This is a genomic window from Streptomyces sp. NPDC087844 (assembly GCF_044742785.1).
GTDB lineage: Bacteria > Actinomycetota > Actinomycetes > Streptomycetales > Streptomycetaceae > Streptomyces.
In genome coordinates this window covers 56,827-114,497 of the sequence record NZ_JBIUVD010000016.1, presented here as the reverse complement: position 1 = coordinate 114,497, position 57,671 = coordinate 56,827, and the positions used below count along the sequence as shown (strand labels likewise).

Here is a 57,671-nt window from a genome sequence, read left to right as displayed (position 1 = left end):
CTGTTCCTGTTCGAGTCGGAGTCCTCGTCCGAGACCTCCACCCGGGGCGCCTACCAGGAGCCGGAGCACCTCAACACGGGCGAGAACCACACTCCCGGCCGACGTGACGCCTCCTCGTACGACAACAACCTCGCCTCCTGGACGATGAGCGGCGAGTACGGGCTCAAGAAGGACCGGGACCGGAAGTGGTTCACGGGGGAGTTCCTGTGGTCGGGCATCGACTACATCGGCGAACCCACGCCGTACGACGTGTTCCCGGTGAAGGCGTCCTTCTTCGGTGCGGTGGACACGGCCGGCTTCCCGAAGGACATGTACCACCTCTTCAAGAGCCAGTGGACCGACGAACCCATGGTCCATCTGCTCCCCATGAACTGGACGGACCACGAAGCGGGCGACACCGTGGAGGTCTGGGCCTACTCCAACGTGGACACGGTCGAGCTCTTCCTCGATGGAAAGTCGTTGGGCACAAGGAAGTTCGACGAGAAGAAGACCACCGACGGACGGACGTACCTGGAGACCACCGAGGCGACGGGCGACGACAAGACCGTCATCGGCGGGCCCTGGCCCGGGAGTTACACCAGTCCGACCGGCAGCGCGGGCAAACTGCACCTCACCTGGAAGGTGCCGTTCGCTCCCGGTGAGCTGAAGGCGGTGGCCAGGCGCGACGGCAGGACCGTGGCCACCGATGTGCTGCGCACCGCGGGTGAGCCGCACGCGCTGCGGCTCACACCGGACCGCAAGTCCGTTGCGGCGGACGGCCGTTCGCTGTGCTTCGTGACCGCGGAGGTGATCGACGCCCGTGGTGTGGTGGTGCCCGGCGCCGACCACTCCATCGCCTTCGACGTCGACGGCGGATCGCTGGCCGGCGTCGACAACGGGCGCGAGGAGAGCGCCGAGCGCTACCAGGCGAGCACCCGCACAGCCTTCCACGGCAAGGCTCTGGCGATCGTCCGCGCCGGGACCGGGGAGGGAAGGCTCAGGCTGCGGGCGCGCTCGGCGGGGCTGCGGACGGCGACCGTGACCGTGCGCGCCACCGCCGCACGGCCCCAGATCCGCACCCCCGCACCCGACGTCGCGCCGGACCCGGGGCCGGGCGCACCCGACCACCCGCGGGCGGACGCCAGTTACTCGGGCCGTCCGGACACCCTGCCCGCCGCCATGCTCGACGGAGACCCGGCCACCGGCTGGTCCAACGCGTTCTTCAAGGCGGCCACGGCCCTGCTGCCCGCCTTCGACGGCGCCCGCGAGGAGGACTGGGTGTCCGTCGGGTGGGGCCGGGCCCGGACCGCCGACCGGATCGAGCTCTCCTTCACGGTCGACGCCACGCACTCCCTGCCCGCCCGGCTGGACGTCACCTTCTGGGACGGTCACCGCTACCGGCCCGTGAAGCGCGCCGGCATCGACTGGGCCACCGCGTCCGACGCGCCGACAGCGGTCACCTTCGACCCGGTACGCGGCAGCCGGCTCCGGATCACCATGAGGAGCCGCCACCCCGGTGAGGCCCGGGGCGCTCTGCGGATCAGCTGCCTGGAGGTCCCGCCTCGCTGACCTCCCGCCCGCCGGCCCGGTCCTCGCCGAACCCATGTGCCGCCCGGTGCTCCTCGGCCGTCGGCTTCGCGACCTGGGCGCCCTCGCCGTACAGCGCGCGAGAGAGCCGGGTCCGCAGGTTCAGCGCCCGCCCGTTCGGGCCCGGCACGCCGTTCGCGTCCTCGGCCGGGCCGGGGTCGAGCGGCCGGGGCTGCTCGTGCTGCGTGAGGGTGTGCAGTTCGGCGGGGGAGAGGGGCCGGTGCAGTTCGACGTACTCGCCGTGCGGGAGCCGTTTGATCACGCCGGTCTCGCGGCCGTGCAACACCAGTTCCCTGTCCCGGCGCTGGAGACCGAGGCAGATGTGCCGGGTCGCCACGAAGACGAGTACCGGGACGGCGAACAGGGCGATCCGGACGGCCCAGGTGACCGTGTTGATCGACAGATGGAGGCGGGTGGCCACGATGTCGTTGCCGCCGCCCGCCAGCAGAATCAGATAGACGCTGATCCACGCGGCGCCGATGGACGTACGGATCGGCCGGTTGCGCGGCCGGTCCAGAAGATGGTGCTCGCGTCTGTCGCCGGTGACCCAGGACTCCAGGAACGGATAGGCGCCGATGAGGATCTGCCGCGTCGCCGAGGTCGGTCGCTCGTGGGTCTGAGGTGCCGGACTTCCGGACATGCGTGTGCCTCCCGTAGCGCGCTCACTACTGCGACGGTTCCGGGGGGCCGAGCTGTGACAGCGCGCGGCGGAATGTGACACAGGTCTCAGAGGTGTGCGGCATCGGGTGCGGGTGCACGTTTCAGCCCGGGCGCTCGGCGGCCAATATCCTGCCGAACCGTTCCGCCCCGTTATGAGTTGACCGGGATGGACACTGACTTTCCTTCAATGGGCGAATGTCGCCGAAGTGGCTCACGTGCCTTGTTGGGCGTGAGCGTCATGTGCAAGGGTGAACTTCCTCGCACATGGCCAATGGCCAGGTCTGATGCACCGTTCGGGATTTCATCGTGCCGTCGGGCCCGAAAGGCTCGCGGTCGGCGGATGCCGCGTGGTCGACGTCCCGGCCGCTTTCCGTGCGCCAAGCCCGAAAGGTACGCACCAGCCAGGAGCTCCTTCTCGGCGGTCAGAACTCCTGTGCGCCACCTCGTGCTGTGGAAGGAAACCGCTCAGTGCACACCCCCCACCCGCCTCGTCCGCCGTATCCGCCCGCCTCCGGTGCCGCCCCCGGAGAATCCGACGAGGGTCTCGCCGCCCTTCTCAGGGCGCAGCCGGAGGGCGAACTCACCCACCCCGTCGCGCTCCTGCTCGCGCGGCACTGGCAGTCGACGCACGACTACGCCGTCATCTGTCTCGCCTCCTCGGCGGACGTCGCCTCGATGGTCACCGCCGCCGCCTTCCAGCGGGTACTGGAACGTCTCCGGCGCGCCGGGTCCGCCGCCGCCCTGCGCCCCCAGCTCCTGGTGGCCGTACGGGACATCATCGAGGTGTGGGCCGCGGAGGACCGTATATCCGAGGCCCTTCCGGATCTCCGTAAACCGGCCGGTGGTCGCGGTATGCGCGTGACGAAGTCCATGACACCGGAAAATCGCAAGCTCGCGGAACGTTCTTTCCAGGCTCTCCCGGGACTCGCGCAGTGCGTGCTCTGGCACACCGAGGTCGAGGCCGAGCACATATCCGTACCGGCCGGTCTGCTGGGCATGGATGTCGACAACGCGTCGGCGGCGCTTGAGCAGGCCCGCGAGAAATTCCGCGAAGGCTGTGTACGGGCCCATCGTGAACTCGCGCCGAACAAGGATTGCCGCCACTACAACCGTCTCCTGGATGTTCCGATTCGGCGTGGTGGCGCCTTGCTCCCCGATGTGCAGCACCATCTGCTGGCGTGCCGGTTCTGCCGTTACGCGGCCGAACAACTGAGCCATTTCGAGGGTGGCCTCGGCGGACTGCTCGCCGAAGGCGTGCTCGGCTGGGGTGCTCGTCGATATCTCGAATCGCGGCCGAACAGCGGGCTTTCGGCGGTCCGGGCCGGCCGGCACACCGGCAGACGCCCTGTCAGCGGGCGTCGCCCCCGGGTGCTGTTCCAGCTCTCCACCAGGCAGGGGCGGCACTCCTCCCCGGGCCCGCGGTACTCGAAGGCACTCCTCACCGGAGCGGGCCTGGTCTCGGTGGCCCTGCTCGCGACCGTCCTGGTCACGAGTCTGTGGTCGCAGGACGACGACGGTGCCGATCCGTCGGCCACCGCCGGCGCGTCCGCCGGGCTCACCCCGGGCGGGCAGGCACCGCCCGCCAGGTCGTCGTCACCGCCCGGCTCGGCGGGCCTTCCCACCGGGCCCATCCGGACCCGGCTGCGCAACCTGGCCGCCGACCTCTGCCTCGACATCAAGGGCGACAGGGCGAGAGCCGGCGCGGGCGCCGAACTGGACACGTGCTCGGCCGTCGGAACACAGAAGTGGTCGTACGAGAAGGACGGCCTCCTGCGCAGCGCCGCCGACCCCGAGCTGTGCCTGGACTCCCATGTCGACGCCGGCGTGGTCGTCCTGGGCAGCTGCGCAGCGGCGTCCGCCAAGAGGGGGGACGACGTGCGGTACGACCTCACCGTGCGGGGCGAACTGCTGCCCCGTTGGCAGGCGGAGCTGGCCGTCGCTCCCGCCGCGGACGAGGTCGAGGCGGATGTCGTGGTGAAGATCCGTGACCGCGGCGACGACCAGCGCTGGCTCACCGACGGCACCAGGGCGACGCCCGAGTCGCTGTCGATAGCGGGAACGGACGCGCCGTCCGGCGAGCCCTCGGCTGATCCGTCCGCCGCCGACACGCGGATCGGCTCGAACGCCGGGTCCGGGCCCGAGTGCACCGAGCCGACGTGCGATGCCGTGCCGCGTGTCTCGGAACCGAAGGAACCGAAGGAACCGGGGGAACAGGGCGAACCCGGTGAACCGGCGGGGTCGAACCCCTCCGCGTCGAGTCCCTATACGGAGCGCCGGGCCACCACGGTCGATGACTCCGGGCCGCCGCCCGCCGAACCGCTACCTTCGCACCTGCTGCTGGTGAGGTCGGTCAGCGGCCTCGGTCTGTGACCGGCACGTTCGTCGCAGAGTCGGTGGCGGAGTTCGGCTGGGCGGGCGACCGGCTGGGCGGGCGGGCGGGCGGGTGTTCAGTCGGTCTCCTCCTCCAGGTCGTCGGCGCCGAGGTCGCACGGGCCGGCGTGTCCCGACAGAGCGAGAGTGAGGTCGAGTTCGGCCAGCAGACAGCGGATGACGTGCTCGACGCCGGCCTGGCCGTCGAGGCCGAGCCCGTAGGCGTACGGGCGCCCGACGAGCACGGCCTCGGCGCCCAGCGCCAATGCCTTGAAGATGTCGTCGCCCGTGCGGATCCCGCTGTCGAAGAGGACGGTCAGCCGGTCCCCGGCGGCTTCGACCACCCTCGGCAGCGCGTCGGCGGCGGCCACGGCACCGGCCACCTGACGTCCGCCGTGGTTGGAGACGACCACGCCGTCCATCCCGGCGTTGACGGCCCGTCGGGCGTCGTCGGGGTGGAGGACGCCCTTCAGGACGATGGGGCCGTCCCAGGTGTCCCGCAGGAACTCCAGGTCGGGCCAGGTCTTCGCGGGATCCGCGAACATCCCGACGAAGTGCATGACGGCCGCGTCCGGGTCCTCGTGCACGGGCTTTGCCAGACCTGCCTGGAACGCCGGGTCGGAGAAGTAGTTGGCGGTGCCCACGCCGTGCAGGAACGGCAGGTAGGCCTGGTCCAGGTCGCGGGGCCGCCAGGCCAGCAGCGGCGTGTCCAGCGTGACGAACAGCGCGGTGAACCCGCAGGCCTTCGCCCGGTCCAGGAAACTCTTCGTGACCTCGCGGTCCTTCGCCCAGTACAGCTGGAACCAGCGTTCACCGTCGCCCATCGCCTCCGCGACCTGCTCCATCGGCGTGCTGGAGGCGGACGACAGGATGAACGGAACCCCCTGTGCTGCGGCGGCCCGGGCCGCCGCCGGCTCGGCGTCCGGATGCATGATCGACAGGACGCCGACCGGCGCGAGGGCGAGGGGCGCGGGCAGCCGGCGGCCCAGTACCTCGACGGACAGGTCGCGTTCGTGGACGTCCCGCAGCATGCGCGGCACGATCCGGCGGCGCTCCAGCGCGGCCCGGTTGGCCCGTGCCGTACTGCCGTTGCCCGCGCTGCCCGCCACATAACCCACCGGGCCGGGCCCCAGCCGCTGTTCGGTGAGCTCCTCCAGCCGGGTCAGATCGGTGGGCAGCCGCGGCACCGCTCCTGTCATCCCGTTCAGATAGATCTCGTACTGGAAGTCCGCCCAGTGCTTCGTCATCCGTACGCTCCGCCTCTCGCCCTGGATCCGGTGGCCGGGACCGTGCCGTTCCCGCCCGCGGCCCCGCGACGATCCTGACGAGCGGGGCAAGATCCGTCCAGCACGAGGACACGCCTGACGCGGGGTCGGGCGGCCGGAGTCCGGACCCGCTCGGCGCGTCCCGGGCCCGCCGGCAGCACGCCCCCGCTGCTCAGGAACTCGCGAAGCCGCCGCACCCCGGTGGGCGGGACGCCACCGACCCGGTGGCCGGGGTCCGTCGCCGACGGCAGGCTCACTCAGGGAACGACACTCGTACGGACACCAGGCGGCCCGTCGGGTCCAGGTCCGCCGTGACCGGGAACCAGCCGTCGCCCTGGCCGGTCATCGCGCACAGCACCTGTGCGCCGCCGACCCGTACGGTGCCGGACTCCAGCGGGGAGGCGCGGACCGCTCGCATGATCTGCCAGTGGTGGGAGTGCGGGCGCAAGTCCACCATCAGGCGCCTTCGGGGGTCCGCGTCCTTCCAGTCGAAGAGCGCGGTGGCCAGGCGCATCGCGTCCGGCACCGGCAGTCCCGTCCAGCCCTTCACGCCCTTCTCACCGGGCTCACCCAGATCGGGAGCCGTGAACTCGGTGGCGGCGTCGGCCTCGGCGGCGCCCCAGAACGCGACGTCGGCCAGCCCGTCGACGGGGTCGTCGTGCCGCCAGGCGCTCAGCGCGTCGGCGTCGCCGAAGAGCAGACGGGCCCAGTCGACGCGGATCTCCCCGAGTTCCACGGACTTGACGGCGGGGGAGGGGCCGACGGTGACCACGATGCCGCTGTCCGTCGCCAGGACCGGCAGCGGACGGTCCCGGGGTACGCCGCCGAGCGCCACGACCGGCACCCCGTGCATCAGGAAACAGCCTCCGCCGCGCTCCGCGCACTGTCGTACCCGCTCCCGGTGCGGCACCCGTTCGGCGCGGGCTTCCAGTGCGGCGTCGAGGCACTGCTCCCGGCAGTGCGCGCCGAAGAGCTCGACCAGCTGCGCGACCCCGGACGCCGGGATGTCGTGGAGCGTCCGGCCGAGCTGCCGGCCGAAGGAGTGGGCCGCGGTGTCGGCGTCGGGGCCGGTGATCAGGAAGTCGGTCGCCGCGCTCACATCGGCGGCGACCGCCGGATCCCGGACACCGAACGCTCCCGGGTCCACCAGCGCCGGTGAACCCTCCCCGCTCCACATGCCCAGATGACCGCCGTCGACGATCACCAACTCACCGGACGGACAGGTGATCTCGCCCAGTCCGTAGATCTCTCCCATGGCGGGGCAGTCTACGAAGGCCGCGTTCCCGGGCAGCCCCTGCCGCGGGAGCTGTCCGGATTTCGCTGTCAGGGGTCGTCGGAACCCGCACGGAGTCACCCCTCGAAAGCAGCCACGGCAGACCGCTGACCATCGTCGTCGGAAGCCGTCGGGAGCCGTCAGGAGCCGTCGGCCGTCAGCGGTCGGCCGCCATCGGACCCCGGTTCGCCCCGGCCCCGTGATCGGCCTCGGCCCCTGGTCCCGTGATCGGCGGCACCGGTACGTCCACGGTACGGACCAGCCGCGCGCCCTTCGGCCCGTACGCCGCTCTCGGCTCGGGGAAGAACCACAGCAGGCCCAGGAACAGGACAGCCGCGACGGCCAGTGAGATCGGCAGGCCGATGTCGACCCCGCCGGCCAGATCGCCGAGCGGTCCCACGAACTGGCCGGGGATGTTCGTGAAGAGGACACCGAGCAGCGCGGAGACCCACCAGGCGGTCATGCCGCGCCAGTTCCAGCCGTGCGTGAACCAGTAACGGCCGCCGCGCTGGCGTCGGTTGAAGACCTGGAGCGCGTCGGGGTCGTACCAGCCGCGACGGGTGAGGAAGCCCAGCATCATCACGACCATCCACGGCGTCGTACAGGTGATGATCATCGTGGCGAACGTCGAGATGCTCTGGACGAGGTCGAAGCCGAAGCGGCCCACGAAGATGAACGCGATGGACAGCACACCCACCAGCACCGTCGCCTGCACCCGCGAGAGCCGCGGGAACACGGAGGAGAAGTCGAGCCCCGTGCCGTACAGCGCGGTCGTGCCCGTCGCCATGCCGCCGATCAGCGCGAGCAGGCACACCGGCAGGAAGAACCAGCCGGGCGAGATGGCCAGCAGCCCCCCGACGAAGTTCGGGGCCTCGGGGTCGACGTACTCCGGGGCCTTCGTCGCGATGATGCTCGCGGTCGCGAGACCGAAGACGAACGGCAGCAGGGTCGCGATCTGCGACAGGAAGGCGGCCCCGACCACCCGGCGCCGCGGGGTGTTCGCCGGGATGTAGCGCGACCAGTCGCCGAGGAACGCGCCGAAGGACACCGGGTTCGACAGCACGATCAGCGCGGAGCCGATGAACGACGGCCAGAACAGATCCCGCGTCGCCGCGTCCGCCGACGCCGTGAAGATTCCCGTGTACGACGGGTCGAAGTCCCCGGCGAAGGCCGCCAGGCCGAGCAGGAACAGCACGGTCGCCGAGACCACCGCGATCTTGTTGACGAACAGCATGAAGCGGAACCCGTACACGCACACCGCGAGGACCAGGACGGCGAACAGCGCGTAGGCGACGACGTACGACAGGTCGCCGCGCTCCAGGCCGAAGAGCCGGTGCGCACCGCCGACCAGGGCGTCCCCGGAGCTCCACACCGAGATCGAGAAGAACGCGATCGCCGTGAGCAGGGACAGGAACGAGCCGACGACCCGGCCGTGCACGCCGAGGTGGGCGGAGGAGGAGACGGCGTTGTTCGTGCCGTTGACCGGTCCGAAGACCGCCATCGGGCACAGGATCAGCGCGCCGGCGAGCACTCCGAGGAGTGTCGCCGCGAGTCCCTGCCAGAAGGAGAGCCCGAAGAGGATGGGGAAGGCGCCGAGGACGCAGGTGGAGAAGGTGTTGGCCCCGCCGAAGGCGAGCCGGAAGAGGTCGAGCGGACTCGCGCTGCGGTCCGCGTCGGGGATCCGCTCGACACCGTACGGCTCGACCTCGGTGAGCGAGGGCGGTGACGCCACGGAGGAGGCGGGCGAGTCGGAGGAGGCGAGGGCGTTCTGGGACAAGGAGGGGCTCCAGCGAAGGACCGGCCCTGGCGGGCTGGGCGGGGGAGCGCGTGGTGACGCGGCTGACGGGACGGCGTGTCGCTGTGCGAGGGTGCGCGCAGCGCGGGGAAGCCGTCCCCTGGTGCGGTGGTCTGCCGAAGCTATGGCGCGGACCGAGGGCCGCACCAGTGGATGAACCATCCATCTTTACGGCCCGTGGTGGAGGATTACGCCACCTGGGGGCAGCGCCCGGCCCGTCGGGACACGCGTGCACGGGGCGGGCTCGCGGGACCCCCGCATCCGGGAGGCGGCGGCCTCCCGGTCGGCGGCTCAGCCTCGGCGGAATGTTTCAGGCCTATTGCTGAGCAGGGGATATCCGGCCAGCGGGTACCTGCCGTGACCTGGCGCCCGCTCAGTCCCAAGGGAGACGCGTTCGATTTCCGTCACTTCACGCCACTGATTCAATACGCAAGGTTACTGAAACGCGTGGGGTCGACGTGTGTTTCCGCCGCGGAATCGGCAGACTCGCGCTCGCCGCACCGGCCGAACCGAGTCGGTGCGGCGATCGACCGAGCGGAAGGATGCACACAATGCCGAACACCGCGCGCTGGGCAGCGACGATCACCCTGACGGCCACCGCCGTCTGCGGTCCCCTGGCCGGGACCGCCCTCGCCACCCCTTCGCCGCACGCGCTCTACGCCCCCTCGTCCCTGGTGTTCACCACGGGCCACGGGGAGATCGCGGCCGAAGCCACACCTGAACGCGCGGTCACCCTGAACTGTGCGCCGACGGCCTCGGGGACCCACCCGGACGCGGTCTCCGCCTGCGCCGAACTGCGCGCGGTGGGCGGGGACTTCGATGCCCTGCCGACCCGATCCGACGTCCTGTGCACCCGTGAGTACGACCCCGTCGTCGTCACGGTCGACGGCGTCTGGCAGGGCAAGCGGATCTCCTACGAGCGCACCTTCTCCAACGAGTGCGTGAAGAACTCCTACGGGACGACCGTCTTCACGTACTGAAAGGGCCGGGGTCGCGCGGTCCTCCGAGTGCGTCGACGGAGGCCCGCGGATGCGGATGGGGAGTGCGAGTCCCGTCGCGGAGTGCCGCGTGACCTCGCAACAGGGGCCGGCGGAGAGACGGAGTGGGGCCGTCTCTCCGCCGGCCCTGGTGTGTCCGGCTTCATCGACGCCATCGGGTTCATCGGCTGTATCGCGGGCGGTGGCGCTGCGGGGTCCGACCTCGCGATGTCCGGAGTCGTGGAGGGCCGCCTACTCGGCGTCCGGGGCCCGGCCGGCCCGGATCGTCGTCCTCCCGCGGCGCGGTGGGCACCCCTTCTGGGCCATCGCCGCGGTCCTGGCCCGCTGCGCACCGGCGGGAGACCGGAGCGGATGTGTACCGAACTGGCTGGACGCGAGCGGGAGTTGAGTCGTCGGAGCCTGACCCGGCCGCGGGGCTCGGGCGCGCTCCACGCCCATCTCGAACGGCTCGGGAAGACGGTTCGGCAGATCTCCTCAGTCTTCGGGAGTCGGTGGAGGAGGTGCGGGAGGGAGATGTGCCAGGGGCGGGAAGCGGCCCAGGAGGCCGCAGGCGCGTAACAGGCGGTGGATGTGGGGCTGGTCGGAGACCAGGCGGAGGGCGCCGCCGCGCTCTCCGGCCCGGCGCTCGGCCCGGCACAGCGCCCGCAGCCCCGAGCAGTCGAAGAACTCGACCTCCCGGAGGTCCACCACGACCTGGGGCGCCGCGCCCGAGGTCAGGGCGTCCAGGTGCTCACTCAGGGTGCCGGCCGTCGCCATGTCGATCTCGCCCAGCACCTCGACGACGGCGAAGCCGGGTCCCGGGTAACTGTGCGCATACGGATTCGCCGGAGGCGGCCGGAACTCCGCCGTGCTCCCGGGCCCGGGTTCCGCCGCGCCTGCGAGCCCGGGGCCCTCGGTGCCGCCCTCGGGCGGTCCGGCGGCATGATCATTGGGTTGGGGTGGCATGTCGGCTCCCCCTCGTACAGGGGCGGGCGTATTCGATCTCGGTTGTTACCCGTACCGCGCCGGAACCGTCCATACCGCGCTCCGCGCAAGATCTAGTTCACTCGACCTAGTGAACTTCGGCTATAGCCGTTGACTTTTGGTCTTTATGTTTGCCCAACGCGCCCTGTTCATGGGTGTGTTGCCGACGTACAGTCGCCGTGCTGCCCCAGTCCCTGGCCGCACCACGCACTTCGTACGACTGCCCGGCCAAGGAGGGTTGGTGGTGGGAACGCCGGTACGCGCTTCCTCTGACGGGCCCGCGCTGCTCACCGAGCACGGGCTCATGGAACCGGTTCGGGAGATGGAGTTCACGGCCCATTTCGCGCGCCAGGACGGGGAGTTCGCCGCCCAGGCGGCTGCCGTGGCGGTGACGCAGGTCATCGATGCCCCGGTGTCGTTCGTCTCCCCGGTCCTCGACGCGGGCTGCTCCGCGAGCAGATGCCTGCTGGCGCGCAGCGCCGCCGACGCCTGCCGGATCGTCCTCACGGCTGATCCCTCGGGCATCACCGTCGCGGCCACCGACGACGTGGCGGTCCCGCTGGACGCCGGCGACCCGGCCGGCGCCAAGAACCTGCCGCTGCTCGCCGTCGTCGACGGACTGAACGTGCACCACGGCCCCGACGGGCATGTCTGGGTCGTGTGGAAGGGGTCGTGGCGGCGGACCGGCCCGCCCCCGGGCGACCCCGTACAGCCTTGATCCACCGGCCCCGGGGCGGACTCGTACAGCCTTAATGCATATGATGCGCAAGTGCGTGACTACTGCATAAGAACGGCGACCCCCGACGACGTCGACGGCGCCCGCTCCGTGATGCTCGACACCGTGTACCGGGACTTCGGCACAGGGTACGTACCTCGCTGGCACCGGGACATCATCGACCTCCACGGCGCCTACGTGGCGCCCGTCCGCCACACCCTGCTGGTCGCCGTCGACCGACGGGACGGAACGGTGGCCGCGACCGCCGCCCTCGACTCCCGCGGCCCGGCCCACCCGCCGAACCCGCGCCACGTGGCCGAGCGCTACCCCAGTGGCGAGACCGCCCAGCTGCGCCGGGTGTACGTCCGCCCCGAGGACCGCAGACAGGGTCTGGCCCGGCTACTCGTCGCGGGGCTGCTCGACTTCGCGGCGGCCGACGGCGGCTATCGCTCCGCCTATCTGCACACCGACCCGTCGGTGCCCGGAGCCGAGGCGTTCTGGCGTTCGCTGGGCAAGGCGGTCCACGACGAACGCGAGGAACCCGGCGGCGGCCAGGGAATCGTCCACTTCGAAGTCCCCCTGCCCTGATTCGAAGTCCTCCCGCCCTGACGACGCGGCCCCGTTCGCACCAGGCACCCCGCACCGAATGAAAGTGACCATGCTCCTTCTGCCACGCCGTCGCAGGTTCGTCGCCGGACTACTGCTCGCCCCCCTGCTCACCGGCTGCTTCTCCGCCGGCGGCGGTGACGGGTCCTCCGACAGTGCGGCGGGCGCCCGGCTCAAGGTCGCGCTCGCCTTCCCGCCCGCCGAGAACTTCTCCCCGTACGGCGCCGACGCCACCCTCCTCAGCAGGCTCGGCGTCACCGAAGGTCTGACCCGCCTCGACGCCAACGGCGTCGCCGCCCCCGCCCTCGCCGAGTCGTGGACCCGCGAGAACGACCGCGGCTGGCTGTTCACCCTGAGGGACGCCGCCTTCCAGGACGGTACCGAGGTCACCCCGAAGGCCGTCGCCGCGGCCCTCACCCGCGCCGCGGGCGCCGACCCCGTGACCGCCGCCCTCTCCGGCGTCGAACTGACCGCCGAGGACGCGGGCGGCGGCCGGGTGCGCGTCAGCACCGCCGACCCCGACCCGGCCCTGCCACTGCGCCTGTCCAGCCCCGGCCTGGTGATCCTCTCGGCGAAGGCGTACGCGAAGAAGGACGCCGTCAGCCCCGTGGGCACCGCCACGGGCCCCTTCGAACTCACCGGGACCACCGGCACCACCGCGGCCACCCTCGACCGCTTCGACGACTACTGGGGCGGCCGTGCCCAGGCGTCGGGCGTCGACGCGAAGTTCATAGCCGACGGCACCGCCCGGACGAACGCCCTGCGCACCGGCGAGGCCGACATCGCTGAGGCCGTACCCGTCTCGCAGGCGGCCTCCCTCGACAGGGCGACCCGCCGCGAGACCGCCACCACCCGCACCACCAGCCTGCTGCTCAACACCGGGTCGGGTGCCTTCGAGGACGCGAGGACGCGGGCCGCCGCCCGCGAGGCGATCGACACCTCCGCCCTCGCCAAGGGCGTCTACGAAGGACACGCCGACTCCGGCGTCGGCGTCTACGGGCCCGCCCTCACCTGGGCGGCCGACAAGCGCGTCGAGCCGGCCGGCCGGGCCGCGGCGGGTGCCGCCACCGGGAAGACGGTCACCGTGGCCACGTACGACAACCGGCCCGAGCTGCCCGAGGTCGCCCAGGTGCTGAAGCAGCAGCTGGAGAAGGCCGGCTTCACGGTGAAGCTGGAGGTGCGCGAGTACTCGCGGCTGGAGAGCGACGCGCTGGCCGGGAAGTTCGACGCGTTCGTGTCCGCCCGCAACACCATGCTCGACACCGGCGACCCGGTCTCCATCCTGGCCAGCGACTACACCTGCGAGGGCAGCTACAACCTGGCTCTCCTGTGCGACAAGACGGTCGACAAGACCGTCTCCTCGGCCGAGTCGATCAGCGACACCGCGAAGCGGCAGGACGCGGCGATGACCGCCGAGGCGGCGATCCTCGGCACGGACGCCGTCGTGCCGCTTGTCCACCAGCGGATCATCACGGGCGTCGGCGCCGAGGTCAGCGGTGTGCTCCTCGACCCGTACGAGCGCGGCCTCGTCGGCGTCGGCACCCGGCGCTGACGGGCGGCGCCGCACGTGCTCAAAGCCGCCGTACGGACTTCCCGACGGGCCGCCCTTCGCGGTGGGGCGCCGGTGCTGCTCTGGCGCGCCGTCCTCGTCGCCGCCCTGCTGTGCGGCGTAGGACTGCTGCCGTGGCTCTCGCGCACGGACCCGGCGCTCACCGTGCTCAGGGCGCGGTCCGCCGAGCGCACCGCGACCCCCGAGGTACTGGACGCGATCCGCGCACAACTCGGCCTGGACACCGGGCCGGTGCGGTTGCTCGGCGACTGGCTCGGCGGACTGCTGCACGGTGACGCGGGCCGGTCGTGGATCTCCGGCGCGGAGGTCATGCCGTCGGTCCTCCAGGCGCTCGGGGCCTCGCTGCTGCTGATGGGCGGGGCACTGATCGTCGCGGCGGTCACGGCGGCCGGAGCGTGCGCGCGGACCCTGCGGCTCGGGGCCGGCCGACGGCTCGACGAACGGCGCTCCGCGGGCACCGGGTCGGCGTTCCTTGCCACCCTGCCCGACTTCCTGACCGCCTCGGTGCTCGCCTCCGTCGTCGGCGTGCAGCTCGGCTGGCTGCCCGCCCTCGGGTGGTACGGCCCCCAGTGGATGGTGCTGCCCGCCCTCTCGCTCGGCCTGCCCGCGGGCGCGCTGCTCGGGCGGATGCTCGACGACCTGCTGCCGGGCGCGTTCGCCGAACCGTGGGCGCTGGCCGCCGCCGCGCGCGGAGTCCGCGGCCGGACCGTCGCACGGCAGGCGCTCCGCCGCTGCGTGCCCGGCCTGCTGCCGAACCTGGGGCTCTTCGTCGTCGGGCTGACCGGCGGCGCGGTGGCCGTGGAACAGATCTTCGACATCCCGGGGCTCGGCCGGCTCTCCCTCCAGGCCGCGGTGGCCCAGGACCTGCCCGTCCTCCAGGCCGGCACCCTGGCCCTCGTCGTGCTGGCGGCGGCGGTCGGCGGCCTCGCCCGCCTCACCGCACGCCTCATGATCGGCCCGGCCCTGCGCGACGGCGCGCTGCCCTCACTGCACCGCCCGACACCGTCACGCCCCACGACACCGCCCCTGCTGTACGGGGGACTGCTGCTCGCCGTCGTGGTACTGGGCCTTGCCCGCGACCCCCTTGAGCTGGACACCACGGCCCGGCTCCGCTCCCCGTCCTGGGCGCATCCCTTCGGCACGGACGCCTTGGGGCGCGACGTGCTGGCCCGGGTCGGCCACGGAGCACTGGACACGCTGGCACTGGCCGCCGCCGTCAGCGCCGCCGCGCTGCTGCTGGGCGTTCTGCTGGGGCTGCTGCCGAGGTTCTCCGGGCCGCTTGCCGACACGGTCAACGCCGTACCGCCGGTCCTCGCCGCGCTCCTGGTCACCGCGGTCGCGGGCAGCGGCCCCGCCACCCCGGCCCTCGCGGTGACCGCGGTCGCCTGGGCGCCCCTGGCAGCCCACACCTCGGCGCTGCTGCGGCAGGAACGGGCCACCACCCACCTCGCGGCGACCCGGGGCCTGGGCGCGAGTCCGCTGCAGTTGCTCCGCCACGAACTCCTCCCGGCGGTTTTGCCCCCGGTCCTGCGCCATGCCCTGCTCCGCCTGCCCGGGGTGGCCCTGTCCCTCGCGGCCCTGGGCTTCCTGGGCCTCGGAGCGCAGCCGCCGTCCCCGGAATGGGGCCTGCTCCTGTCCGAGAACCAGCCGTACGCGGAACGGGCGCCGTGGGCGTCACTGGCACCGGCCGCGGCACTCGCTCTCCTGGGGGCGGTCGCGGTGACGGCCGGCGGCGGGGTCAGATGGCCCCGGCTCCCGCGCGGACGCGCACGGCGGCGACATGCCTGAACCAGGAACACCCCTCAGGCGAACACTCCTGAGGCGAACACCCCTCAGGCAGAGACTCCTCAGGCAAAGACCCCGCACCTCCCTCCGCACCTTCACGTCCCTCTCCCCGCTGCTGCGCCTGCTCGTCCTCACCCAGCTCGCCTTCAACGTCGGCTTCTTCGCGGTGCTGCCCTTCCTCGCCGAACACCTGGGCACCGCGATCGGCATGGCGGGCTGGCTGGTCGGGCTGGTCCTCGGGCTGCGGACCTTCAGCCAGCAGGGGCTCTTCGTGGTGGGCGGCGCGCTGGCGGACCGGTACGGGGTGCGTCCGGTGGTGCTCGCCGGCTGTGCCGTGCGCATCGCGGGCTTCGGCTGGCTCGGGTACGCGGAAGCCACCTGGGCGGTCATCGGGGCCGTCCTGCTGATCGGTTTCGCCGCCGCGCTCTTCTCCCCCGCGGTCGAGTCGGAGGTGGCCCGGCAGGCGGTGTGCCGGGAGGAGGCGGGGGAGGGCCCGCGGACACACGTACTGGCGCTGTTCACCGTGGCAGGGCAGGCCGGTGCTTTCATCGGCCCGTTCATCGGGGCCCTGCTCCTGGCCGTGGACTTCCGCACGGTCTGCCTCGCCGGGGCGGCGGTCTTCGTGCTCGTCCTGGCGGGCCACGCGTGGCTGCTGCCGCAGCGCATCCCCGGCAGGGCACGGATCCGTACCGGCGGCGGACTCCGCCGCCTGGCGCGCAACCGCCGCTTCCTGGCTCTGTGCTGCGCGTACGGCGCCTATCTGCTCGCCTACAACCAGCTGTACCAACTGCTGCCCGTGGAGGTGGAGCGCGCGGCGGGCTCGCAGGCGCCGCTGGCCTGGCTGTTCGCGCTCTCCGCACTGCTGGTCGTGACGGCCCAGCTGCCCGTCACGCGCTGGGCGGGCGACCGCCTGGACCTGCGCCGGTCCATGACGGCGGGGCTGCTGCTGATCTCAGCGGGGTTCGCGGTCGTGGCGGCGGCCCGCCCCGCCGCCTGGACGGGAACGGTGGGGCTCCTGCCCGTGGCCGGCTACGTGGTCCTGCTCACCCTGGGCCAGATGCTGGTCGCCCCCGCGGCCCGGGCCTGGGTCCCCGACCTGGCCGAGAACGGCAGGCTGGGCCTCTACACGGGAGCCCTCTCGTCGATCTCCGGCCTGATGGTCCTACTGGGCAGCGCAGCCACGGGCACCCTCCTGGACACGGACCTCCCCCCGGCCGTCCCCTGGCTGGCCCTAGCGGCAATCCCGGCAACGGCGATAGCGCTACTGCCACGCCCCCCAGACACAAAAGCAGGCCCGCAGCCCCACCCTTAAGGGGCGCGGAGAACTACGCACCCAGCCCTCACGCCACGACAGCCAACAACACACCCCTAGGGCAGCAGCCCTGCTTTCGAGGGGCGCGGGGAACTGCGCACCCAGCCCTCAGGCGGCCGCAGAAGGAAGCACACCTCTAGGGCAGCGGCCCTGCTTTTGAGGGGCGCGGGGAACTGCGCACCCAGCCCTCAGGCGGCCGCAGAAGGAAGCACACCCGAGGGGAGGACCGGCCAACAAAGAGAGGCCGCCGTCTCCCTGAAGACGGCGACCCCTCGGCCTTGCGGCGACGCGCACGCGTCACATGTGAACGACCGGCGCCGCGTCAGGATCCTGCTCCGGAACCCCGGGGCGGAACAGCAGGAACGTGATCAGCGCACCCGCCGCGAAGAACCCGGCCGACCACCAGAACGCGGTGGTGTAGCTCTCGATCGAGGACTGGGCCCGCACCAGCGGATCGGCCGCGTTCTTACCGACCAGGTAGCTGGTCGCGGCGCTCGCGGCGAGCGTGTTCAGGAGCGCGGTACCGATGGAACCGCCCACCTGCTGCATGGTGTTGACCGTGGCCGAGGCCACACCCGCGTCCTGTGCCGCGACCCCGCTCGTGGCCAGAGCCATCGCGGGCGGCATCACGATGCCGAGCCCCGCACCCATCAGCAGCAGCGGCGGCAGTACGGCGGTCGAGAAGGCGGAGTCGACGTCGATGCCGGCCAGCCAGGCCATGGCGACCGTGGCGAGCGCGAAGCCGGCCGGGATGACGGTCTTCGGGCCGATCCGCGGCACCAGGATCGTGGTGGACACCTGGGCCATGACCATCAGGGCGGCCATCATCGGCAGGAAGGCCACACCGGTCTTCGTCGGGCTGAAGCCCAGGTTCAGCTGCAGGTAGTAGGTGAGGAAGAGGAAGACACCGAACATGCCCGCACCGGTCACCAGGACGGCGATGAAGGAGGCCGCGCGGGTACGGTCCAGCAGGACGCGCATCGGCAGCAGCGGGTGCGCGGAACGGGTCTGCCACCAGCCGAACACCGCGAGCAGCACACCGCCCGCCACCAGGAAGCCCCAGGTCTGGGGAGAACCCCAGTCGTGGGTCTCGGCGTTGGAGAAGCCGAAGACCACGGAGAAGAGTCCGGCGGAGACCAGCAGCGCGCCGGGCAGGTCCAGCTTGGAGTTCGCGGCGTCACGGTGGTTGTTCAGCAGGATCCAGCCGCCCACGAAGGCGGCGATGGCGAAGACGACGTTGACGTACAGCGTCCAGCGCCAGTCCAGCGCGTCGGTCAGCACACCGCCGAGCAGCAGCCCGAGCGCGCCACCGGCACCGGCGATCGCGCCGTACACGCTGAACGCCTTGGCGCGTTCCTTGGCGTCGGTGAAGGTCGTGTTCAGCAGGGAGAGGGCGGCGGGTGCGAGCAGGGCGCCGAAGACACCCTGGAGGGCGCGCGCGACGACCAGCATCCCGAAGCTGTTGGCGGCGCCGCCGAGCACGGAGGCTCCGGCGAATCCCGCGACACCGATGAGGAAGGCGGGCTTGCGCCCGAAGAGGTCGGCTATCCGGCCGCCCAGCAGCAGCAGTGAGGCGAAGGCCAGCGCGTACGCCGTGATGATCCACTGCCGGTTGCCGTCGGTGAACCCGAGGTCGGTCTGCGCCGACGGCAGCGCGATGTTCACGATGGTGGCGTCCAGCACCACCATCAGCTGCGCGATACCGATGATCGCGAGGATCCACCACCGGTTCGCCGGGCGCGCCGCGCCAGGTGCGTCCGGTGCGCCCTTGCGGGCGTCCTCGGACAGGGTCTGTGTCTTGGACATGGCAGCACTCCAGGGAAAGTTCACTCGGCACGGGGAGTACGTAAACGAAACTGTTTCGTACTCTTCGAGGCTAGACCACTTTCATCGAAACGACAAAGTTTCGCTAGCGAGACGGACGTCACACGCGCGGCGGTCGAGCCCACGGCCGGCCCCGGGTCCGGACGCCCGGCCCCGGGTCCTACCGCATCTGCCGCCGCACCAGCTCGTGCAGCCGGCCGCCCGTGTCCGCGAGCAGCTGTGCGGGCGTGCCCTGCTGCGCGATCCGGCCGTCCTCCATCACGATGACGCGGTCCGCGTCCATGACGGTGGACAGCCGGTGCGCGATCACCACGCGGGTCGCGTTGAGCGCGCGGGTGCTCTCGATGACCGTGCGCTGGGTCGCGTTGTCGAGCGCGCTGGTCGCCTCGTCGAAGAAGAGGATGCGGGGGCGCCGGATCAGCGCCTGGGCGATCATCAGCCGCTGGCGCTGGCCGCCGGAGACCGCGCCGCTGCCGGAGACGATCGTGTGCAGACCCATCGGCATGCGCCTGATGTCGTCGGCGAGCCCCGCCATCTCCGCCGCTGCCATCGCCTCCTCGGGCGTGCAGGGCTCCGTACCGCAGATGACGTCCAGGATCGAGCCGGTGAACGGCTGCGCGTGCTGGAGTACGACACCGCACTGGCGGCGGACGGCCGACTGGTCGAGAGCGGCCAGGTCCTGGCCGTCGTACAGCACACTGCCCGCGACCGGCTTGTCGAAGCCGATGAGCAGCCGCAGCAGCGTGGACTTGCCGCAGCCGCTCGGGCCGACGACCGCCACGAACTCGCCGGGGCGGATCGCGAACGACAGGTCGTCCAGGACCAGCGGCCCGTCGTCGGTGTACCGGAACGACAGCTTCTTCGCCTCGATGGCCCCGGACAGCTCGGCGGGGCGCGTGCTCGCCACCCGGACCTCCGGCTCCGCGTCCAGCACCGGCTTGAGCTCCTCGAACATCGGCAGCGCGGCCACCATCGACACGAAGGAACCCGTCAGCTGGGTGACCGAGGTCAGCAGCATGGTCATCGAGGTGTTGAAGGTGAGGAAGGCGGCGGCCGACAGGGTTCCGCGCGCCGGTCCCGCCAGCAGCATGAACATGATGAGCGAGCAGAGCGGCAGGTACACCGCGCCCAGCACGGTCGTCAGGTTCTTGATCCGGCCCACCCGCTGCTGGAGCTCACGGCTGCGCGCGAACTCGCCCGCCCAGGCCGCGTACGCGTAGTTCTCCGCCGCCGCGATCCGCAGCTTCGGCAGGCCGCGCAGGGTCTGGAAGGCCTGGTTGTTCAGCTTGTTGCTCAGCACGATCAGCCGGCGCTGCCAGCGCACCTGCCACAGACCGAGCCCGAGGAACACCCCGGCGATCACCACGAGCATGCCGATCGCGGCGAGCGCCATCGGGACGCTGAACCAGAACAGCAGCGCGAGGTTCATCGCGCCGACCGTGACCGACTGGACCACCACCGGGCCCAGGCCCGCCATCATGCGGCGGACGGCGCTGATGCCCATGGCGGCACTGGCCAGTTCACCGGTGGAGCGCGAGGTGAAGAACTTCGTGGGCAGCCGCAGCAGCCGGTCCCACACGGCCGGCTGGAGCGTGGCCTCGATCCGGCCCTCAAGGCGCAGCATGGTGAGGTTCTGCATCAGCATGAACACCGCCGACACCACACTGGCGATCATGATGGCCAGACAGACCTGGACGATCAGGCTCTCCTGGGCCTTCGGCACGAACTCGCCCAGCACCTTGCCCGTCGCGACCGGCACCAGCGCGCCCAGCGCCACCGTCACCAGACCGCTCAGCGCGAGATTGCGCATGTCCCCGCCGGTGCCCCGGAGGCTGAACCGCAACAGCCGCAGGGGCGTCAGCCCCCGGTCGGGCAGCGGCCGGTAGAACATCACCGCTCGCGGCTCGAACTCCGCCGCGTTCGCCTTCTCCACCGGCGTCTCCCGGCCGCTCGACGGATGCACCGCCACATAGCCGCCGCGCCGCCACAGCAGAGCGGTCGGCGCGCCCGAGGCGACCCGGTGCCCGACGAGCGGGCCGACGTTGTCGCGCCACCAGCGCCCGTCGAGACGCACGGCACGCGCCCGGACCCGGGAGGCGAGCGCGATCCGCTCCACCGGGTCGAGACGGTCGCTCTCCGAGCCGCCCTTCGCGGGGTCGGCGAGGGTGATCCCGGCCGCGCGGGCGACCAGCCCGCACGCCGCGTACGTGGCATCGGCGTCGGCCGCGCCGGGACCCTGGCCCGAGCGCTTGGAGATCGAGGCGAGCAGCGTGCGGTCGGCCCGCGCGCGGACCGCCTCGCCCGCCTTGATGCCGGCGGCCGTCCGGGTCTCGTGGGTGCGCTCCAGTTGTTCGATCCAGCGGTCGAGCGTGGCCAGCAGCCGGTACTGCTGGTCGACCATCGTCTGCCACATCGCCGGGTCGACCAGCAGGTCCGCCGCGGCCTCGGCGCCGTACAGGGAGCCGTACCGCACACTCCCCGGCGGTACCTGCGTCCACAGGATGTCGTCGTCGGTGAGGGCCGCGCCCCGCTCGGTGGCGAGCGGCGCCTCGAAGAGGATGGCGAGGCCCCGGCCGACACCGAGGGAGAGGGCGTACTCCAGGGGGCTGGTCGACGGGGGTACGTACTGGGGGGTGCCGTACGCGTCGTACGTCCAGGTCTCGGTCTGCGGCGGCCGGTGCAGCTCGCGCAGCTCGATACGGCGCAGGACGCACTCGCGCAGCGGCCGGCCGACGAGCGTGTGCTGGGGTCCGGCGACCGGGCCGAGCAGCAGCGAGCCGGCTTCGAGGCGGCCGAGGTGGTGCCAGTGGCCCTGCTGGGCCGCGTCCACGGCGAACAGGTCCATGGCCCCGGCCGCCACGAGCCACAGGACGTGCGGCCCTTCGAGGTCGAGGCGGGTGAGGCCCGAGCCGTCGACAGGGGTTCCCATGCCACCGAGCGAGGCGAGTACGTAATCGCCCTCGGTCGTGGGTTGTCGGTACTGCTCGTGCGGTTGCCGGGGCTGGTACTCGTTCTGCGGGTACGCGGACGTCATCTCATCGCTCCCTGACCAGCTCGGCGTACGCGCCGCCGGCCGCCACCAGGGCGTCGTGACGCCCGCGTTCCACGACCGTGCCGTGCTGGAGCACCACGATCTCGTCGCTGTCGCGCACGGTGCTGAGCCGGTGCGCGATGACCACACAGGCACAGCCGCGCCTGCGCAGGTTGTCCATCACGAGCTGCTCGGTCTCCGCGTCCAGCGCGCTCGTCACCTCGTCGAGCACCAGGACGCTGGGCCTGCGGACCAGCGCCCGCGCGATCTCCAGGCGTTGGCGCTGCCCGCCGGAGAAGTTGCGTCCGTCCTGCTCGACCCGGCTCCGGATGCCGCCCGGGCGGCGCGTCACCACGTCGTACAGCGCCGCGTCCCGCAGTGCTTCGACCACCGCCTCGTCCGGGACCGACGGGTCCCACAGGGCGATGTTGTCGCGGATCGTGCCCTCGAAGAGGAACACGTCCTGGTCGACGAAGGAGACGGAGGACGCGAGCGCGCCGCGCGGGATGTCCTCCAGCCACTGCCCGTCGATGCGGATCACGCCCTCCCAGGGCGTGTACAGGCCCGAGATGAGCCTGGACACCGTCGACTTGCCGCTGCCGGAACCGCCGACGAGGGCGACCTGCCGGCCCGGTCCGACCGAGAGCGAGAACCCGGAGAGCAGTGGCTCGTCGAGCGGGCTGTAGCCGAAGGTGATGTTCTCCAGCTCGACATGGCCCCGCAGTCTGCGGGTGCTGTCACTCGCGCCGCGCCGTGAGTAGAGCGGGTCGGCGGCGAAGTTCTCGACGTCCTTCAGCCTGGCCACGTCGGCCGCGAAGTCCTGGATACGGCCCGCGACACCGTTGAGGCGGGTGATCGGCGCGGTGAAGCGGGTCACCAGCGCCTGGAACGCGACGAGCAGACCGACGGAGATGTGCCCCTCCACGGCCCGCATCCCGCCGATCCACAGGATCAGGGCGCTGTTGAGGGTCGCGAGCGTCGGCGCCACGACACCCAGCCAGGCGCTCGGCACACCGAGGCGCTGCTGCTCCTCCAGCGTGGTGGCGTGCTGCCCCGCCCACTTGCGGAAGTAGCCGTCCTCGCCGCCGGTCGCCTTCATCGTCTCGATCAACTGCAGGCCTGTGTACGCCGTGGTGGTCAGCCGCGCGCTGTCGGCCCGCAGCTTCGCCGTGCGTGTCGCCCGCAGCCGGATCACGACCCGCATCGCCACCACGTTGAGCAGGGCGACCCCGACGCCCACCGCCGTGAGCTGCGGATCGTAGGTGTAGAGCAGTACGGCGTAGAGGACCACGACGACCGCGTCCACGCCCGCCGCCGCGAGGTCCCGGGCCAGTGTCTCGGCCACCGCGTCGTTGGACTGGAGTCGCTGGACGAGGTCGGCCGGGCTGCGCTGCGAGAAGAACGTGACCGGCAGCCGCAGCAGATGCCGGAGGAACTTCGCGCTGCTGAGCGTGGAGGAGATCAGCCGGCCGCGCAGCAGGTTCGCCTGCTGCAGCCAGGTCAGCACCACCGTCAGCAGCACACTCGCGCCCATCGACGCGAACAGCACCCCGAGCAGCGAGGTCTGCCCGCCGATCAGGAACATGTCGATGTACGTACGGCTGAGCGCGGGCACCGCGGCGCCGACCGCCACCAGCAGCAGGCTGGCCAGCACGGCCGCGGGCATGGTGCCCGAAGTGCCGCGCAGCCGGGCCGGCATGGCGCCCATGACACCGGGCCTGCGGCCGCCCTTCTCGAAGTCCGGCCCCGGTTCCAGGACGAGCACGACGCCCGTGAAACTGGTGTCGAAGTCCTCCATGGAGATGAAACGGCGGCCCTTGCCGGGGTCGTTGATGTGCACCCCGCGCCGGCCCAGGCGGCGCCCGATCCCGTCGAGGACGACGTAGTGGTTGAACTCCCAGAACAGGATCGCCGGCGCCCGCACCTCGGCGAGCGCCGCCGTGTCCATCTGCATGCCCTTGGCCGTCAGACCGTAACTGCGCGCCGCCTTCAGCAGGTTGCCGGCCCGCGAGCCGTCGCGCGAGACACCGCAGGCGATACGCAGCTCCTCCAGCGGGATGTGCCGCCCGTAGTGGGCGAGGACCATCGCGAGGGAGGCGGCGCCGCACTCCACGGCCTCCATCTGGAGGACGGTGGGCGTACGGACGCGTCTGCCCCGGCCCCTGGGGACCTTGCGCCTGGGCGGCGCCGAGCGGCGTCTGCCCCGTACGGGCGGCGGCAGTTCGGGTCCCGTCGTGCGCGTGGCGGACGAGGTGTCCTGGGGTGCGGTCACGGCAGCAGCCAATCGATCGGGCGCCGGTCGTCCAGGCGGATCGAGCCGGAGGCCATGGCCATGGAGTCGAGCCGGAACGGCGGCCCTTCGGCGGACGACCACTCGTAGCCGGACTTCGTGCCGGACGAGGTGTCGAGCCGGACGAGGACGGCCACCGGCCTGCCCTTCTCGGTGAACTGCTCGCCCAGCTGGCCGTCACCGAGGAAGGCGGCGATCTGCTCCGGTGACTGGGCGGCCCGGTCCACCGACTTCACATGGCCGCGCAGCACCCCGTACTCCTGGGTCGGCACGGACTGGACGGTCAGGTCGACGGCGGCGTTCGTGGGGATCGTCGCGGCGTTCTCCGCGGGCACGTACACCGTCGCGTACAGGGGGTCGTCGGTGTCGGCGACCTTCTCCACCGCGGCGACGTTCGTGCCGGTGCTGATGATCGCGCCGATGGTCGCGGCGAGCCCGGAGACCCGGCCGGCGGCGACGCTGCGTACGACCGTCTCGCCCTTGGCCGTACGGACCTTGAGGACGGGGGCGTTCGCCTTGATGCGGCGGCCCTGCTCGGTGAGGACCGCCGTGACCTGGCCGGAGACGGGGCTTTGCAGGAGGTAACTGCCCTGCCCGTGCGTGAGGACGGCGGGCGCGCTCACCGTGGACGCCACGGAGCCCGTCACGGCCCAGACCGACGCGGCCGCCATGACGACGACCGTCACGCCCAGCACGAGCCAGCCCTGGGGGCGGGCGAAGCGCACCGGCAGGTCGAGCTCCTCCGGCGACTGCAGTTTGGCGAGGGCCTGTTGGCGGAACTGCACGGATTTCTCACCTGCGTGTGACTGGTGGCGCGTCCCGGAGGCGAACCGAGCCGGAGAACGAAAGATAAGGGGGAGTACCCGTGAGTCCCGGAACCGGGGAACGGTGCCGGGACTCACGGCACGCTAAGCGATCACAGAAGTGATCAGAGACCGGCGACCAGGCCGGTGACCGGGGCGGTGTTCAGGCCGGTCACGCCCTCGACGGTGCCGACGGCGGTGTCGACCAGGCCGGTGACCGGGGCGATGCCGTTCACGGCACCGGTGACGGCGCCGACGGCGTTCAGCGCGAGGCCGCCCGAGACGTTGTCGAGGTCGGCGTCGGAGATCTCAGCGGTCTGGACCTGGGGGGTGGAGTTCATGATGAACTTCCCTTCCTATTGATATTCACAAGGGGGGAGCGGCCCTCTCCGGGGACAGATGGCCGGCCGCGACCGCGAGCGCCCGGATCCCGAAGCCGAAATCCGGAGAACGGCCCCCGCGGTGCAATGGATCAAAGCACGGTGTCGCGTCGCTCATCCAATCAACGGGTCATGTGATCTGGGTGTTTTCGAGCCGGATCGGTTCAACCGTGCAGGCCTGCGCACCGCGTGGTGGCGACTTCTTCACATGGCCCCGGGGGTCATCCACATTTCGGCGACACGGGGCGGAACCTGAATCGGGCACACCTCGCCAATGACGCGGCACGCGACGATCCCTTGTGCGGATTCGTCGCGTGCCGTGACTCCACTGCGTATGCGATGTGCAGATTTGCTGGAGCCAGGATTCCGCTCCAGCGGGTGAGCTTTCTGTCATCACCTCATCGCCGACTGTGACCGACCGACCGGCCGTCAGTCGAGCTTCCTGAGGATCTCGGCCGCGAGCGGCGCGGAGGAGGCGGGGTTCTGGCCGGTGACGAGGTTGCGGTCGACGACCACGTACGGGGCCCAGGGCTCGCCCTCCTGGAAATCGGAGCCGATCTCCACCAGGCGGTCCTGCAGCAGCCACTTGGCCTTGTCCGCGAACCCGGCCTGGGTCTCCTCGATGTTGGTGAACCCGGTCAGTCGGTAGCCGGCGAAGGCGTTGCCGCCGTCCTCCCCGGTGGCGGCCAGCAGTGCGGCCGGGGCGTGGCAGACCACACCGAGCGGCTTCCCCGACTCCAGGGCGCGGGTGAGGAGGCGGCCCGAGTCGGCGTCGACCGCGAGGTGCTCCATGGGCCCGTGGCCACCGGGGTAGTAGACGGCCGCGTACGCGTCGAGGTCCACGTCCGTCAGACGGATCGGATGCCGCAGCCCGTCGAACGAGGCGAGGGAGGCGGCGACCCTGTCCGCGCCCTCCTGCCCGCCGTTCAGCTCGTGGGCCAGACTGCCCTTGTCCACGGTCGGTGTGACACCGCCCGGGGTGGCCACGGCGATCTCGTGGCCGGCGGCCTTGAAGGCCTCGTACGGGGCGACGGCCTCTTCCGCCCAGAATCCGGTCGGGTGCTTCGTGCCGTCCGCGAGAGTCCAGAAATCGGCACCGGTCACTACGAAAAGAATCTTCGACATGTATCGAAGGTAAGCCTGTGGGACACAGAGTTCCAATGGGGGATCAATGGGGAGATCCCCGGGGATGCAATGGGGATGTCGGATTTCCTGTGACGTCACGGGAATGGGGTCGAATGCGCCCGAATGAACCTGAGCGGACTGAGCGGACTGAGGGCCATGTGGCCGTATTCCGGTCACTTTCGCGCTAGTGCCTTCGGAGCCCCGATCAAGGCGTCGATCGGGGCGCTCCCCGTGTCGCCGGCGGTTTCGAGCGCGCGGGAGTGACGCCGTCCGTCGGGAGCCGGTCCGTATCTGTGGTGGTCAGCGTCATGGGGCCGTTGGTCCCCGCCGCCGGGGCCCGTACCTCCGGCGCGGCCGATTCGCGCTTTCGCAAAGGAAGTTGTGCGAGGACGTTGAACGCCCCAGGTGCCGCTTGCGTATCAACAGCCATCCAGGCGCCCGCAGTCAGCCGTCATCCGGCGGCTCGGACCCCCAGTCCCCAGGAGGTCATGAAGTTGAGTCACAAGCGGATACCGAAGCGCAAGGCCGTCATAGCCGCAGGAAGCGTGGTCGCGCTCGGCGCGGCGGCATTCATCCTGCCCAACGCGATGGCGTCCCAGACCGATGCGACGGAAGGTGCCGCCCCCAGAACGCTGAAGGCCGCGGACGCGTCTGACCTCGCCTCTCAACTGGCCGAACTGCTCGGTGAAGATTACGCCGGTGGGTACTACGACTCCGGCAAGCAGCAGCTCATCATCAACGTCGTGGGCGACAACAACAACATCATCCTGGCGGAGAAGAAGGGCGCGGTGGTCCGCCAGGTCGAGAACAGCACCGCCGAACTCAAGACGGCGTCGCAGACACTGAAGGCCGACGCGACCATCCCCGGCACCTCCTGGGCCGTCGATCCCCGGACGAACAAGATCCAGGTCACCGCCGACAGCACCGTCACAGGTGTGAAGTGGGACCAGTTGGAGTCGACCGTCCAGACGCTCGGCGCGGGCGTGGCGACCATCAAGAAGTCCGCCGGTGAGTTCAAGACGTTCGTCGAGGGCGGCGACGCCATCTTCGGCGGCGGCGCGCGCTGCTCGCTCGGCTTCAACGTCGTCGCCGACGACGGCAGTCCGGCCTTCCTGACCGCGGGCCACTGCGGTGTCGCCGCCGCCGCGTGGTCGGACGCGCAGGACGGCGCGCCGATCGGCACGGTCGAGACCGCCACGTTCCCCGGTGCCGGTGACTTCGCCCTCGTCAAGTACGACGACCCGGCGACCGTGGCTCCCAGCACGGTGAACACCGGTGAGCAGAGCGTGGAGATCCTGGCGGCGGCGGATGCCGCGGTCGGCGAGACGGTCATCCGGATGGGCAGCACCACCGGTCTCAACGACGGTGAGGTCACGGGCCTCGACGCCACCGTGAACTATCCGGAGGGCACGGTCACCGGTCTCATCCAGACCAACGTCTGTGCCGAGCCCGGCGACAGCGGCGGTTCGCTGTTCACCGCGGAGGGCAGCGCGATCGGCCTGACCTCGGGCGGCAGCGGCGACTGCACCGTCGGCGGCGAGACCTTCTTCCAGCCGGTGACCACCGCGCTGACCGCGGTGGGCGCGACGCTCGGTGCGGGTGAAGAGGCCGGCGCCGGGGCCGGGGAAGAGGCCGGGGCCGGTGAGGAAGCGGGCGCCGGTGAGGAAGCGGGCGCTGGTGAAGAGGCCGGGGCCGGTGAGGAAGCCGGTGCCGGTGGTGACGCGGTCGGCGGCGAAGCCGTCGGTGGCGAGGAGCAGGCCGGCGATGCCGGTGACCAGGCGGGCGACGTTGCGGACGACGGTTCGGCTCACGACCAGTGAGTTGACCGTGCGTCAGTAGCGGTGCCGTTCGGAGCGGCCCGGTCCTCCGGCGGGAGGATCGGGCCGCCTTCGTGTGTACGGGCCCCTACGGGGTGAGCGGGGGAGTCCGGACGACTGTCGGCTGCGGGCCGGTGGGGGCTGGTCGCGCGGTTCCTCGCGCCCCTTGCGGGGCCGGCCGTTGCGCGGGGCAGTAGTGGGGCCACGTCGCGTCGGCCGCGCGGTTCCCCGTGCCCCTTACGGGGTGGGCGTCGCCCGGAGGAGGAGCAGGGCCACGTCGTCCTGGCGTTGGTCCGCTGTGCCGCTGTGGTGGACGAGGCTGTCGGCCACCTCGTCCAGGGGGCGGTCGCCGATCTCGGCGAGGAGGTCCGCGAGCCCCGCCAGCGCGTCCTCGATGTCGACGCCGCGGGACTCGATCAGCCCGTCGGTGTAGAGGGCGAGCAGCGAGCCGGGCGGCAGTGCCACGTCGGTCGTCGGGTAGACGGCGTCCGCGTCGATGCCCAGCAGCGGACCGCCCGCCAGGTCGAGCACCCGCACCTTGCCGTCCGACCTCCGCAACAGGGGCGGCGGGTGCCCCGCGCGGGCCATCACCAGCTGCCCGTGCGCCGGGTCCAGGCGCAGATAGACACAGCTCACGAAGAGCTCGGTGCCCAGGTCGATCAGCAGCCGGTTGGTGCTGCTCATGACCTCCCCCGGCGACTGGCCCACCGTCGTGTAGGCGCGTACGGCCGTACGGATCTGTCCCATCAGGCCCGCCGCGGTGACGTTGTGCCCCTGCACGTCCCCGATCACCGCGGCGGCCTCAGCCGTGGCCTCCGCGCCCGTCGGGACCAGGTCGTAGAAGTCCCCGCCGATCTCCATGCCCTGGGTGGCGGGCAGATAGCGGGCCGCCGCCTCGAAGCCGGGCAGCGACGGCAGCGAGTGGGGCAGCAGCGCGGCCTGCAGACCGTGTGCCAGCTTGTGTTTGGCGTCGTAGAGGCGGGCCCGGTCGAGCGCCTGCGCGACGAGCCCGCTGAGGCTGGTCAGCACGGCACGCTCGTCGGCCGGGAAGGGATGGGGCGCCGCGTACGCGAGTACGCAGGTGCCGACCGGCCGGCCGGACGCGATGAGCGGCAGATACGCCCAGGCCGCCATGTCACCGGCCGGCCGCTGGTCCGGATAGAGACGCGCCAGCTCCTGGCCGGAGGCGAAGAAGGCCGGCACGCCGCTCACCAGGGCGTGCGTGCCGGGCGAGGGCTCGCTGAGCTGCATCCCTTCGAACCGTTCCAGCTCCCGCGGGTCCGGGTAGCCGCGCTGTCCGAGGACATGCAGCCGGCCCGCCTCCGAACCGAGCATCACCAGCCCCTGACTGCCGACGGCGGGGGCGATCTCGTCGGCGACCAGCTGGACCACGTCCTGCACACCCACCGCCTGCGTGAGCGCCCCGGCCAGGCTCAGCACCTGCGAGATGGAGACGAGGCGGGTACCGGTCTCCCCGTGCTGGAAGGCCGCGGGGCCCTCCCGCGCCACGGCCCTGGCCCGGGTGATGCGCACGCTCAGCCCGTTCGTACTGGGATAGAGGCGGAACGACAGCCACTCCGAGGGCGGCCGCATCGCCACGAACGACGTCACCTGCTGGCTGAGCAGCGCGGCACGGTAGCGGTCCTCGTAGACCGGGTCGTTCAGCCAGGGCACGGCCGCCCACAGCTGGGTGCCCAGCAGAGCGCTGACCGGCAGCCCCAGCAGCTCGGCCGACGCCGCGTTGGCGAAGGTGATCCGCCCCTGCAGATCCAGCGCGCACAGCCCGTACGGCAGACGCGCCACCATCCGCGCCGCCTCGACCGTGCCGAGCGTCCCCGCCACGCTCGCGACGGGCGCCGGGGAGAGCAGATCGGGCTCCGGCCGGATCTGCCGGCCCCTGTCGTGGGCGCGTTCCAGCCGCATCGCGAGCCGGTCGCAGGCGGCCGTCAGATGGTCCCGCTCCCAGTCCGACAGCTCCCCGGGATGCGCGCCGGGCCAGGTCACGAAGAGCGCCCCGTACGTGGCCCGGTCGGTCGCCACCGGCAGCGCGGCCAGCGCGAACGGATACGGCAGGACCACCGAGATCCGCGGGTAGCGCCGGGCCATGTCCTGCTCGCCGCCCACCCACACGAGCCGCCGGTGACGCGCGGCCTCCGCCACCGGGACCGGCGCGCTCAGGCCCAGCCGCTCCCAGGGAGCCGCGAACGCCCTGGGCAGCCCGGCCATCACCGCCATCTCCAGCACCGGTTCGGCCGGGGCCAGCAGGTACACCGCGCCCGAGTGCGCGTGCACGTCGTCCATGAGGGCGGCCAGTGTCAGGGAGAGCAGCGGCCGGCCGACCGGAGCCGGGCCGACCCGGGACGGCTGACCGGACGCCTGCCATCGGGACACACCGACCACCTCCCTCGGCCACACGGAGGAGCCCAGAGGTCAAGGCTCCCCCGCGGGAGCGGTTCCCGCACGGCGAGGGCCGGGGGCGCGCCGCCGCGCCCCCGCCGGGCGCCCCCTGTGTCCGTTCCGCGCGCCGTTCTACGCAGCGTGACCCCGGTCGGCGGTATCCCCGGCAGGCCCCGAAAACTCTCCGTGACGCCACCGACGGGCCCGCAGCAGGAGCCTCACGCACGTCCGGCCGACGGGCCACCCCACTTCGTGACAATCACAGGGGCTGCGCCCGCGTCCCGGAAGCGTTGTAATGACGGACGTGGTCAGTGAGGGCGATGCGGGACGCAGCACGAGAACGCCGCGTGCCGAACTTGCCCTCAAGGCGGTCCGCACGGACCTCGGCTCTCCCGAACGGCTGCGGAGCGTGCTCGAACAGGCACTCGTCTACGGCGGCGCTACCCTCGCCCTCGTGTACGCACCGGGGGACCACGGTGACCAGCTGTGCCTGATCGAGTCCGCGGGCGTCCCACGGGCCCTGTACGGCGTACGCGACAGCTATCCGCTCTCGGGCGGCTCACCCGCGGCCGACGCCTACCGTGCCGGGCAGCCCCTGTGGCTCGGCCCCGCGGAACTCGCCGTGCTCCCCGGCGCCCGGCCCACGCCGGCCGGGGACCACTGGCTGGCCGCCCTGCCCCTGCCCCCCGACCCACGGGGCGGCGGCTGCCTGGTGGCCGTGAGCGAGAGCCCGGGCGGCTTCGACACCGAGGACCGCAAGTGCCTGGAGCTGTTCGCCGAGGCGGTCTCCTTCCCGCCCCCGCCCGGCACCGGCGAACCCGAGGCGCTGCCCAGCAGCTCGTTCAGCCTGGCCATGGACTCCGGCCGGGTCGAGGTCGACGACGTGATGCTGGAACTGTTCGGACTCGTGCCCGCCGAGTTCGACGGCAAGGTCGAGACGCTGCTCAGCATGACCGTGCCGGAGGACCTGCCCACGCTGATGTCCGTGGTGGAGGCCGACCACATGTCCATCGGCGAGCGGGAGCTGGAGTTCCGCATCCTCCAGCCCTCCGGCGAGCAGCGGTGGCTGAGGCTGCGCGCCCGGCTGCTGCCCGCCGCCGACGGGCGCCCGTCCCGGCTGGTGGGCACCGTCGCCGACGCCTCGAAACTGCGGTCCGGCGGCAACGAGGTGGCCCGTGTCCAGCGCCTCGCCGCCGCCCTCGCCACCGCGGGCACCGTCCGCGACGTGGGCCAGGCGGTCGTCACCGCCCTGCGCCGACCCCTGAACGCCGACCGCATCGCCCTGGCCGAACTGGAGGGCGACCGCCTCGTCGTCACCGTCCTGGACCCGCCGGAACCGGAGGCATGGCCCGAGGTGTGGCGCACCGAGTGGCGCTCGGAGTGGCCCGACGCCCCTGTGCGCACCATGCCGACGCTGGAGACCGCCCTGCGGGAGGGCCGCGCGGCGATCTGGCCCGCCGGCACCCCGCTGGAGCCGGCGCTCGCCGACGTCGGTCCCGGCGGCCTCGCCGTCCTGCCCCTGCCGGCCGGCGGCCGGATGGCAGGGGCCTGCCTCATCGGCTGGGACACCCCGCACGACTTCGGCCCCGACGAGCGCGCCCTGCTCACCGCCTCCGCCGGACTGGCAGGCCAGGCCCTGATGCGCGCCCACGCCTTCGACGCCGAACACGAACTCGTCGGCATGCTCCAGCGCACCCTCCTCCCGCGCAGACTGCCGCCCCTGCCCGGCGCCGAGGCCGTCGCCCGCTACCTGCCCACCACGGCGGGCCTGGAGGTCGGCGGCGACTGGTACGACGTCATCCCGCTGCCCGACAACCACGTCGCCCTCGTCATCGGCGACGTCCAGGGACACAACGCCCAGGCCGCCACCCTGATGGGCCAGATGCGTACCGCCCTGCGCGCGTACGCCGTCGAGGGCCACCCCCCGGACGTGGTCGTCTCGCACGCCAACCGGCTGCTCATGGGCATGGAGACCGACCTCTTCGCCACCTGCTGCTATGTCGACGTGGACATGGCGGAGGGCACGGCCTGGTGCGTACGGGCCGGGCATCTGCCGCCGGTCCTGCGCCACCCGGACGGCACCACCGACATCGTCGTCACGGAGGGCGGGCCGCCCCTCGGGGTCATCACCCAGGCCGACTTCCCGATGAGCCCGCTGCCGCTCCAGCCCGGCACCGTGGTGGCCCTCACCACGGACGGCCTCGTCGAGTCCTCCGAACTGGACCTGGACGACGGCCTGAACCGGCTCGCCGGCCAACTGGCCGCGGCCGACCCCGCGCACCTCGGACTCGTCGCGGACGCCCTCCTCGCGGACGCCAACCGCGGCGACGACGTGGCCCTGCTCCTCCTGCGGTACGACGGCCTGGACCTGAGGCCGCTGCGCGAGAGCTGGACGGTGTGGCGCGTCCCCGAGGCGGTCCGCCACGCCCGCCGCTTCACCCGGCGCGCCCTGCGCGCCTGGGGCGTCGGGGACGAGCCCGACGCCATCCTGCTGATCGTCTCCGAACTCGTCACCAACGCCCTCGTGCACACCGACGGCCAGGTCCGCCTCGACCTCACCCTCATCAACAACCGCATGCGCGTCGCCGTCGCCGACGCCTCACCGCGTTCGCCCGTCAAACCCACGAGCATCGGCTGGGAGGCCACCGGAGGCCGCGGCATACTGCTGGTCGAGGCCCTCTCCGCCACCTGGGGAACCGTCCCGGTCAGCGGCGGCAAACAGGTCTGGGCCGAACTCCCCCTGATCGAGCCCGTCGAGCCCGTCGGCGACTGAACCGGGAGACCGAGCAGGGAGACTCACTTCCATGCGCCTCCTCCTCATGTCCGACACCCACCTCCCCAAGCGCGCCAAGGAACTGCCCGAGCCACTCCTCGCCGAACTCCCGCGCGCCGACGTCGTGATCCACGCCGGCGACTGGGTGGACACCGCGACCCTCGACCTCCTCGAAAGCCGCTCGCACCGGTTCATCGGCGTGTACGGCAACAACGACGGCCCCGATCTCAGGGCCCGCCTCCCCGAGATCGCCCGTGCCGAACTCGACGGCCTGCGCCTCGGGGTCGTCCACGAGACCGGCGCCGCCCAGGGCCGCGAACGCCGGTGCGCGGAACGCTTCCCCGACCTCGACGTCCTGGTCTTCGGCCACAGCCACATCCCCTGGGACACCACGGCCGCCGCCGGACTGCGCCTGCTCAACCCGGGCTCGCCCACCGACCGCAGACGCCAGCCGCACTGCACGTACATGACCGCGACCGTGACGGACGGCCGGCTCGACGACGTCCGCCTGCACCGCCTGCCGCCGCGAGGCTAGCCCTCACGGTCGTCGCGGGTGGATCTCCCCGTCCGTCGCCGCCAGCGGGGCGCCGCTGCCGCCCCAGCGCAGCGCGACGATCTCCGCGGCGACGGACACGGCCACCTCCTCGGGCGTACGCGCCCCGAGGTCCAGGCCCACCGGTGAACGCAGCCGGGCCAGTTCGGCCTCGTCGAGCCCGCCGTCCCGCAGCCGCTTCATCCGGTCGTCGTGCGTACGCCGGCTGCCCATCGCCCCGATGTACGCGGCCGGGCGGCGCAGCGCCTCCTCCAGGAGCGGCACATCGAACTTGGGGTCGTGGGTGAGGACACAGATCACCGTGCGCTCGTCGGTGTCCGTCCTCCGGAGGAAGCGGTGTGGCCACTCGACGACGACCTCGACGCCCGCCGGGAAGCGTTTCGGGGTGGCGAACACGGGCCGCGCGTCGCACACCGTGACCCGGTATCCGAGGAACGCGCCGATACGGGCCACCGCGCCCGCGTAGTCGATCGCCCCGAAGACCAGCATGCGCGGCGGGGGAGCGAAGGAGTGCAGGAAGACCGTCACGGCGTCCTCACGCCGCTCGCCGTGCGGCCCGTAGTGCCGTCGGCCGGTCGCCCCCAGGGCCAGTTCGCCCCGCGCGTCGGCGGTCACGGCCACGTCCAGGCCCGTCGTGCCGAGCGTTCCCGACACCTCGTCCGCCCAGACGGCGAGGGTCGCCCCGCGCTCCGCGGGGCCGTCGATCACCGTCGCCACGGTCACCGGGCGGCCCGCGCCCACCGACTCCGCGACCGCCCCGAAGGACGGATCGAGGCCGGCCGTCACGGGCCGTACGAGGAGGGTGATCTCCCCGCCGCAGGTCAGCCCGACGGCGAACGCGTCCTCGTCGCTGTACCCGAAGGTCTCAAGCCGTGCCTCGCCCGACCCGACGACCTCCTGGGCCAACTCGTACACCGCGCCCTCGACGCAGCCGCCGGACACACTGCCCACGACCTCGTCACCCGGCCCGACGGCCATGGAGGCGCCGGGGTCCCGGGGCGCGCTGCGGCTGACGGCGACGACGGTGGCGAGCCCGAAGGGGGAGCCCTCCGCGTACCACCGGCCGAGCGCCGGGAGGATCTCACGCATCGTCCGCTCCTCTCACCACCGCGGCCAGACGTTCCAGCGCGGCCGGACCGTGGCCCTCGACGAACGCGTCCACGCTCGGCAGTGCCGCCGCCATACCTGCGGCCACGGGTGCGTATCCGGGGCGGGCCTTGCGCGGATCGGCCCGGATCACCCGGTGCGCGAGCCGGTGCAAGCGTCGCATCTGGGCGGCGAGGGGTTCTGGATCGCCACGCTCCCAGCCGTCCGACAGTACGACGTCGGACGGCGCCCCGGGCCGCAGCGCGTCGAGCGCGCCGATCAGGGCCGGTACGCGATCGGGTCCCGCGTCGACCCCGGCGGCACGCGGGGCACGGGCGAGTGGACCAGCAGAAGACGGGGTTCGACCTCGTCCTCGTACTTCGTGCCGTCCACCGTCACCGAGATTCGGGTCATGTGCCCTCCCAGGTAACCGTGCGAGGGTGCGTGGGGAATCAGCCACCGGACGTGATGGGCGTCACTCTAGAACCGAGTCCCGGGAGGGGCGAGTGCCTCGACAGGCCTTTGTTGAGCGTTAATCCGTTGCCGCGGGGCGCCGCCGCCTGCTGCACTACGGAGCATCAGCCGTAAGGCACCGTCGTCGTGTGGGACCGAGGAGCAGCAATGCGCGCACCGTTCATGTCCGTCCGGAAAGGAATCCCTCTCATCACAAAGGACATGACACGCGGTGCACGCACTGAACCTGGGCATTCTGGCCCACGTAGACGCGGGTAAGACCAGCCTGACCGAGCGGCTGCTGCACACCGTCGGGGTCATCGACGAGATCGGCAGCGTCGACGACGGCAGCACGCAGACCGACTCCCTCGCGCTGGAACGACAGCGTGGCATCACCATCAAGTCCGCCGTCGTCTCCTTCGAGATCGACGACGTCACGGTCGACCTCATCGACACCCCCGGCCACCCGGACTTCATCGCCGAGGTGGAGCGGGTGCTGGGCGTCCTCGACGGCGCGGTGCTCGTGATCTCGGCCGTGGAAGGCGTTCAGGCGCAGACGCGCGTCCTGATGCGGACGCTGCGACGGCTGCGCATCCCGACCCTGATCTTCGTCAACAAGATCGACCGCCGCGGCGCCGACACGGACCGCGTGCTGCGGAGCGTCGCCGAACGGCTCACACCGGCGATCGTGCCGATGGGCCTGGTCGACGGCCTCGGCACGCGCGACGCCCGGGCGGTACCGCACACGGACTCCACCACGGGTACGGCCGGCATGCTCGACGTCCTCTCGGCGCACGACGACGAACTCCTCGCCGCGTACGTCGAGGACGGTACGGTCTCGTACCGCCGACTGTGTGCGGCGCTCGCCGATCAGACCGGGCGGACGCGGGTCCATCCGGTCTTCTTCGGCTCCGCCATGACGGGCGCGGGCGTGGAAGCCCTGCTGCGCGGCATCGGGGAACTGCTGCCGGCCGCCGGGGGCCGGGCCGACGGCCCGGTGTCCGGAACGGTGTTCAAGGTCGAGCGGGGGCCGGCGGGGGAGAAGATCGCGTATGTGCGGATGTTCTCGGGGACCGTACGCACGCGGGACCTGCTGACGTTCGGCGACGGCGGCGAGGGCATCCTCCGGGAGGGCAAGGTCACCGCGATCGACGTCTTCGAGCGGGGCTCGGCCCGGCGGGAGGCGTCCGTGACGGCCGGGCGGATCGGCACGCTCCGGGGCCTCGCCGACGTCAGGATCGGCGACACCATCGGCGTACCGGGCGAACGGTCGGGGGAGCCGGCGGGGTCGGCGGGGTCGCTGGGATCTGTGGGGCCGCTGGGATCTATGGGGCGGCGCCACTTCTCCCCTCCCACGCTCGAAACGGTCGTCGTCCCGGCCCGGCCCGCCGACAAGGGCGCCCTGCACACCGCCCTGACGCAACTCGCCGAGCAGGACCCGCTGATCGATGTGCGGCACGACGAGACCCGGCAGGAGATCTCCGTGTCCCTCTACGGCGAGGTGCAGAAGGAGGTCGTCCAGGCGACCCTCGCCGACGGGTTCGGGCTCGACGTCGGCTTCCGCGAGACGACGACGATCTGCGTCGAGCGGCCCGTGGGCAGCGGGGAGGCGGTCGAGTTCAACGGCAAGGACGCCAACCCGTTCCTCGCCACGGTCGGACTGCGCGTCGACCCGGCTCCGGTCGGCTCCGGCGTGGAGTTCCGGCTGGAGGTCGAGCTCGGCGGGATGCCGTACGCCTTCTTCAAGGCCGTCGAGGACACCGTGCAGGAGGCGCTGGGCCAGGGGATCCACGGCTGGCAGGTGACCGACTGCACGGTCACGATGACGCACTCCGGCTACTCGCCGCGGCAGAGCCACGCTCACCAGGGCTTCGACAAGAGCATGTCGAGCACGGGCGCGGACTTCCGCGGCCTCACCCCGCTCGTCCTGATGGACGCGCTGCGCCGGGCCGGCACCCAGGTGTACGAGCCGATGCACCGCATCCGGCTGGAAGCCCCCGCGGACACGCTGGGCGCGCTCCTCCCGGTGCTCGCCGGGCTGCGGGCCGTGCCGCAGGTGACGGAGACGAGGGGCAGGGCATGCGTACTGGAGTGGGCGATCCCCGCGGCGCGGGTGCACGAACTGGAGCAGCGTCTGCCGGGGCTGACCCGTGGCGAGGGCGAACTGGAGGCAGCCTTCGACCACTACGCGCCGGTCGGCCGCGGGCCGGCCTCTCCGGTACCGGAGAGGCCGCGCACCGACCACAATCCGCTCAACCGCAAGGAGTACCTGCTGAAGGTGGCCCGGCGGGTCTGAACCCGAACCGGCCCGGCGGCGGACGGATACCACAACAACCTTTGAGAAAAGGTGACTTACTCTCAGGTCAGGAGGCTTGACGGGCCAAAGACGCGCGCGGGATTGTTGTGAACATGTCGAAGTTGCGTGTGCATCTGCTCGGCGTCCTCGTCCTCCTGACCGGTCTCCTGTCGACCGCGGGAGCCCAGTCCGCCACCGCCCTCCCCGACGACCTGTGGTTCGACCCGGCCGCCGCCGCGACCCTCACGGTCCAGAGCGGCCGCTTCACCGACGGGCTCGGCCGCGAGGTCGTGCTGCGCGGCTACAACGTCTCCGGCGAGACGAAGCTGGCGGAGAACCACGGCCTGCCGTTCGCCTCGGTCGCCGACGCCAGGAAGTCGGCGACCGCGCTGCGCGCCCTCGGCGGCGGCAACTCGGTGCGCTTCCTGCTCTCCTGGGCGTACGCCGAACCGGTGCGCGGCCAGGTGGACACCGCGTACCTGGCGGCGGCCACCGACCAGATGCGTGCCTTCCTGGACGCCGGGATCCGGATCTACCCCGACTTCCACCAGGACCTCTACTCGCGCCACCTCTTCGACCCCGACAGCTGGTACACGGGCGACGGCGCCCCCAAATGGGCCGTCGACGCCGGTGACTACCCGGACGAGTACTGCGGCATCTGCCCCTTCTGGGGTCAGAACATCACCTCGAACGCGGCCGTCACGGAGGCGTCGTACGACTTCTGGCACAACGCGTTCGGCCTCCAGGACGCCTTCCTCACCACCGCTCAGACCACCATGGCGTACGTCGAACAGCATCTGACGGACGCCCAGTTCGCGGGTGTCGTCGGCTTCGACCCGTACAACGAGCCGCACGCGGGTGTCTACGACTCGGGTCAGACGAGCCGGGCGTGGGAGAAGGACGTGCTCTGGCCGTTCTATGTGAAGTTCCGGGCGCGCATGGACGCGGCGGGCTGGCAGGCCAAGCCCGCCTTCGTGGAGCCGAACCTCTTCTGGAACGCCAACATCGACTTCCAGAAGCAGGAGGGCGGCCTCCTCGACTCGGGCACCCTCGGCCCGCGCTATGTCTTCAACACCCACTTCTACGACCAGAAGGCGATCTCGGGCGTCTTCATGTGGGGCAAGGCGGAGAACGGGCAGTACGTGGGCGACTTCGGCACCGTGCGCGACCGGGCCGCCGCCACCGGCACCGCCGCGGTCGTCAGCGAATTCGGCCACCCGCTCTCCGGCACCGTCTCCGACAAGGCGCCGACCGTCCTCAAGGCCATGTACCAGGCACTCGACTCCCGTGTGAAGGGCGGCAGTTGGTGGACCACCCCCACCCAGTCGGGCCCGGTCCTGTCCGGCTCGCAGTGGCAGTGGGACATCTACAACGGACGCCACCGCGAGCTGATGAACGGCAACCCCGACAAGGTGCTCACCACCGGTGACGCCTGGAACGACGAGGACCTCTCCGCCGTACGCCTCGACGACTCCGGGACGGCCGTGCTGCGCCAGGACGCCCGGCTGCTCGACCGGGTCTACCCGAGCGCGACGGCGGGACGGACGGTCGCCTTCACCTACGAGGACCGTTCACGGGACGGCTCCACGACTCTCACCTGGAACCCGGTACCCAGCTCCCTGCCGCGCGTGGCCGAGCTGGTCGGCTCCGGCCAGTACGCGCTCCAGGTGTGGCGCTCGGACGGCAGCGCGGCCCCCACCGAACTGCACCTTCCCGCATCCTTCCCGACCGCCTCCACGACGGTCGTCTCGGACCTCGGAGTGACGGCCTCGCCGCCCGCGTACACCAGGACCACACCGATCGCCGCCGCGCGCGAACCGGGTGGCACGGGCAGCCGCCGTCTCCTGCTGACCGCCGCGGACTCGGGCGTCCTGCACTACGCCCTGGTCACCAACGGCGCGACAGCCCCGTCCACGACACTGCTGAACGCCGCGCGGACCGAGCTGGCGAACTGGGCGGCGACAACGGCGGGCTGACGGCCGCCCAGGGCAGGACGGCAGGGTTCCACTTCGTGGTCCGCAGCGACCGGGCCCCGAACGGACGTTGACAGCACGGGCACCCCCGGATAGGAGAGGGCGTACGGCCCCGTCAAGGCCGGTTCACTCTGGATCCTCCGTATCCGGCAATGAGGGGTTTCGTCCCCTGAAGGGGGTGCCTGATGCGTCATACGCTCAGCCCTGTACGGCCTGCCCACGACTGCGCCGCCGCCTGCCCCGTACCGCTGTCGCCGCAGGCCCTGGCGCAGCTGTACGCCCGCTATCTCGAACTGCGCAAGGAACGCCGCCTGCCCAGGAACACGACCTTCGAGGAGTACTACTCCGTATGGCGCGCGGGCCGAAGGGGCGAGAACCTCGTCGGTCTGGACGACGGGGCTCTCGCCCCGGGCCCCAGTACCGACAAGCAGCTGATCACCCGTCCCGCGACCCAACTCCGGGGCACGGTACGGACACTGGTGCTGCTCGTCGACTTCCCCGACCAGCCGCACGAGGCCGACCACGGACCCGGTCACTACGACAGCATGCTCTTCGGCCTGGAGGAGTTCCCGAGCGGCAGCATGCGCTCGTTCTACCGTCAGGTCAGCGGCTTCGACACCTCGCCCAGTACCGGCATCGACATCCAGGGGGCGGTGCACGGCTGGTTCCGGATGCCGCAGCCGCTCTCCTTCTACGCCGACGGCAACTCGGGCATGAACGCCAACTTCCCGCGCAACACACAGGGGTTGGCCCGTGACGCCGTACTGGCGGCCCGTGCCGCCGGGGTGGACTTCACCTCTTTCGACGCGCTCGGTGAGGGTGCCGTCACCGCCCTGTTCATCATCCATGCCGGACGCGGCGCCGAGCAGACGACCCAGCGCGGCGACCTGTGGAGCCTCAAGTGGACGATCCCCGACGGCGTCGAGGTCGCGCCGGGCCTGTCGGTCCGCACGTTCCTGACCGTGCCCGAGGACTGCGCCGTCGGTGTCTGCGCCCATGAGTGGGGGCACCTCGCCGCGCGCTGGGCCGACTACTACGACACCGGACAGCAGCAGCTGACCCGGTCGGCCGGCCTCGGCAACTACTGCCTCATGTCGGGCGGTTCCTGGGGCAACGGCGGCCTCACCCCGGTGTTCCCGACGGCCATGCTGCGGATGTTCCACGGCTGGATCGAGCCCGAGGTGGTGAACAAGACCACCCGCGACATCAGGCTGCGGCCCGCCGCGGAGGACGGCGGGGCGGTGTTCGTCCAGAACCCCGAGACGATGTCCGACAGCCAGTACATCCTCGTCGAGTACCGCCGGCGGCGCGGACAGGACGCCTTCCTGCCCGACGAGGGGATCGCCGTCTACGTCGTCGACGAGTCCATCGACAACGTCAACGACGAACAGAACCTCGCCATCGAACTCCTCCAGGCCGACGGGCGGGGCGACCTCTCACGGATGTTCGGCCGGGGCAACCGGGGCGACAGCGACGACCTGTACCCGTTCCAGGACAGGAACACGGTCGGCGAAAATACGGAACCCCCGCTCAACCTGCCCGACGGCAAGTGGACGGGGGTCACCGTCGAGACGGTGGGCACACCGGGGGCCGACGAAATGACGGTCCACATCACCGTCGCCTGACCTGCGAGGGCGCTTGGGCTGCGTTTCGGCTGCGTTTCGGATGCGTTTCGGGTACGGCCCCGGTGGGGGCCGTACGCGCAGTTCCCCGCGTCCCCCGCGAGGCACGGCCGTCAGCTCTCGTGCGTCAGGAACGCGGTCGCCTGGGCCTCCACGCGTACCGCTCCGATCGCTCCCGCCCAGCGTGCGACCTCGGTGGCGAGGGCCGTGGCCGCCGGCTCGTCGCCCGTGTCGCGGGACAGGACGGCCAGGAGGAGCTGCTGTGAGAGGGTGCCGGGGACGTTACCGGCACGGGCGCCGAGCGAGGTCGCCCGGGTCCAGCGCTCCCGCGCCCGGTCGTGGTCGAGGTTGTCGTGGTCGTGGTCGCCGAGATGGCGCAGCGCCTCACGGGCCAGCAGGTCGTCGGCGAACTCCCCGGCACCCAGGGCCAGTTCGTAGTGCGCGGGCGCCTCGTCCCGCTCGGCGAACAGATTGTCGACGATCAGCCCGAGGTACATCCGCGCCCAGCCCCGGCGTACGTCGTCGGCCGCTCGTTCGCACAGCTCCTCGGCGCGCCGCCGCAGTTCCGCCAGCTCGGCGGGATTCTTGCCCGCCGGGCCGAACCGGAAGGTGCCGTCCCCCAGCAGCAGACGAAAGTACGCGTACCGCAGCCGTACGAGGTCCAGGTCCCACAGCCCGACCGGCTCGGTGAGTCCGTCGATCGCCCTGTCCGCGGCGGCGATCCGGGCGTCCGCGGTGTCCGTACCGCCGAACCAGTCGCGCTCCAGGGCGATCTGGGCCCCGGCGAGTGCGAGAGCCGCCCGGTCGCACGGCTCGGTCGTGACGGTGGCGTCGAGAAGGCATAACGCGCGCTGCCACCGTCCGGCCCGGGCCAGTTCACGCGCGGCGGCGGTCACCTCGCCCATCGGGAGGGCGGCGTGCGGCGTACTCGTCTTTGTCATGGCGAGGAAGGTAGTAATCAGAAAAACCATCCACAAGGAATCCATATGCGCGACTTCAGGACATCGGGCCGCCGGCGCCTCGGGAGGTCAGCGGAAGGATCACCGGCGGGAACGTGCTGCCCGCAGTGCCGACCGGAGGAGAGAAGAGGACAGGCGTCGGCCCGCCCCACGGGCCGCCCGGGGCCGCGTCGGCGGGACCGGGCTCATCCGGGCCGAGAAGGTCCAGGTCAGACGGGTGGTGATCCGGACCCTCGGCATCACCTCGCACCCCGCTTCCTGTTCTTCGGTGCCCTTCTCCCCGGCGTCATTCCTCGGCGTCCCATGCCTGCAGAACCGTCTGATCGACGATCTTGCCGTCGCGCAGCGACATCATCGAGTCGGCGAGCATCATGCCGATCTGCTCGCGGCCGCGCATGACCATCGGGTGGCTCGGCTGGGTGTTGCGGTCGACGACGCGCAGTTCCGCGTCGTCCGCGTACAGGGACAGCAGTGCCGTCGCGTCCTGGCCTTCGATGCCCCGGCGCAGTGCTTCGGTGTCGCAGCCGGGGCCTGCCGCGGTGTCCATGACGGACCTCCTTGTGGACCACTGGCGAAGGCCGCGGCCCGCGGTGCGGAGCGGAGCGGGCCGAGAAGGCCTCTCCTTCGAGACTCCTCCCGCGCGGGAACCTCGGCAAGCGCAGCCGTTCCGATGCGCCTGTCGGGTGAGGGGCCGGGCGGGGCCGTGTCCGCGGACAGCTCGTCACCGTTGCTGAAAGCATGATCTCAACACGACGTATTGTCGCCGCCGTTGGCCTCGCCATCAGCGTCACGGGTCTCGCCGTACCTTCCGCGGGCGCCGCCACGGTCCCCGAGACGGGAAAAGTGGACCTGTTCGGGGAACTCGACCAGATCGCCGTGAGCGACCTCCCCGTCGAACACAGGAACAAGATGCCGAAGATCTCCGACGGCGTTCAGGCGCTCAACCAGCTGAACCGTCTCCGCGAACTGCACCAGGTGACCGACCTCGCCGCCCCCGTCACCGGACTGCTCCCCGGCATCCAGCACTGAGCCAGCCGGCACTGAGCCAGCCGGCACTGCACCGTCGAGCACCGGGCCGTCGAGCATCGGGCCGGAGCCCCACGCCGTGTGCCTCGCAGAGAGGCCCGGTGATGATCCGGTGGTCATCGGCGCTGCCCGGATGCGCGCGCGGGCGGTCCGGGTGAGGCTGAGGGCATGTCGGAACACCCCGCAGTACTCGTGCATCCGCCGCGCGGCGACGGCGGCCGGCGCGTGACGGTCCACGGAGAGCCGATCGGCACCGCCATGAACCTCCCGGACATCGTCGAGTTCCTGCGCCGCGCCGGACTGGAGTTCGACGAGAACGAGGTCGCGGTGTCGCCGCTCATCGAGTGGCGCGGTGGAGGCTCCTCGTACTGGGGGCCGGAGCCGGCACTCTGACGCGGACATGGGCCCCGCACGCACGCGTGCCGGGCCCATGTCCGTCCGGGGGCGAGTACTCCGCCCCGGTGAGTGCTGCGGCGCAGCGGTCGTCAGCAGATGCTCTGCGTGCTGTTGACCAGCGTGTTGTTACGGAACGTCGTGTTGGTGCCGCACGGACTCTCCCTGATCACGGAGTTCGTCACCGTCAGGTTCTGGACGGTGATGTCCGAGTTGTTGGGGAACTCCGAGCGCGCGGCCAGCCGGATCTCCCCGCCACCCGTGACGCTCCCGCTCTGCGCGGCGAGGTTCACGTTGTAGCAGTTCTCGATCAAAATCGCGTTGTTGCCGGTGTTGGAGATCGTGACCCGGTCGATGGTCGCGCCGCCGCTCTCCGAGACACAGAAGACACCCCGGCCGCCACCGCGCGCGACGACCTCGCCGACCCGGACGTTGGTCGCGTAGCCGCTGCCGATCCGGCCGTTGCGGTTGGCCATCCGGAAGGCCGCGTAGCCGGTGCCGGTTCCCGCGCCGTCCGCGTCCACCTTCGTGACGGTGGCGTTGACGGTCTGGTTCAGGAGCAGGCCCGACTCGCCCACGTTGCGCGCGGTGACCGTGCCGATGGTGATGCCGTCGACCCCGTACGTCTCCACGGCGTGGCTGCTCGCCCCGGACACGTACACGTTGTCGATACGGACGTTGCGGGTCCACTGGCTGGTGTCGCCGCGGTTGTCGATGCGCACGCCGAGACCGGCCGACAGGCGCATGTCGATCTGGCCGAGGACCACGTTGGTGACGTTGCGCATGAAGATGCCGTAGAGCGGGGCTCCGGTGACGTTCAGATGCTGGACCTCGATGTCCTGTACGCCGCGTGCGTAGACCGGCGCCTGGTCGCCCGAGCCCGAACCGGTCACGTTGATGGTGCCGCACACGTCGAGCACGGTGTAGCTCGGCAGGGAGACCCGGGCTCCGGCGCTGATGGTGCCCGAGCCGCGTACGACGACCCGTTCCTTCGACGTACGCCCAGCTGTGAGGCTGCTGACGGCCGCCTGCATCGCGGCCCGCATGTCGGTTCCGGTGTAGACGACACCGCTGCCGCGCCGGGCGGTCCACGTACTGCCGCTGAGCGTGGCCTCGGCCTGGTACGAGCCCTCGCCGCACGCTGCCGCGGCCTGTCGCGGGGCCGTGCTCGCCGTGCCGGCACTCGCGGGAGCTGCACTCGCCGGGGCGGTGAGCATGGCCGCCGCTGTGACCAGGGTCGTTGCGCAGGCGGCCATGACGCCTGCGCCCCTGAGGCGGGGCCGTGGGGTCGAGCGAGTGAGGTGAGGTGCGGCTCTGCGTCCCATCTCGTCTTCTCCTGTGTGGGGGTGCGGGGATGGTCGTGCGGGGGTTGTGGGGGTCCGCCGCCTGCTCGGCACAAGGTCGATAGCAAGCGGTTTCTATCGTGAGGTGCGGTGAGTGTGGCAAGCGCTTTCTGGGGCGTCAAGGGGTTGGCGCGGCACAGAAAGCGCTCATATCTCGCGGCGTACGAGGAAAGCGAGGAGTGCCCGCAGGTCGTCGGTGGTGTGGGTGGTGCGGGCCGCCGAGGGAAGGCTGTCGAGGCAGACGTCGACGGCGGCCATGTGCCGGTGGGCCTCCGCCATCACGGCCCCGCGCCCGCCGGCGTCCTCGATCAGGGCCGCGGCGCGCCGGGCGTCCGCCGCGCCGAGGGGGTCGGCGGCGTCCAGGAGTGCGCCGAGGGGGTCGGCGGAGTCCAGGAGATGGGCGAGCGGCAGGGCAGCCGGAGTGCCGAGGGGGCGGCCGGCACCGGGAACGTCTTCTTGCCCCGGAGCAGGTCCGCGTGGACCGGCTTGCCCGTCACGGCGGGATCGCCCCGGATGCCCAGGAGGTCGTCGACCCCCTGGAAGGCGACGCCCGGGTGACGGCCCGCACGGTCCGGTGCGGCGACGGTCTCGCGAGGGGCGCCGGCGAGCAGGGCGCCCAGTGCGGTCGCGCAGCCCGGCGCCGGTCCTGGGTTCGGCCATCGCGCGGTACTCGTCGGCACGGACCGCCTCCGGGCCCGTCCGGGGGCGGCTCTCGAAGAGCAGGTCGTCGGCCTGGCCGCGTACGAGGTCGTTGAGCGCGGTGGACAAGTGGCGTACGGCTGCCGGGATGCCGGTGCCGGGTGCGGCGGCGAGGCTCTCCGCGGCCACGGCCAGGGCCAACGGCGCGTCGCACGCGAGGACGGCCGGGTCCGGGCTGACGGGTCACCGGCGCCGCCGCGCCATCTCGTTGTGGATCAGTACGAGGATCGCGGCGGCGGGGTTGCCTCTGCGGCGCACATCACAGCGTCGGGCGGCCGGGCGGGCGGCGCTCAGTCGTCGGCCGTCAGCCCTCGTGCGTAGGCGGCCTGGCCCACGTGCTGCAGGTCGTCGGAGAGCACGCTGACCAGGCGGGCGCCCAGGGTGACGGCCGGGGTCCAGTTCTCGTCGACGACGCGGTCCAGGTCCTCGGCGCGCAGGTCGCGCAGCGCCCGTAGGGTCTGCTCGTGCACGGCGTCGTAGTAGCCGGTCAGAAGGTCGGCCGAGTCGACCCGGACCTCGGCGACCTGCCGCGGATCGTGGCCGTAACCTGTGTCGTCCGCGGAGAGGGGCAGCGCGAAGCGGTCCACCCAACCGCCGGACTGCCAGACCTGTTCGAGGCCGAAGGCGTCGGCGACGTGGTCGTCCTGGACGCGGGTGAGATGCCAGATCAGCCAGGTGATCGAGTTGGCCGTGCCGCCGGGTCGGGCGTTGAGCTCGTCGGGGGAGAGGCCGACGACGGCGGCGTGCACCTCGTCCTTGATGCGTCCGTAGGCTTCGACCAGAACGTCCTCGGTGTGCATGGGTTCCTCCGGGCTCTTCCGTGGACATACGTCCCGCCCAGTCTCCCCCGTGGCGCTGCGGAGCGCCTCAGTGCCAGCCGGCGTAGGACGACCCGGCGTAGGACCCGGAGTGCGGGCCGGAGAACGGCTCCTCGCGGAGCTTGAACACGGGCTCGCGGCGCACCGGATCGGCCGATGTGGTGAGCTGGACGCGGTCGCCGGTGCGGATCGCGACGAGCGGCCCCGAGACCCGGCCCCTGACCGTGAATCCCTCCGCCATCTCGACGAGCGAGACATTGCGCGCGCCGGGCGTGTTGCGCTGCACGACGGTCGCGTGGCGGATGACGCCGAGGCCCGCGCTGCGCTCCGTACGGAGATCGCTGCCCGCGCAGACCGGACAGAGCAGCCGGTGGAACGTGCTGGTCCCGCACCAGCGGCAGCGTTGGTACACGAGCCCCTCCCCGGCGGGTCCCGCGGTCGTCGCCGTCCCTGTTCCCGTCGCCGTCTCCGGGTCGAGTAGGCCCGTCGTGGTCCCGCTTCCTCGGTGGAACACGATGTCATCTCCCTGCGCCTGGCCGGAATCCGAAGATGCGCGCAGTGCCGCGCACGGCCTCAGAATATGGCACGCAGTGCCACGGGTAAAGGCACTCAGTATCCTCAACTGGTGAAGAAATCAGGCAGGATCGCGGCCGAGTGTGGTCTCGATCTCCTGGACGACCCGCCACAGCGGGGCGCCACGCCGGGAAACGACGACGACCACATCGTCGTCGTCCTCGTCTCCGTCCCGGGCCCCGCCGCCGTCCGCCCCGGACCTCCGCGCCGGGCCGCCCGACGCCGGCTCCGGTCCCAACACCCGCTGGACGTGCGCCAAGGCGTGGTCCACCTCCGCACTTGCGTCACCGAGACCGTCCGAACGCAGCCAGGAGCGCAACCCGTTGTTGTGCGCGGCGACCACGGCCGCGGCGGCGACGTCGGCCCGCAGAGTCCCGTCGGGCCGGTTCGAGAAGCGCCCGCGCAGATACTCGGCCAGCGCCCGCTCGTACCGCCAGACCACTGAGAGTTCGTACGTCCGCAGCCCCGGGACCTTTCTGGTGAGGCGGTAGCGCTGGACGGAGAACGCCGGGTTCTCGGCGTACATGCGCAGCACCAGGCGTGCGGCGTCGCAGACGCGCTCAACGGGTTCGTGGTCGGGGCCGCTCTCATCCAGGAAGGCGGTCATCCTGGCGAGACAGCCCTCGTGGTCCGGGAAGACCACGTCCTCCTTGGACGGGAAGTACCGGAAGAAGGACCGGCGTCCGACACCCGCGAGAGCCACGATGTCGTCGACGGTGGTCTGCTCGTACCCCCGCTCCACGAACAGCTGGAACGCCGCCGCCACGAGCGACTCCCGCATCGGCGGCTTCGGGTTGCTCACGTCGGCCGCCCGGTCGGGACGCGGTGCCTCGCTCATGGTGGGGAACCTAGCATCGCGCGAGGGACTGATGGCACTCAGTGTGCTCCGGACGGGGAACTGAGTGCCGTCGCGCTCCGGGGGTGAGTAGGTGCGCTCGGGTGACGGCGCTCACGGCGGCGCCGAGTGCGCGGGCGCCGTCACCGCGGACACTCCGGTGCACCGGCAGTTTCCGTACCTGGGCGAGGCGCTCCGGATCCGCGCCCGTGTCCAGCGCCTTCGTGGTGGCCGCCCGGTCGTCGGCGAGCGCTCGTTCCCCCGCGGCCACGAGGACGATCACACCCGACCCGCGCCCACGGTGATGCGTCCACGTCTGGCCGAGGGCTTCGTTCCCGCCCGGAGCCGCTCCCGCCCGGAGCCGCTTCTTCACAGAGCCGCATCTCCACGGAGCCGAATCGGCCCGGGGTCCGGTGGGCCGTTTCCCGCCGGCCCTGTCGCCCCCGGCGCCACTCTCATCGCTCCCGATGTCCTCGCCCTCGCCCTCGCCGTTGCCGCGGCTTCCCCTCGCGCATCCCGGCAGGCCGGCCGACGGGGGCCGCCGGTGACCGGTTCAGTGGCCCTGGCGTGCGCTGTGGCTCTCCACGAGTGCCTGGGTGATGACACGGACGCCCCGGGCGATGTGGTTCAACTGCGTCAGCTCGGCCGCGTACAGCTTGATCGTGTGCTCGATCACGGACTCCGGCATCCCCATGGCGGGCAGCTCGGCCCGTGCGCTGTGCAGCGCGGTGCGCACGACCCGGATCTCCTGCTGGAGCTGGATCTGCGCGTGACGGGCGAGCAGGACGGGCTGACGGATCAGCAGCGGGTAGCTGGCGTAGCGGGTCGGCACCAGCTCGCGCAGCCATTTGGCCGCCGATCGTTCCCAGTCACGGTTGCCGGGCGTCTTGACCTGACAGGGCCAGTCCGTGCTGATGGGCGAGTACGTCAGGGACATGGGGATCGCTTCCGAGGTGGCCGGCGGGCGGTTCTGGTCGTTCTTGGCGGCCCCGGCCCAGGGGATTGACCGGGGCCGCCACGGGCGTGCCTGAGCTGTGCCCGTTCCTGCGCCCGGGGCGGTGCGAGGCGGGTGCGCCGTTCCCGGGCGACCAGGACCCCACCGGATCCCGATCAGCGAGAAGTATTCATATATACCGTCTGGTAAGCAAGGGTATGTAAAAATTCATGTGCCTGTACGGCTGAATTTCGCCTTGTGGGATGCTGTCGTCATATGCCGGTGAAGGGTCGCAGGGGGTCGGGCAGGTCAGTCCTTGAGAAAGATTCAGTCCTTGAGGAAGAAGACGTGCTCGTCCGCGACCTGTTCGTAGGCCTCAAGGCGCGCCTGCGTACGCTCAGGATCGGCGTCCGTCATGGCCTGGAGCAGAGCCGCGGACAGCACGACGGGCGCGGCGTACGAGTCGAAGACGAGCCGTGAGCCGGTGCCGGTCGCGAAGACGATGTCGGCCTCGTCGGCCAGCGGCCCCAGCCCCAGATCGGTGACCAGGGCCACGCGCAGGCCGGCCCGGCGGGCGACCCGCATGGCCGTCAGTGTCTCGTGCGCGTGCCGGGGCATGGTGAAGGCGAGCACCCATGTGCCGCCCGCCTCGCGCGACTGCAGCAGGGCGTCGTAGGCCACGCTCCCGCCCCGGGTCACCAGCCGGACGTCGGGGTGGATGCGCCGGGCGGCGTACGCGAAGTATTCGGCCAGCGACCCGGAGATCCGCAGTCCGAGGACGGTGAGCGGAACCGACCGCGACAGCGCGCGGCCGGTCTCGATGACCTGCTCCGGATCGGCGAAGTCGCTGCGCAGGTTCTCCAGGTTGTCGATCTCCGCGTCGACGGCGGCCTGGAGCTCGTTGGGCCGGGCCTCCTCGGCGGCGTCGGGCGAGCCGGCGAGCTTGCTGAGCGCGATCGACTGGAGGCGTTCCCGCAGGGCGGGGTAGCCGGTGAAGCCCACCGCCGTCGCGAAGCGGGTCACCGAGGGCTGGCTCACTCCCACGCGCTCCGCGAGATCCGTGATCGACAGGAAGGCCGCTTCGGTGATGTGCTCGATCAGGTACTGGGCGATGCGCCGCTGTCCGGGGGAGAGCCGGGGGCCGTCGAACAGGGCGCGCAGCCGGGTCGTGGGCGCGGCTTCCGCCTCCGTGACCGGTTTCCCCGAACTGATCGCAGACGCCTGCGCGCGGGCCTGCTGCGGCGATGGCACCGGTGCGCCTCCTTCGTGTCCCACTGTGGTTCAACATAGCCCACAGCCCGCGACGGACAGCCTGCCGCTTCTGACGGGCGCGGGAAACGGCGCGACAAGCCACGACGCACCCGCACCTACACACACGCATCCGCATCCGCACCCGCATCTACACATACGCACCCGCACATACACACGCACCCAACCCACTGCCCATCCGCGCAAGGCACCCCTGGCATGATCGTGCCCATGGCTGAACGCGTGATCGCCGCATGTGACGGGGCGTCGAAGGGAAACCCGGGCCCCGCAGGCTGGGCCTGGGTCGTGGGTGACGGCACGGGGACCCCCACCGAATGGGAGGCGGGCCCGCTCGGCACCGCGACCAACAACGTCGCCGAACTGACCGCACTGGAACGGCTGTTGACGGCCGTGGACCCGGGCGTGCCGCTGGAGATCCGGATGGACTCCCAGTACGCGATGAAGGCGGTCACCACCTGGCTCCCGGGCTGGAAACGCAAGGGCTGGAAGACGTCCGCGGGCAAGCCCGTGGCCAACCAGGAACTCGTCGTACGGATCGACGAGTTGCTCGACGGCCGCTCGGTGGAGTTCCGGTACGTGCCCGCGCACCAGGTCGACGGCGACCCCCTCAACGACTTCGCGGACCGGGCTGCGAGTCAGGCCGCGTTCGTCCAGCAGCCCGCGGGCAGTGAGCAGGGCTCTCCGGAGCCGCCGAAGTCCCCGGCGGCCAAGAAGGCGGCACCCAAAGCGGCCTCCACGAAGAAGCGCGCCTCCTCCTCGTCCGCGTCCTCCTCGACCGCCTCCGCCGCCTCCTCCTCGCGCACGCTCAAGGCCAAGTTCCCCGGCCGGTGCCGTTGTGGCCGTTCGTACGCGGCGGGCGAGACCATCGCGAAGAACCCTGACGGCTGGGGCCACCCGGAGTGCCGTACAGAGGCCCGGTAGCGTCCCCAAAACCCGCCCTGATCGGCCCTCGACCCGCCCGCGACCTGCCCAGGCACCGCCCTGTGCCCCTCCCGGATGCGGAACCCGGCACCTGCGGTGACCCTTGATACGTAGGGGTGAACCGATCAGGAGGATGACTCATGTCCGTCATGGACAAGATCAAGGGCATGCTTAAGGGCCACCCGGAGCAGACGAGCAAGGGTGTCGACAAGGCCGGCGACTTCGTCGACGGCAGGACTCAGGGCAAGTACAGCGGTCAGGTCGACAGCGCCCAGGACAGGTTGAAGGACCAGTTCGGGTCAGGTCGGGACGAGAATCCGCCGCGGTCCTGACAGCGCGCCGGAGCACACGACGGGCCGGTCCCTTCGGGGACCGGCCCGCTCTTTTCGACCGCCCCGCGAGGTCAGCGCCGCCGGATGTCCGAGGGATGGCAGGCGACCGTGGGCCCTGCCAGCATCCCGCCGGTGTAGAGGCTCTGGCCCCGCGGCATCCAGTACCCCAGCTTCGAGACGATGCTCGTGCACGCGTCCGCGACCCTGGCGTGGACGACGACCGTGGAGGGCCGGCCCGGCTGCAGGTCGGTGAGGGCGCAGTCCAGGGCGTACATGCTGCGGGTCGTCGAGGGATGGCGGCCGGTGAGCGGGTTGACGCAGCGGGTGTCGGACGTGGTCAGCTCAACTCCCGAGGCCTCCTCCCCGATGAGCCCGAACCGGGCGCTCCCGTCCCCGGCGTCGCTGTCGCGCGCGACGGTGTACGTCAGCGTGGCCGACGAGTGCGGTCGCAGTGTGTGCCGGTCGACCTCGATGCGGTGCGTGGCGACGGGCTTGGGGTCGGTGAGGGTCAGTGTGGTGCGGACCGTCCCCCGCAGGTCCACACCGGCGGGCGACGAGCGGACGTGCACCGTGCCGCTGACCTCGTACGTTCCCGGTCCCGGGGTTTCCCGGCCGCCGGGCAGCGGGCCCGTGGCGACGGTCCGGCCGTCACGTCGCAGGGTCCAGGTCCCGGAGGTCAGACAGGCGTACCGGACGGTGGTGCCGGTGCGTCGGCAGGTGGCCGGGGCCGACAGGGACGTTCCCGCGCCTCCGCCGCTCGCGCAGAGACTGACCGAGGCCCGCTGTCCGTCCGGCCCCTTCAGAGTGCCCGCGGGGGAGCAGACGGTCGCCGCCGTCACCGCGGGAGGCGGCTCCGGCGCCCGGTGCCGGGGCACCGCCCCCGCGGGTGGTCCCACGGCGGTCCAGCCCGCGACGGCCAGTACGGCCGCCGTGGTCAGCACCAGGGATGTCCTGCGGAATGTGGGACGTACCGGCACGGAATCCTCCTCCTCGTCCGGGCGGCGAGCGGCCGGGTGCCGTTCGCGTGTGTCGAGGAGAGGATGCGGAACGCCCGGGAGCCCGGACGGTTCCCACGCCGGGTCGGAGGGTCAGGGCCGGTACGCGTCGCCCGGATGGGCCAGGTCGTACGGGCGCGGGTACGCGGTGGGCCGGTAGGCGGTGTAACGGGCCGGGGTGGTGGGATCAGCCTGCGTGGCACGCGAGTTGAGGGTCGCCGCCTCCATGTCGCCCCACCGGCCCGTGTCGACCCGGTGTTCCAGGGTGTCCAGTGCGGCGAGCTGTTCGGCGGGACTGAAGGTGCAGTGGCCCGCGTTGTCGACGTACGCCTGGCGGAGCAGGTGCCGGGAGCCGCCCGCGGTGGCGGCCCGCAGATAAGCGCTCTCCGTCTGCACGGGGACGAGGGCGTCCCCGGTGGTGTGGAGGGTGAGCTGCGGCTTCGTCAGCTTGCCGGTGAAGGCGCTGGTCCGGCTCATCCAGTCGACCGCATCCCTGTCGGCCTGGACGCGGGGGGCCTTGTTGATTGTCCGCAGGTCGTCCGTGAGGGAGCGCCCCGCGACCTTGTACAGCCCTTTGACCTCCTCGTACGCCGAGGACGCGCGCAGCAGTTTCGCGTAGTCGACGCCGGTGTTCCAGGACGGGTTGCCGCCCGCCAGCGTCTCCGTGTCCTGCCGCCAGCTGAACGCCGCCGTCGCGAGGAGACCCCGGACGGCGGTGTACTGGTTCGCCTGCTGGGCGGTCCAGTCGGTGGGCGCCGGGCGGGGCTGGGAGGGGTCGTTCCAGCCGGGGATGTTGTGCAGGGCCGCCGCGAGGGCGATACGGGCGCGGCCGTCCGCGGAGTTCTGTGCCTCGGTGACGACACCGCTCAACGCGCCGGCGGCGGCCGTGGCGGTCGCCCGGTCAGGGAAGTCGGCCAGGGGGATGGAGGCGTCGGGCGCGAGGAGGGCCTTGAGGGCGAAGACCGGGTCGAGGGTGTTGTTCCAGTTGGCGACACCGCCGTGGACAAGGCCGCAGACGGACAGGGTGGCGTCGACGCGGTCCGCGTGGTGCTCGGCTATCCGCGTGGTGACGAACCCGCCGTAGGACTGGCCCCAGGCGAGGGTCCGCCGGGCCGCGCCGAACCGTTCGGTGAAGGCGTCGAGCGTCGCCAGCTGGTCCGGCACCGCGTGCTCCACCGCCCACCCGGTGGTGGCGTACGACGAGCCGATGAGCGCGTACCCGTCCTTGAGGAGAAGGTCGCGGGTGGCGGCGTCGGTGACGTTCTGGGCCGGGTTGGGCGCGCCCCTGGGCCGGAAGCCGTGACTGAACAGGAGCACGGTGCCGTTCCAGCCGGCGGGCACGTCCATGACGTACGTCGCGCCGGAGGACAGGGTGCCCTCCACGTGCACGTCTTCCGCGCGCACGTCCTGTGCGGTGACGGAGCGGGCCGGAGCCGCGGTCGCCAGCAGCAGGACGGCGACCGGGAGGAGGAGACGGCGTTTCATGAAGGGATGCCTTCCGACGGCGGGGGAGAGGGCAGGGGCGGGACGGCCCCAGTGAAATTAGGCACAAGCGCGCCGGTGGTCAACAATCTGCGCAACATCAAGGTGCGCTGTCCATGACGCAGCGCTGTTCCTGACCCGGCCCTCTTCCTGAGCCGGCCTTGTTCACGACTCGGCCTGTTCGTGACTCGGCGCCCGCCCCCGTGCCATGGGGGCGGGCGCCTGCCGGTGGTGCTCGGGGAAGTGATCAGGAACCGGTGGGGCAGGTGTTCCGGTACTCGCTGATCTGGGTGTTCGTCGCGGGCGCCGGGCACAGGAACTTGTCGTAGCGCACGTCCTCGTCGACGAAGCGCTTCAGCCAGGCGATGCTGTACTTCGCGATCGTCACGTTGGAACCGAGTGCCACGTTGTGGTCGGCGCCCCGGAGCTCCAGGTAGGCCTTCTCCGGCGCGGCGGTGAGGCTGTCGTAGAACACCTCCGCGTGCGAGCCGGGCGAGGCGATGGCGTCGTTCTCGGCGCCGATGATCATCGTGGGTACCCGGTCGGTCTGCCAGGTCTTGTCGTTGCTCCAGGGCATCAGCGGCACGGCCGCCTTCAGCGAGGGCCGCGACTCGGACGCCTTGAGCGAGCCCCCGCCACCCATCGAATGACCCATCACCGCAAGGCGGTCGGGGTCGATGCGGGTCCGTACGGAACTTGACTGGACGAGGTAGTCGAGTGCGTTGAGCATCTGGGTGGCGCGGTCGTCGGGCTGGTCGAAACCGGAGTTGGTGTCCAGTGTCAGGACGACGAAGCCCTGGGACGCGAGACGCGGGCCGTACCAGCTGATCAGTGCCTCCGGCGTCACGAAACCGGGGCTGACGACGACGGCTCCGAACGTGCCCTGGCTCGTGTCGGTGGGGTAGTAGGCGGTGCCCTGCTTGAAGGTCGGCCCGTCGACCGTGGTCTGCGCGGTGGCGAAGGGGCCGCGCTCGGCGGTGATGGACTGTTCGGTGGGGTCGGGGCCCCGTTGGTAGTCCCCTGGTCCGGCCTGAGCCTCCTGCGGGAGGATGCTCACGCTCACCGCCAGGGCGGCGGCGCCGGACAGGAGGCCGAAGCGTTTCGCGGTGCGGGTGCTCACATGTCTCATGCGGTCAGAGCATGCTGACGACGGGTCAGCGCCGCTTCTGGTTCAACTGCTGAATTCCGAGCGGAAGTTTGTCAGGGCAGCACGGAACGGCGTACGGACCTGGTGCGCAGCGCGAGCTGCGCGTCGAACCGGAACGCCGGGTCGGCCAGCTTCTCGCCGTACAGGGCCGCCAGTTGACGCAGCCGGTTGCGGGCCGTCTGCGGATGGATGCCCAGCGCGGTGGCCACCTCCGGGGCCGTGCGCCCGCCGGAGGAGAGCAGTGCTTCGAGCGTGTCCGTGAGCCGTTCCGCCTTGCCCGGCGGCAGGGCACGCAGGGGATCGAGTACCCGGTCACGGAGCAGGGCCCCGATCGCCGCACCGTGCAGAAGGTGCAGCTCCGCGAGATGCTCCTCGGTCCTGAGCCGCCCCAGGCGCCGGCCCAGCCGGGCGCAGTGCAGCGACACCCAGGCCTCGTCCAGCGCGACACTCGGGCCCACCGCCGCGCGCGCCCCCTCAAGCGCGCTCAGCAGGCTGTCGTCGGGCACCACGAGACGCAGTTCACCGCCCCGGCTCACCCGCAGCACCTCCTCGTCGACCGCGCTCACGTCGGCGGAGGCGGGCAGGACCGCGCACCGGACGCGTTCCGGCAGCGGCCAGGCGGCCCGGCGGGCGAGGTCGGGCAGGGGTTCCGCGAGGGGATCGCGGTGGCGTTCCAGCAGCCGTGCCGCCAGCAGACGGCGGGCGTGCGGCACCTCGTCGGCCGCGCCGGTCCGTGCCTCCTCGAAGCCCGTGACCGACTCCTCGGCCAGCGCGTGGATGTGCGTGAGGACGGCCTCGCTCAGCGGGACGGCTATCTCGCCGGAGAACGCGGCCTGCCGTGCCACGTCCACATAGCGACGGCACGCGACCCGGGCGCCGATGCGGTAGGCGGCCTGCAGTCCGTCCGTGCCCCGCCCGTTCAGGTACTCCAGTCTGCCCAGCCGCCTGAAACGCGGCACATAGTGCTGCTGCGGCCCGTCCGGCTCCTCGACCAGCTCGGTGAACTGGGTGGCCGCCAGCCGTACGGCCTCGGCGAGGTCCTGCGCGACGGCGGAGCCGATGGGCTGCCGGTAGCCGCGTACCTCTCTGCGGATGGCCTGGACCATCTCCGTGGTCAACTCCGGTAGCCGGGCCCTCAGCAGCGGGGCGAGCTCCGGAGGCAGATCACGCCAAGGACGCCTGGGTAACAGCGGATCAACACCTGACACGTGCGACTCCCTTGACGGCTTACGTCCAGGAGCGCCCCCGAAGGGACGCGGGGAACGGCGGGCCCAGCCCCCACCGGCCCGCAGAGAACACCCGGCCCCCACCGACACGCGGAGAACAACCGGCCCCCCAGCGGAGCGCATAGCACCGGACGGTGGGTCGCCGTGGTCCGGAGTGTAAGGCGCATGACACTTTCGCAGTCGGTTCACGCACGGAATCTGGCGTACCTCACACGGATCCCGCAGTCTTGCCCAGCCCCACGGGAACCCACGGAAGGTGCCATGACCCCTACGCACGCACAAGCCATGGGCCCACAGGACACCGCACCGCTTCCGCGCGAGACGCGCCGGATGCTGCTGCGGCACCTTCCTGCCGCGATCGACGAGATGGAGGAGGCGGTACGCACCGGTCTCCCGCACTACACACACGCCGTCGAGGGCACGCACGGCTACTCGGTGCGCCACATCATCGACCGCACGGTCAGCTGCTTCGTCTCGATCCACGACGCCACGAGGGCGGGGCAGGCCGCCACGGCCGAGGTCATCGCCCTGTACGAACGCATCGGCGCCCGGCACGGCCTCCTCGGCTGCCCGCTCGACGTGCTGCGCGACGCCCTGGACCTGGCGGGGCGGGTGGCGTGCCGACGGCTCATCGAGGACGCGTACCGGCTGCACTGGCCGGCACCCCTGCTGGCCACGCTCACCGAGGACACCTTCACCCTGATCGGCACGGCCGTCGCGGCCGCCTCGCGCGGTTACGCCGAGGAGTGCCACCGCGCCCCGCTCGACGTCCAGCGGGACCGGCTGCGGGACGCCCTGGTCGCCGACCCCGACGAGCGGACCCGGCCGCTCGGCGAACTGGCCGCGGCGGCCGACTGGCGGCTGCCCGGCACCCTCGCCGTCCTCGCCCTGCCACCGGGCGACCATCCGCAGACCCGGGTGCTGCCGCCCGAGGTGCTCGCCGACCGGAGCCCCGCCGCGCCCTATCTGATCCTGCCCGACCCGCGTACACCTGGGCCGCGTTGGCTGCCGAGGACCATCGGGGCCGTCCTGGGGCCCGCCGTACCCCCCGGCCGGGGCGCGGTGTCGCTGCGCTGGGCGCGGCGCGGTCTGCGACTGGTCGAGCGGGGCCTGCTCCCCGCCGCCGCCCCGCTGCGCTGCGTCGACCACCTGGCCGCTCTGACGGCGTTCCGGTCGGGCGACTTCCTGGAGGCAGCCGCGGCGGATCTCCTCGGGCCGCTTCTCGAACTGGCGCCCCGGCGCCGGGAACCGCTCCTGGAAACCCTGCTGGTGTACCTGCGCTGCGGCGACAACGCCGTTCTCACCGCGGACCGTCTGCACGTCCACGAACAGACGGTCCGCTACCGCCTCCGCCAGATCACGCAGCTCACCGACGGGAAGTGCCCGGACCCCGAACGCCACCTGGAAACCATGCTCGT

At 71.6% G+C, this 57,671-nt stretch carries 44 protein-coding genes and 4 pseudogenes (2 of these 48 only partly in view); 19 read left to right on the top strand and 29 right to left on the bottom strand.

The features are described from left to right. On the top strand, positions 1 to 1,548 hold the final stretch of the coding sequence (locus ACIOKD_RS27980) for a glycoside hydrolase family 2 TIM barrel-domain containing protein (protein ID WP_402089478.1). The gene continues 1,560 nt to the left of window position 1, outside the view; only the last 1,548 of its 3,108 coding nucleotides appear in the window; its start codon lies beyond the left edge, outside the window; its stop codon occupies positions 1,546 to 1,548. Here the strand turns inward: ACIOKD_RS27980 and ACIOKD_RS27975 are convergent. Further along, positions 1,520 to 2,143, bottom strand: a pseudogene (locus ACIOKD_RS27975) (ubiquinol-cytochrome c reductase cytochrome b subunit); the annotation flags it as partial. The gene ACIOKD_RS27980 and the pseudogene ACIOKD_RS27975 sit on opposite strands and share 29 nt — an antisense overlap. 551 nt (positions 2,144 to 2,694) lie before the next feature. Here ACIOKD_RS27975 and ACIOKD_RS27970 point away from each other — a divergent pair. Continuing rightward, positions 2,695 to 4,596, top strand: coding sequence for an RICIN domain-containing protein (locus ACIOKD_RS27970; protein WP_402089476.1), 1,902 nt, complete (start codon positions 2,695 to 2,697; stop codon positions 4,594 to 4,596). A 77-nt stretch (positions 4,597 to 4,673) separates the two neighbouring features. Here ACIOKD_RS27970 and ACIOKD_RS27965 read toward each other — a convergent pair whose 3' ends face one another. The 3 genes from ACIOKD_RS27965 to ACIOKD_RS27955 form a co-directional block, all read right to left on the bottom strand. Next, a complete protein-coding gene (locus tag ACIOKD_RS27965; protein WP_402089474.1) occupies positions 4,674 to 5,843 on the bottom strand; it encodes a lactate 2-monooxygenase in 1,170 nt (389 codons plus the stop codon). A gap of 271 nt (positions 5,844 to 6,114) precedes the next feature. Continuing rightward, positions 6,115 to 7,116, bottom strand: a complete 1,002-nt coding sequence (locus ACIOKD_RS27960; RefSeq protein WP_402089472.1) for a hypothetical protein — start codon at positions 7,114 to 7,116, stop codon at positions 6,115 to 6,117. A gap of 175 nt (positions 7,117 to 7,291) precedes the next feature. Next, entirely contained in the window at positions 7,292 to 8,911 is a 1,620-nt protein-coding gene (locus ACIOKD_RS27955; protein WP_402089470.1) for a purine-cytosine permease family protein, read from the bottom strand. Positions 8,912 to 9,480: 569 nt separating this feature from the next. Here ACIOKD_RS27955 and ACIOKD_RS27950 point away from each other — a divergent pair. After that, entirely contained in the window at positions 9,481 to 9,909 is a 429-nt protein-coding gene (locus ACIOKD_RS27950; RefSeq protein ID WP_402089468.1) for a protease inhibitor, read from the top strand. Positions 9,910 to 10,401: 492 nt separating this feature from the next. Here the strand turns inward: ACIOKD_RS27950 and ACIOKD_RS27945 are convergent, their stop codons facing one another. Beyond that, entirely contained in the window at positions 10,402 to 10,872 is a 471-nt protein-coding gene (locus ACIOKD_RS27945) for an STAS domain-containing protein (protein ID WP_402089466.1), read from the bottom strand. Between the two features lie 259 nt (positions 10,873 to 11,131). Here ACIOKD_RS27945 and ACIOKD_RS27940 point away from each other — a divergent pair, with 259 nt between their 5' ends. The 5 genes from ACIOKD_RS27940 to ACIOKD_RS27920 all read left to right on the top strand — a co-directional run bounded on the left by ACIOKD_RS27940 (position 11,132) and on the right by ACIOKD_RS27920 (position 16,878). After that, positions 11,132 to 11,608, top strand: coding sequence for a hypothetical protein (locus ACIOKD_RS27940; protein ID WP_402089464.1), 477 nt, complete (start codon positions 11,132 to 11,134; stop codon positions 11,606 to 11,608). Positions 11,609 to 11,659: 51 nt separating this feature from the next. Beyond that, positions 11,660 to 12,193: a GNAT family N-acetyltransferase gene (locus tag ACIOKD_RS27935; RefSeq protein ID WP_402089462.1), complete on the top strand. Its 534-nt coding sequence runs from the start codon at positions 11,660 to 11,662 to the stop codon at positions 12,191 to 12,193. A 70-nt stretch (positions 12,194 to 12,263) separates the two neighbouring features. Continuing rightward, positions 12,264 to 13,763: an ABC transporter substrate-binding protein gene (locus ACIOKD_RS27930; protein ID WP_402089460.1), complete on the top strand. Its 1,500-nt coding sequence runs from the start codon at positions 12,264 to 12,266 to the stop codon at positions 13,761 to 13,763. Positions 13,764 to 13,835: 72 nt separating this feature from the next. Beyond that, on the top strand, positions 13,836 to 15,569 hold the full coding sequence (locus tag ACIOKD_RS27925; RefSeq protein WP_402089458.1) for an ABC transporter permease subunit: 1,734 nt from the start codon (positions 13,836 to 13,838) through the stop codon (positions 15,567 to 15,569). After that, on the top strand, positions 15,562 to 16,878 hold the full coding sequence (locus ACIOKD_RS27920) for an MDR family MFS transporter (RefSeq protein ID WP_402089456.1): 1,317 nt from the start codon (positions 15,562 to 15,564) through the stop codon (positions 16,876 to 16,878). Before ACIOKD_RS27925 ends, ACIOKD_RS27920 begins: the two co-directional genes overlap by 8 nt. Before the next feature lie 297 nt (positions 16,879 to 17,175). Here the strand turns inward: ACIOKD_RS27920 and ACIOKD_RS27915 are convergent, their stop codons facing one another. The 6 genes from ACIOKD_RS27915 to ACIOKD_RS27890 form a co-directional block, all read right to left on the bottom strand. Then, the gene (locus tag ACIOKD_RS27915; RefSeq protein WP_402089454.1) at positions 17,176 to 18,684 is read right to left on the bottom strand and encodes an MFS transporter; all 1,509 of its coding nucleotides are present in this window, start codon (positions 18,682 to 18,684) and stop codon (positions 17,176 to 17,178) included. Between the two features lie 178 nt (positions 18,685 to 18,862). Continuing rightward, positions 18,863 to 21,631 carry an NHLP bacteriocin export ABC transporter permease/ATPase subunit gene (locus ACIOKD_RS27910; RefSeq protein ID WP_402089674.1) on the bottom strand — a complete coding sequence of 923 codons (2,769 nt, stop codon included), beginning with the start codon at positions 21,629 to 21,631 and terminating at the stop codon, positions 18,863 to 18,865. Positions 21,632 to 21,737: 106 nt separating this feature from the next. Beyond that, positions 21,738 to 24,005: an NHLP family bacteriocin export ABC transporter peptidase/permease/ATPase subunit gene (locus tag ACIOKD_RS27905; RefSeq protein ID WP_402089453.1), complete on the bottom strand. Its 2,268-nt coding sequence runs from the start codon at positions 24,003 to 24,005 to the stop codon at positions 21,738 to 21,740. Further along, positions 24,002 to 24,808 (bottom strand): HlyD family efflux transporter periplasmic adaptor subunit, encoded by an 807-nt coding sequence (locus ACIOKD_RS27900; protein ID WP_402089452.1) that lies wholly within the window; start codon positions 24,806 to 24,808, stop codon positions 24,002 to 24,004. Before ACIOKD_RS27900 ends, ACIOKD_RS27905 begins: the two co-directional genes overlap by 4 nt. Positions 24,809 to 24,951: 143 nt before the next feature. Then, the gene (locus ACIOKD_RS27895; protein WP_402089450.1) at positions 24,952 to 25,167 is read right to left on the bottom strand and encodes a type A2 lantipeptide; all 216 of its coding nucleotides are present in this window, start codon (positions 25,165 to 25,167) and stop codon (positions 24,952 to 24,954) included. A gap of 468 nt (positions 25,168 to 25,635) precedes the next feature. Beyond that, a complete protein-coding gene (locus tag ACIOKD_RS27890; protein WP_402089448.1) occupies positions 25,636 to 26,331 on the bottom strand; it encodes a type 1 glutamine amidotransferase domain-containing protein in 696 nt (231 codons plus the stop codon). Between the two features lie 494 nt (positions 26,332 to 26,825). Between ACIOKD_RS27890 and ACIOKD_RS27885 the strand changes: the two genes are divergently transcribed. Next, positions 26,826 to 28,151 carry a S1 family peptidase gene (locus ACIOKD_RS27885; RefSeq protein ID WP_402089672.1) on the top strand — a complete coding sequence of 442 codons (1,326 nt, stop codon included), beginning with the start codon at positions 26,826 to 26,828 and terminating at the stop codon, positions 28,149 to 28,151. A gap of 234 nt (positions 28,152 to 28,385) precedes the next feature. Here ACIOKD_RS27885 and ACIOKD_RS27880 read toward each other — a convergent pair whose 3' ends face one another. Beyond that, entirely contained in the window at positions 28,386 to 30,548 is a 2,163-nt protein-coding gene (locus ACIOKD_RS27880; protein WP_402089446.1) for a SpoIIE family protein phosphatase, read from the bottom strand. Positions 30,549 to 30,840: 292 nt separating this feature from the next. Between ACIOKD_RS27880 and ACIOKD_RS27875 the strand changes: the two genes are divergently transcribed. Beyond that, complete coding sequence (locus ACIOKD_RS27875; RefSeq protein WP_402089444.1) at positions 30,841 to 33,318, top strand: SpoIIE family protein phosphatase; 2,478 nt, start codon at positions 30,841 to 30,843, stop codon at positions 33,316 to 33,318. 31 nt (positions 33,319 to 33,349) lie between these two features. Then, on the top strand, positions 33,350 to 33,853 hold the full coding sequence (locus ACIOKD_RS27870) for a metallophosphoesterase family protein (protein ID WP_402089442.1): 504 nt from the start codon (positions 33,350 to 33,352) through the stop codon (positions 33,851 to 33,853). Between the two features lie 3 nt (positions 33,854 to 33,856). On the opposite strand, the gene ACIOKD_RS27865 is transcribed toward ACIOKD_RS27870, so the two are convergent. The 3 genes and pseudogenes from ACIOKD_RS27865 to ACIOKD_RS27855 form a co-directional block, all read right to left on the bottom strand. Further along, complete coding sequence (locus ACIOKD_RS27865; protein WP_402089440.1) at positions 33,857 to 34,960, bottom strand: XdhC family protein; 1,104 nt, start codon at positions 34,958 to 34,960, stop codon at positions 33,857 to 33,859. Continuing rightward, positions 34,953 to 35,286: pseudogene (locus ACIOKD_RS27860) on the bottom strand (VWA domain-containing protein); the annotation flags it as partial. The pseudogene ACIOKD_RS27860 and the gene ACIOKD_RS27865, both read right to left, overlap by 8 nt. Before the next feature lie 10 nt (positions 35,287 to 35,296). Continuing rightward, positions 35,297 to 35,371 (bottom strand): annotated as a pseudogene (locus tag ACIOKD_RS27855) ((2Fe-2S)-binding protein); the annotation flags it as partial. Between the two features lie 271 nt (positions 35,372 to 35,642). Here ACIOKD_RS27855 and ACIOKD_RS27850 point away from each other — a divergent pair. The 3 genes from ACIOKD_RS27850 to ACIOKD_RS27840 all read left to right on the top strand — a co-directional run bounded on the left by ACIOKD_RS27850 (position 35,643) and on the right by ACIOKD_RS27840 (position 41,304). Then, positions 35,643 to 37,706, top strand: coding sequence for a GTP-binding protein (locus ACIOKD_RS27850; protein WP_402089438.1), 2,064 nt, complete (start codon positions 35,643 to 35,645; stop codon positions 37,704 to 37,706). Positions 37,707 to 37,819: 113 nt separating this feature from the next. After that, positions 37,820 to 39,682, top strand: a complete 1,863-nt coding sequence (locus tag ACIOKD_RS27845; protein WP_402089436.1) for an endoglycosylceramidase — start codon at positions 37,820 to 37,822, stop codon at positions 39,680 to 39,682. A gap of 182 nt (positions 39,683 to 39,864) precedes the next feature. After that, positions 39,865 to 41,304: a M6 family metalloprotease domain-containing protein gene (locus tag ACIOKD_RS27840; RefSeq protein ID WP_402089434.1), complete on the top strand. Its 1,440-nt coding sequence runs from the start codon at positions 39,865 to 39,867 to the stop codon at positions 41,302 to 41,304. A gap of 110 nt (positions 41,305 to 41,414) precedes the next feature. On the opposite strand, the gene ACIOKD_RS27835 is transcribed toward ACIOKD_RS27840, so the two are convergent. Then, positions 41,415 to 42,242 carry a hypothetical protein gene (locus ACIOKD_RS27835; protein ID WP_402089432.1) on the bottom strand — a complete coding sequence of 276 codons (828 nt, stop codon included), beginning with the start codon at positions 42,240 to 42,242 and terminating at the stop codon, positions 41,415 to 41,417. A 304-nt stretch (positions 42,243 to 42,546) separates the two neighbouring features. After that, a complete protein-coding gene (locus ACIOKD_RS27830; protein WP_402089430.1) occupies positions 42,547 to 42,807 on the bottom strand; it encodes a hypothetical protein in 261 nt (86 codons plus the stop codon). Between the two features lie 191 nt (positions 42,808 to 42,998). Here ACIOKD_RS27830 and ACIOKD_RS27825 point away from each other — a divergent pair, with 191 nt between their 5' ends. Together ACIOKD_RS27825 and ACIOKD_RS27820 are read left to right on the top strand one after the other, a co-directional pair. After that, positions 42,999 to 43,289, top strand: a complete 291-nt coding sequence (locus ACIOKD_RS27825) for a hypothetical protein (RefSeq protein ID WP_402089428.1) — start codon at positions 42,999 to 43,001, stop codon at positions 43,287 to 43,289. 165 nt (positions 43,290 to 43,454) lie between these two features. Then, entirely contained in the window at positions 43,455 to 43,679 is a 225-nt protein-coding gene (locus tag ACIOKD_RS27820; protein WP_402089426.1) for a hypothetical protein, read from the top strand. A 92-nt stretch (positions 43,680 to 43,771) separates the two neighbouring features. On the opposite strand, the gene ACIOKD_RS27815 is transcribed toward ACIOKD_RS27820, so the two are convergent. The 8 genes and pseudogenes from ACIOKD_RS27815 to ACIOKD_RS27780 all read right to left on the bottom strand — a co-directional run bounded on the left by ACIOKD_RS27815 (position 43,772) and on the right by ACIOKD_RS27780 (position 50,132). Beyond that, positions 43,772 to 45,004, bottom strand: a complete 1,233-nt coding sequence (locus ACIOKD_RS27815) for a hypothetical protein (RefSeq protein ID WP_402089424.1) — start codon at positions 45,002 to 45,004, stop codon at positions 43,772 to 43,774. A 165-nt stretch (positions 45,005 to 45,169) separates the two neighbouring features. Further along, positions 45,170 to 45,889, bottom strand: a pseudogene (locus ACIOKD_RS27810) (polyprenyl synthetase family protein); the annotation flags it as partial. A 122-nt stretch (positions 45,890 to 46,011) separates the two neighbouring features. Continuing rightward, complete coding sequence (locus tag ACIOKD_RS27805; RefSeq protein WP_402089422.1) at positions 46,012 to 46,521, bottom strand: DinB family protein; 510 nt, start codon at positions 46,519 to 46,521, stop codon at positions 46,012 to 46,014. Positions 46,522 to 46,588: 67 nt separating this feature from the next. Next, positions 46,589 to 47,053, bottom strand: a complete 465-nt coding sequence (locus tag ACIOKD_RS27800) for a Zn-ribbon domain-containing OB-fold protein (RefSeq protein WP_402089421.1) — start codon at positions 47,051 to 47,053, stop codon at positions 46,589 to 46,591. Between the two features lie 120 nt (positions 47,054 to 47,173). After that, the gene (locus tag ACIOKD_RS27795) at positions 47,174 to 47,893 is read right to left on the bottom strand and encodes a TetR family transcriptional regulator (RefSeq protein ID WP_402089670.1); all 720 of its coding nucleotides are present in this window, start codon (positions 47,891 to 47,893) and stop codon (positions 47,174 to 47,176) included. Positions 47,894 to 47,960: 67 nt separating this feature from the next. After that, positions 47,961 to 48,320, bottom strand: a complete 360-nt coding sequence (locus ACIOKD_RS27790) for a hypothetical protein (RefSeq protein WP_402089419.1) — start codon at positions 48,318 to 48,320, stop codon at positions 47,961 to 47,963. 180 nt (positions 48,321 to 48,500) lie between these two features. Continuing rightward, entirely contained in the window at positions 48,501 to 48,884 is a 384-nt protein-coding gene (locus ACIOKD_RS27785; protein WP_402089417.1) for a hypothetical protein, read from the bottom strand. 324 nt (positions 48,885 to 49,208) lie between these two features. After that, positions 49,209 to 50,132, bottom strand: coding sequence for a MurR/RpiR family transcriptional regulator (locus tag ACIOKD_RS27780; protein ID WP_402089416.1), 924 nt, complete (start codon positions 50,130 to 50,132; stop codon positions 49,209 to 49,211). A 216-nt stretch (positions 50,133 to 50,348) separates the two neighbouring features. Between ACIOKD_RS27780 and ACIOKD_RS27775 the strand changes: the two genes are divergently transcribed. Next, complete coding sequence (locus ACIOKD_RS27775) at positions 50,349 to 51,071, top strand: ribonuclease H (RefSeq protein WP_402089414.1); 723 nt, start codon at positions 50,349 to 50,351, stop codon at positions 51,069 to 51,071. A gap of 140 nt (positions 51,072 to 51,211) precedes the next feature. Continuing rightward, positions 51,212 to 51,403 (top strand): antitoxin, encoded by a 192-nt coding sequence (locus ACIOKD_RS27770; protein ID WP_402089412.1) that lies wholly within the window; start codon positions 51,212 to 51,214, stop codon positions 51,401 to 51,403. 71 nt (positions 51,404 to 51,474) lie between these two features. On the opposite strand, the gene ACIOKD_RS27765 is transcribed toward ACIOKD_RS27770, so the two are convergent. The 4 genes from ACIOKD_RS27765 to ACIOKD_RS27750 all read right to left on the bottom strand — a co-directional run bounded on the left by ACIOKD_RS27765 (position 51,475) and on the right by ACIOKD_RS27750 (position 56,145). Further along, positions 51,475 to 52,380 (bottom strand): hypothetical protein, encoded by a 906-nt coding sequence (locus ACIOKD_RS27765; RefSeq protein WP_402089410.1) that lies wholly within the window; start codon positions 52,378 to 52,380, stop codon positions 51,475 to 51,477. A gap of 111 nt (positions 52,381 to 52,491) precedes the next feature. Beyond that, positions 52,492 to 53,883, bottom strand: a complete 1,392-nt coding sequence (locus ACIOKD_RS27760; RefSeq protein ID WP_402089408.1) for an alpha/beta hydrolase family protein — start codon at positions 53,881 to 53,883, stop codon at positions 52,492 to 52,494. A gap of 244 nt (positions 53,884 to 54,127) precedes the next feature. Then, positions 54,128 to 55,009, bottom strand: coding sequence for an alpha/beta hydrolase (locus ACIOKD_RS27755; protein WP_402089406.1), 882 nt, complete (start codon positions 55,007 to 55,009; stop codon positions 54,128 to 54,130). 71 nt (positions 55,010 to 55,080) lie between these two features. After that, a complete protein-coding gene (locus ACIOKD_RS27750) occupies positions 55,081 to 56,145 on the bottom strand; it encodes a helix-turn-helix domain-containing protein (protein ID WP_402089404.1) in 1,065 nt (354 codons plus the stop codon). A gap of 369 nt (positions 56,146 to 56,514) precedes the next feature. Between ACIOKD_RS27750 and ACIOKD_RS27745 the strand changes: the two genes are divergently transcribed. Beyond that, positions 56,515 to 57,671, top strand: partial view of a helix-turn-helix domain-containing protein gene (locus tag ACIOKD_RS27745; RefSeq protein WP_402089402.1) — the 5' portion only. The gene runs 160 nt beyond the window's last position; only the first 1,157 of its 1,317 coding nucleotides appear in the window; it begins with the start codon at positions 56,515 to 56,517; the stop codon falls past the right edge of the window.

Bases quoted from the DNA above. Each gene is read 5' to 3' on its own strand.
- ACIOKD_RS27965 (WP_402089474.1), bottom strand. From the start codon at position 5,843: ATGACGAAGCACTGGGCGGACTTCCAGTACGAGATCTATCTGAACGGG.
- ACIOKD_RS27960 (WP_402089472.1), bottom strand. From the start codon at position 7,116: ATGGGAGAGATCTACGGACTGGGCGAGATCACCTGTCCGTCCGGTGAG.
- ACIOKD_RS27950 (WP_402089468.1), top strand. From the start codon at position 9,481: ATGCCGAACACCGCGCGCTGGGCAGCGACGATCACCCTGACGGCCACC.
- ACIOKD_RS27945 (WP_402089466.1), bottom strand. From the start codon at position 10,872: ATGCCACCCCAACCCAATGATCATGCCGCCGGACCGCCCGAGGGCGGC.
- ACIOKD_RS27930 (WP_402089460.1), top strand. From the start codon at position 12,264: ATGCTCCTTCTGCCACGCCGTCGCAGGTTCGTCGCCGGACTACTGCTC.
- ACIOKD_RS27920 (WP_402089456.1), top strand. From the start codon at position 15,562: ATGCCTGAACCAGGAACACCCCTCAGGCGAACACTCCTGAGGCGAACA.
- ACIOKD_RS27915 (WP_402089454.1), bottom strand. From the start codon at position 18,684: ATGTCCAAGACACAGACCCTGTCCGAGGACGCCCGCAAGGGCGCACCG.
- ACIOKD_RS27910 (WP_402089674.1), bottom strand. From the start codon at position 21,631: ATGGGAACCCCTGTCGACGGCTCGGGCCTCACCCGCCTCGACCTCGAA.
- ACIOKD_RS27895 (WP_402089450.1), bottom strand. From the start codon at position 25,167: ATGAACTCCACCCCCCAGGTCCAGACCGCTGAGATCTCCGACGCCGAC.
- ACIOKD_RS27890 (WP_402089448.1), bottom strand. From the start codon at position 26,331: ATGTCGAAGATTCTTTTCGTAGTGACCGGTGCCGATTTCTGGACTCTC.
- ACIOKD_RS27875 (WP_402089444.1), top strand. From the start codon at position 30,841: ATGACGGACGTGGTCAGTGAGGGCGATGCGGGACGCAGCACGAGAACG.
- ACIOKD_RS27870 (WP_402089442.1), top strand. From the start codon at position 33,350: ATGCGCCTCCTCCTCATGTCCGACACCCACCTCCCCAAGCGCGCCAAG.
- ACIOKD_RS27865 (WP_402089440.1), bottom strand. From the start codon at position 34,960: ATGCGTGAGATCCTCCCGGCGCTCGGCCGGTGGTACGCGGAGGGCTCC.
- ACIOKD_RS27845 (WP_402089436.1), top strand. From the start codon at position 37,820: ATGTCGAAGTTGCGTGTGCATCTGCTCGGCGTCCTCGTCCTCCTGACC.
- ACIOKD_RS27840 (WP_402089434.1), top strand. From the start codon at position 39,865: ATGCGTCATACGCTCAGCCCTGTACGGCCTGCCCACGACTGCGCCGCC.
- ACIOKD_RS27835 (WP_402089432.1), bottom strand. From the start codon at position 42,242: ATGACAAAGACGAGTACGCCGCACGCCGCCCTCCCGATGGGCGAGGTG.
- ACIOKD_RS27830 (WP_402089430.1), bottom strand. From the start codon at position 42,807: ATGGACACCGCGGCAGGCCCCGGCTGCGACACCGAAGCACTGCGCCGG.
- ACIOKD_RS27825 (WP_402089428.1), top strand. From the start codon at position 42,999: ATGATCTCAACACGACGTATTGTCGCCGCCGTTGGCCTCGCCATCAGC.
- ACIOKD_RS27820 (WP_402089426.1), top strand. From the start codon at position 43,455: ATGTCGGAACACCCCGCAGTACTCGTGCATCCGCCGCGCGGCGACGGC.
- ACIOKD_RS27815 (WP_402089424.1), bottom strand. From the start codon at position 45,004: ATGGGACGCAGAGCCGCACCTCACCTCACTCGCTCGACCCCACGGCCC.
- ACIOKD_RS27805 (WP_402089422.1), bottom strand. From the start codon at position 46,521: ATGCACACCGAGGACGTTCTGGTCGAAGCCTACGGACGCATCAAGGAC.
- ACIOKD_RS27795 (WP_402089670.1), bottom strand. From the start codon at position 47,893: ATGCGGGAGTCGCTCGTGGCGGCGGCGTTCCAGCTGTTCGTGGAGCGG.
- ACIOKD_RS27785 (WP_402089417.1), bottom strand. From the start codon at position 48,884: ATGTCCCTGACGTACTCGCCCATCAGCACGGACTGGCCCTGTCAGGTC.
- ACIOKD_RS27775 (WP_402089414.1), top strand. From the start codon at position 50,349: ATGATCGTGCCCATGGCTGAACGCGTGATCGCCGCATGTGACGGGGCG.
- ACIOKD_RS27770 (WP_402089412.1), top strand. From the start codon at position 51,212: ATGTCCGTCATGGACAAGATCAAGGGCATGCTTAAGGGCCACCCGGAG.
- ACIOKD_RS27760 (WP_402089408.1), bottom strand. From the start codon at position 53,883: ATGAAACGCCGTCTCCTCCTCCCGGTCGCCGTCCTGCTGCTGGCGACC.
- ACIOKD_RS27755 (WP_402089406.1), bottom strand. From the start codon at position 55,009: ATGAGACATGTGAGCACCCGCACCGCGAAACGCTTCGGCCTCCTGTCC.